We start from the raw sequence: 57,671 nt of genomic DNA on the forward strand, positions 1-57,671 counted from the left end.
TACGTGAAGCGGACATTTGATATTTTTTCCTGCGAAAACACAGAATGTGTTTTTTCAGTGGAAACGGGTGATACTATGAAATCTCAGTAATAAACGTTCGGGCACAAGGAGGGTTGATGTCGCTTTTGAGAGAAATTCAGGATTCAGCAGTAGATGCAAGAGAACCTATTGGAGCATTGCTTAGAAAGTGTAAAATTCTCGCAGTTCGACTTGGTAGTAGTGAATTCAAATCATGGGTCGAAAACGAATTAAATGGGTATCCGGAAAAATCAGAAATACCCGAATATCGAATAATGGCGGTTGGATGCAAAGGCCATTATTCCGGAGGGTTTGGTTCAGGCATCAGAAATGCTGATATCCCCAGTAGGTGCATTTCGGAAAATTTCAGAGATGAATTATTCACCAGTCACTTAGCTCAACCTATTTCTTCTATCGAATCTTTGATTGAAGCATCCGATGGCGGCACGGTTCAGGAGCCTTGGCCAGCTGATGTGACCGCCCACTTTGGTATGAATATCTATCAAGGCATGAATTGCATGCAAGCTTGGAAGGTTATACCTGTAAATGCATTGGTTGGAATCCTAGATAAGATTAGGAACAATGTCTTAAATTTTGTTTTAGAAATCGAATCTGAGGATCCAGATGCCGGTGAAGCACCAATCAATTCTCAGCCCGTTGACCAAGAGAAAGTTCAACAGATTTTCCATACTTACATCACGGGAAATGTTCAAAATGTTGCGACTGGAAGCAATAATGTAAACCAACACGCAACAACAACTCAAAATAATGAGGTTTTTAACGAGCTACTCCATGCATTGATGAAGACAAATGACGCTTCGGAATCAAAAGAAAAAATTACGGGCACTGTTGAAAACATGAGAGATACACAGGGGACTAACAGCTATAAAACTCACTATAATAATTTTATGTCGTTTGTAGCTGATCATATGCAGGTGTACGGGCCTGTAGTTGCGCCTTTCCTTCCAGCTTTGGCCGCAATTGTGCCTTAATAAACAACCAAGCCAGTGGGACAATAGAACGCAGGCTTCCGTCACTTCGTTCAGATTATAGCTGCAGTGTTTGCGCTTCTTATTTGGGAGTTAGCACTCTCAAGGAGTACTAAGTGATAACAAAGAAAGAACTAAAGCAACTAGGGAAACTGCGAATAAGTCCCGCAATTTAGTTCTTGAACCAGCCTTTGCATTCACCGTCTAATTTTTGAACGCTAAATTCTCAATTTAAGCCAATATGCTACCTTTTTAGGTCTGATTTCGGCCTTATTCCGGGATATTCCCGGATTTCAGACAGCCAAGATCCGTCTAAAATCCGGGAATAGCCCGAAATCCGGCCTAAAATAGCGGTATATTAGCCTAAACTGCAAAATTAGAGTTTAAAAATTAGACAGGTGATGCTGCGGCTTAACTAAGCGTTAAACTGCGGGACTTATTCGCAGTTTCCTTAGTTTTAAGTGTCGTCACCTGCAGCTGTGATGACCAGTCTACCCAGATTTTCACTTCAAATTCTACCGGGCATTGTCATATACTTCTTTTTTTGAAATAAAAATATCGCGTAGGTGTTTGTATGGAAATATCATTTCAAAGTCGTAAGTGTGTGGTGATAGGCGCATCGAGCGGAATCGGTTTAGCAGTTGCTGAATTACTGCGTCATTCGGGTGCGGATGTAATCATCGCCAGTTCCAACAAACAAAAGCTAGATCTCGCACAGGCACAGCTTTCTGCTGTGAAAGGCTCCGGTGAATTAAAGTCTTTGGTGGTGGATTTGGCTGATATGCAGGCTATTCGTGGGTTTGTTACACGGTGCAACGAGCTGTTTGGTCGTATCGACGTACTGATCAACTGTGGAGGTATTTCAAAATCATCCACCCTGAGGGACATACATGAGTCTGATTGGGATAAAGTAATGGATGTGAATCTAAAGGCCGCCTACGTGATGTCAACAGAGGCGGCGAACACTATGGTAAAAAACCGGGTTCAACAAGGTCGCATCATCAATGTCTCTTCCATTGCTGGAAGAACCGGTGAATATGGGAATGGAGCATATTCGGTGAGCAAGGCCGGTGTGAATAGTCTGACTCAGGTTTTAGCAAAAGAGCTCGGTGAACACGGTATTTGTGTAACCGCTGTCGCTCCCGGATATACGGATACCGAGCTACTCCGTGATGCATTAAGTACGCGGGGCAAGCTTGAGGGTAAATCAGCCAAAGCGTATACCAATGAACTTGCCTCGACTGTGGCCTTAAAAAGGCTGGCCAACCCAGTTGAAATTGCCAACGTGATAGCTTTTTTGAGCTCAAATTATGCGAGTTATGTTTCTGGTACAGTGGTTACTGTCGATGGTGGTAAATCTTTAATCTGAATTTGTGCTTCCCATCCCCGAAATGGAAATCACTCTATTTCTCTTTTGGTGTCAAAAACGGGCATCTTATTCTATTTATCTTAAAAAATTGCTATTCATGGTATTAACAGTGTCAAAAGGGCATGAATGCAGGTTTTCATGCCATTGATTTTATTGTTGAAAGTGTCGTTTTCTTCATTTTTTTGCACTGCGTTAAAATACCGTTATTAAATCGCAAAAGTAGCTAGCTGTACCTGAATGATATAGTATAACGTTACCCATGTGTGTAGGTGACAAAAATGAGTGACGTTATGATTAATGCGGAAAATCTCTGCGTTGATGTGAAATCTAAAAAAATATTAAAAAATGTATCCTTCAGTGTAAATCGAGGGGAAGTCCTGGCTCTATTGGGTGGTAATGGCGCCGGTAAGTCCACCACTATCAAAACCTTTCTCGGCTTGATGCCGCCGTCATCAGGCGCCGTTTCGCTGTTCGGAGTCAATGTACATTCACAACCGCAAATTGTGCGCGACAAGGTGGCTTATCTGCCTGAATCTGTGATGCTGTATGCGCACCTAAATGCCATCGAAAATATTCGTTACTTTTTATCTCTGTCTGGCAAGGCAATGACAGACAACGAAATTGCCGGTGCATTGCAGCGTGTGGCTCTTCAAGAAGTTTCCTGGCGCTCGCCATTGGGGAGTTATTCCAAAGGCATGCGCCAGAAGACGGCAATTGCACTGGCGTTACTGCGTGAAGCGCCCATTTTGTTTCTCGATGAACCCACCTCTGGTCTCGACCCGGTTGCCATCGATGAGTTTAACCGTTTGGTTAAGCAGCTTGCAGAGCAGGGCGCAACGATCTTAATGGTGACGCATGATGTCTATGGCGCCTGTCATGTGGCTGACCGAATAGGGTTGCTGCGTAATGGCGAAATTGTCGGCATGTTCGATGCGCCAGAAAACGGCACCATCGACTCTGAAATCGTGCATAAAGCGTTTACCCAAGGGGTAAACTAATGAGTTCAACAGTATTAGCAATTGCCAAAGATGAATGGCGGTACTGGGGGCGCTCGTCACTTGCCCAAACGGTACTCGTTATTGCGGTTATTCTGGCTGCTGCTTCGGTATGGGTTACTCAATCGTCGGTTAGCCATAAAGCTGAACAGCGCCAGCATATGCAATCTGAAGCGAAACAGACTTTTGAAGAACAACCCGATCGCCACCCTCATCGGATGGTGCACTATGGTCATTACGTTTTCAGAACGCCCACGCCGTTGAGTACCCTTGATCCTGGCATCGATTCTTTTACCGGGAACGCTATTTTTCTTGAAGGACATCGCCAGAACGGTGCGACGTTCGCCGATCAGAAGCAGAGTAGCGGGTTAAACTGGCTCGGTAAGCTCACCCCGGCTTACGTAATGCAAGTGCTCACGCCATTGCTTTTGATTGTGTTGGGATTCGGTGTAATGACCCGGGAACGCGAAGCGGGAACACTGGATTTTCTAAAAGTACAGGGCGTGTCGCCACTTACCCTTATCTTAGGTAAAGCTACTGCGTTAACCGGAGCTGGATTAATGGTGCTGGCGCCGCTGATTGTTGGCGCAGGCATATCGCTTACTAACGGGGCAGCATTGTTGCCCGTTGTCGCGTTTCTGTTTAGCTATCTGCTTTATCTCGCGGTGTGGTGTGGCATTGTACTGTTGGTATCAACTCTCACAACCACCAACAGTGCCAGTTTTAGCGGTTTAACAGCGGTATGGATTTTACTGTGTCTGGTATTACCGCGTATTGCCAGTAACACCGCCAGCGTTGCTGTTGAATCACCAGGAAAGCTTGAGACTGACTTTGCTGTGCTTAAGAGCATTCGCGAAACTGGCGATGCGCACAATGCTAACGACCCCGCTTTCAAAGCCATGAAAGATAACCTTTTAGCAAAATACGATGTGGATAGTGTAGAAGAGCTCCCGGTGAATTTTAGAGGTATCGTATCGCAACGGTCGGAAGCGCATCATACCGAAATTCTGAATGACTTTGCTGAACAACAGATGCAGCGTGAATCTGCACAAGCCGATATCGCTCGGCGGTTTGGCTGGATATCTCCGGTTATTGCAGTACAAACCGCATCGATGAAATTGGCCGGTACAGATTTAGAAAACTATCAACGATTCCTGCGCGAAGCGGAGGCTGTGCGCTTCGACTTTGTTCAAACACTGAATAAACTGCATGCTGAAGGTATCACATACCAGCAGGATGCGAATAAATACACTAGCGCTGAGGCGAAGAAAGCGGCAACAGTAAGCGCCGTGAATTGGCAGATGTTAGATGATTTTCATTTCACGCCTCTTTCAGCCCAGGCGCGTTTCGCTAACAGTGCGATGGCCATCGTACAGTTGTTTTTTGCCCTGGCTGTCGTCGTGGGTATGATTATATTTGCAGGTAGACGACTATGAGCTGGGTAGATATCTGTCGTGAAGCCGCCTTTGTTTTACGTAAAAAAAGCGTTCTGTTTATTCTTTTGGCAGGTTTTTTACTGTCATTGTTTTCCGTCTGGACTGGCAGTGTGGAAGTGGCTCAGCAATCAGCCACCATCGAGCGACTGCTTGAGGCCGACGAAATTGACCGTGCCGATGTCACTAAACAACATCATGATTACGGCTATATTGCTTATTACACTTTCCATCTAACGTATGCGCCTCCATCACCGCTGGCTTTTGCTGCCTTAGGTGTACGCGATGTTTATCCGTGGAAACACCGGGTGCGTATGCTGGCTCTGGAAGGACAAATACATGAGTCCGATACTCAAAATCCTGAACTGGCATTGGCTGGACGCATTGATTTTGCCTTTGTAATAGCCGTGTTCGCGCCACTATTGCTGATTTTACTACTGCATGATCTGCGCGCTTCTGAACGTGCTGCCGGAAGACTGGATTTTCTTGTAACTACTGCACGCAGCTCGTTGAGCCTTTGGCCTTTGAGAACGGCAATAATCCTATTGAGCTTGTGGCTGGTGCTAATTATGCCCTTTATCGGTGGCGCGGCAGTCAACGGCGTGTCGTTCGATTTAACCCTGCTGGTGACTTTCAGTGTGTTTGTGTACATGCTCATCTGGTCGCTGCTCGCCTACTGGGCAGCCCGCTTTAGTTATCCTGCCCCAGTTTTGGCATCTTTCCTTCTCGGTTTTTGGCTGCTTTCAACCTTTATCATTCCAGCTGTAGGTAATGAGGTTATCGATCATAGTTATCACGGCCCCGAAGGCGGCGATATTCTGATGACCCAACGAGAAGCCGTGAACGACGCGTGGGACTTGCCCATTGAAACAACCATGGATGCATTTGTCGCTTCTCATCCTGAATGGGAAGGGAAAACACAAGTGAATGCGTTGTTTGAATGGAAATGGTATTTCGCGTTTCAGCAGGTTGGTGATGAAACGGCGTTGCCGCTGTCTCGGGCTTACCAACAAACCGCAGAAAGCAAATATGCTGCTGCGGGTAAGGTTGCCTGGCTTTCACCTGCCACTTTGTTTCAGCGCACACTCACGCATTGGGCGGGTACTGATGCGCCTGCTGCCTGGGAATACGAACAGCAGGTCAGAGATTATCACGCCGAGCTGCGCCAGTTTTATTATCCGCTGATGTTCAATGGAATTGAATACAGTGAGGCTTCGCTTGATAGTCGCCCTGTTTTTTCCCCTATAAATTAAAGCTATTACGAGAAAAATTAAAATGCGTAAATTACATGTAAAACCTGCGAAAAGCCTATTAGCGCTAGCCGTGCTGACGAGCTTTTCTACATTGCCAGTTTGGGCCCAAACCGACAACAATGATGGCGATAGTCTGGAACATATTTCCGTTGTGAAACAACGTCAGGCATACAGAGGCGATGTACCGCTGAAGGAACTGCCACAATCTGTCGACATTATTTCCGAAGCAATGTTAGATGAAATGGGCATTGTTGACCTGCAAAGTGCACTTAAGTTTACCAGTGGTATCTCGAGTCAGAATAACTTTGGTGGCCTTTGGGACAGTTTTGCGATTCGTGGTTTTGCGGGCGACGGCAACCGTCCTTCCGGGTATCTGGTGAACGGGTTCAATACCGGTCGCGGTTTTACCGGGAAACGCGATGCGTCCAGTATCCAGTCTATCGAAGTACTGAAAGGGCCGGGCTCTGCACTTTATGGTCGTGGTGAACCAGGCGGCACTATTAATATCATCACTAAAAAACCAGCCTTCGCTGAAGAAGGGTATGTTGAAGCCACTGTAGGTAGCTACGATCTCTATCGCGTAGAAGGTGACTACACTAACGCTGTGACAGCTGATATCGCATTTCGCGCTAATGGCGCGTACGAAGATGCAGGCAGCTTCCGGGATACGTTGAACAGTAAAAAATTGTTTTTTACGCCGTCGGTTGTTTATCAACTGAATGAAGACACCAGCTTCTTCTACGAATTAGAAATTATCGACCAGGAAGCATTATTCGACCGTGGTATCCCTATCCTCAATAGCCAGTTTGGGCTTGTGCCTATCGATACGTTCTACGGCGAGCCTTCAGATGGCCCAATGACTATCGAAGGCATTGCGCACCAGGTTTCCATGCAGAGTAAAATTAATGAGAACTGGAGTATTAACGGTGGTATTAGTTACCGCGATTCATCGTTTGAAGGGTATTCCACTGAACCTGAAGTGGCTCCGGGTCGTCAGCAACTATTAATTGATGGCGAAACATTAAGTCGCCAGCGTCGGTATCGCGACTACGACACCACAGATTTATCAGGCCGCTTTGAACTGAGTGGTGAGCTGAATACCGGCAATGTTACGCATCACGTTCTTGTTGGCGCCGACGCCTACGACTATGATTACCACCAGTCGCTTAACCGGTGGCGGACAACTGCTGACGACACCACTTACAATGTCGATTACCTGAACCCACAATACGGGTTATCTTCTCCCGCTGATGCGCCTCTCTCCCTGGTTACGGATGTACAAGAAGACCAGCAAGCTTATGGTATCTATATTCAGGACCAAATCGATGTTTCTGATGAGTTTAAGTTGCTGGTGGGCTTGCGGTTTGATGATTTCAGCCTGGATAGTCATAACCTAATTAGCGATGTGGTGACATCTCAAGACCGCTCCGCGACAAGTCCAAGGTTGGGCGCCGTGTATGTACCTAACGACAATTACTCGTTTTACATAAGTTACTCGGAGGGTTTCAGACCGAACAGCGGCGCCGATATCAACGGCAATTCTTTTGAACCTGAAGAGAGTATCTCTTATGAAGGTGGCTTAAAGTTCAGCACCGACAATGAATCAATTACTGGCACGATTGCGGTTTTCCACGCTGAGAAGTCGAATATCCTTTCGGTAGATCCGGTTAGCGGTGCCAACTTTGCAGTGGGAGAAGTAGAAAGTGAAGGTGTGGAAATCGACCTGAATGCGGCATTGGGCGACGCCACAATGTTAACGGTTTCCTATGCTTACATCGATGCTGCGAACCAGAACGCTATCACTAGCCCTGATTGGTGGATTGAAATTCCAGCAGGTACGCCATTGGTGAACGTACCGGAGAATTCGCTGAATGTGACTGTGAACCACCAGCTAACGGTGAGCGAATACCCCACCAGCCTCAGCGCCGGATTGACTTATGTCGACGAAAGACTCGGTGATGCTGTTGATCCCTCGTATATACTGCCAAGCTACACAACCGTTGATGTTGCTGGCTCTGTTGAGCTAACGCCAGCACTGACGGCGCGTCTGGTTATCGATAATTTGTTTGATAAAGAATATTACGACAATTCTTACTCTGCCCTCTGGACACAGCCCGGCAAGCCGCGCATGGCGAGACTGAGCGTAAAATACGCATTTTAATTAATCCTTTATTCAACAGGGCCAGCCTTCAGTGGCCCTGCTCATTTCCAATCGCATTTTATTAATCAGGACGCATTTTCTATGTTATCTAAACGCATATCGTGCATTGTTAGCAAAAGTTTGATTGCTACACTTTGTTGTTTCAGTTTAAACGTATTTGCTAAAGAGGCTTTTACCCTTGTTGGCGTTAAAACGGGTGTAGGCGAGAAACGTGCTTACATCGCGCAGGAAGGTGATATACGACTTCCTGTTACCGTGGTGAACGGTGAGCGGAGTGGACCGGTTTTACTGCTTGCCGCCGGAACCCACGGCGATGAATATCCGTCGATGTTTGCGCTGCAACGCCTGGCAAAATCGCTTGATCCTAAAGCGGTGAAAGGCACGGTGATCATTTTACATCTGGCGAATCTGGACGGTTTCCATGCCCGTCGTCTGGCGTTGAACCCGAAGGATAACAAGAACCTGAACCGCGAGTTTCCGGGTAGCGAAAACGGTACCGCTACTGAGCAAATTGCAGCGCTACTGACCCGTGAGTTTATCGAAAAGGCGGATTTCTTTATCGATATGCACTCTGGCAGCGCGAATCAGAAACTTTATGATCACGTTTATTCGCCGTTTGTGGGTGATGAGAAGCTGGATGCGCTGACATTCGAATTTGCTAAAGCCACCGGTATGAAACAAATCATCATGTATGGCGACCGTCCGCGTGACCCTGAAAACTCAATTTCGTTTCCAAATACGGGCATGACGCGAGGTAAGCCGAGTTTAACCACTGAAATTGGCGATAATCAGCAGCGCGAAGAAGCATCGATTCAGTTCGCACTGGACGTCGCCCGAAATGCGATGATTTTCCTGAACATGATCCCTGGGGAAGTGCCTGCGAACGACGACGCCGTCATTTACGAAACCATTGATTATGTTGGAAGCGACTTCGATGGCTTCTTTACGCCTAAGGTTGAAATTGGCGCGCAAGTAACACCCGGAATAATCGTTGGTGAAGTCAGTGATTATTTTGGCAACAGTAAGCAAATATTAAAGGCTACCGTAAAAGGTACGGTGCTCATGATCAATGAAACGCCGCCAGTGAAAAAAGGTGAATCGCCAGTGGCCATTGGTGTAGTGCAATAAACAACGTCGCCCTGCAAAAGCAGGGCAATTTTTTATGAGTGGGCTTAGCGCAATAGCTTATTGCGCCACGACTATGCGCTTTGTATTTTAGGTTTGAACAGCAGTACGCCAAACACTGGGCCGGCAGTATTACCTTTTTTGGGTTCAAAACGCACATTCACCTTTTTCTTGCCCTTAGTAACAGACTCAGGAATGTCGTACACCACGTCAAAGAATTTACCGGGTTTATCAAAATCAAGTGTTTGTGTGGCGACCTTTTCCCCGTCGATCAGAATATAAAACTCCCGTGCGCGTTCTTCACCCCAGTATGACGCTTGAAGTTTCAGTGGCCCCGGTGCGACCTCAAAGTCGAAGCTAAAGAAGCCGCCGGTTCGCGCATCACGGCCATTGCGGCCACGGTACACCACAGGGTAACTGATTTCTGATTCCAGATTATGATCCCGCTCAGCCTGCATTTCGCCTAAGTGCATGACATCCACAGAGCGCTCGGCAAGATCTTTAAGGCGCGCTTGCTCGGCAGCGTAAGCAATTTCAGCATCCGCCCATTCGGCGTCGGTAAATTTTTCGAAATACACCGCGCTACGACGATGGTGGTTGGCATAAAAAGGCGAGAACTTCATGTCTGCCGGGCGACCAATGCCTTCAGACTGATACACTGCCTCATCAGCATTCTTACTGACCAGGCCGGCAATTAAATCGCTGCCTACTAAGGCCGGCGCGGTACCATTCCAGGGCTCGTCGCTACTTCCTAAATCCGCAGCCATCACCATTGGTCCTTGCAGAATGGCCACAACGTTGTCGTTGCCCGGTGTGGCCTCAAGACGCAATGGGAGTGGTAGTTCCAGTGCCACTTTGTCACCGGCTTTCCAGCGGCGCTGAATATAGGCGTAGCCTTTTTCTTTTTCGGTTTGAGTGGGTTCGCCATTCACGGTTACTGTCCAGTCGTCACCTACCCATGCAGGAATACGCATGGCTAAGCGGAATGCTTTTTCCGCTTTATCCACCGTGAGATTCACTGCACCCGCGTATGGGTAAGCGGTATCCATGGTGATGGCAGCCTGACCGGCCTTCCAGTCAACCTTTGAAGGAATGTACAGATTCACAAATAAGGTATCGTCTCCCTGCCACCAAATAGAATCTCCATGCTTGGCGTGGGTTTCCATGCCAGAACCCGTGCAGCACCAGAAGCTATCGAATTTACTGGAATGGTGGCGGGCAGCACCTGACATAAGCGGTGTCATATAGGTCACCATGCCGGTAGCGGGGTCGATTTGTGCCAACATGTGGTTTAAGTGGGCGCGCTCATAATAGTCGAAATAGGCTGCATCCGGCTGCCAACTGTAAAGATGGCGGGTGAGTTTAAGCATATTGTAGGTGTTGCACGCCTCACAAGTTTGCTCGGTTATGTGATTGGCAATACTGTCTGCATCAAAGAAATATTCACGATCGGCGTTACCACCAATCACATAAGAATGATGATTAGTTACCGTTTCCCAGAAAAAGTGGGCTGCTTTCTGATCGCTGGACTTGCCGGTCAATTCATATAAGCGGGCAAGACCAATAAGCTTGGGTACCTGCGTATTGGCGTGAATGTTAGCCAGTTCATCTTTGCCGTTCGCCAGCGGGGAGAGGACTTTTTTGTGATAGAGCTTTTCAGCCAGAGCCAGCCAGCGGTTATCTTGAGTGCGCGCATACAGTTCAGCAAAGCTCTCGTTTATGCCGCCATGTTCGCAGTCCAGAACGGTTTGCACTTGCTCGTCGGTGAGGTTCGCAAAAACGTCTTCGATGTATTTACCTAGGCCCACCGCTACCGGGATACCACTTTCAAGGCCACAGTAAGTCTGCGCATCAAAGAAACCTGCATACAATTTATGCCAGTTATAGAAGGGTACCCAGCAACCATTCAAATCAAAACCGGCAGAGCGAATATCGCCTGCTTTAATTTCTGCGAATATCTCTTTGCCATCCACAATGGTTTTGTCTTTACGTTTACGGGTGAATCCCGCCACATAACCATCGCCCTGTGCCTGCTGGCATCGGGCTAGTTCATCAATAATGTAAGCCAGTCTAGTTTTCGCTTCGACGTTGCCGGTTTGCGCATGAAGTAATGCTAAAGCTGACATGTAGTGGCCAAGGCTGTGCCCGGCAATGGTGTCGCCTTCCCAACCGCCGTAGATCTCCCCTTTAGGTTCCAGCCCTGCAAACTTATGGAAGTTATGTAAGAAGCGGTCAGGTTCGAGCTCCATCAAATAATTGCTGTTTGCGGTAACCGCATTCAGAAAGTCTGAATCGAGCAGGCGTACATCGTTCAGGGGTAGGGCGCTGGCAGTTTTGGGCAGTGGGTTGGCTGCCACCGCTGCGGTTTCCTGACGAGAGCAGGCAGTAAGCGATACGGTAGAAAGCGCTGCAAGTGCAGTCATTCCTTTGAGGACCTGTCGGCGATCCGCTTTTAGACACAGGTGACACATAACGTTTCCTTTAGGGTAGTTGCACTCTACCTGCACTGCATCAATGCGCATACAGACAACACTGCCGTGTTGGGTGCTACGTTGGTTATTATGTTGTTATACAGTATACGATATTTGAATTTGTCAGGTAACTCAAGAAGGTTTTTAGGAGAAAGGCGCGTTACCGGTAAAAGAGCGGGCACTGAACCGCATCTGAGTATTTTACCGTTTCTCTTCACTCACCTCTTACTCTTTCTACACGCAAAATTTTGTCGAGAAAAAATCAATAAAGATAACTTACAAATAGTTCCTTCGTTGGCTAATTTTTACAAAGCAGAATAACTCATTGAATTTAAATAACTAAAATGTAGTCCGCTTAGTTATTAAAAGATATGTTATATAGAATATCGTATAATATATTTGACTTTGCTTCGTAGTTGAGTGTTTAGTGTACACGTAGGAAGACACAGAGACGGTCTTCCCAACAATAAAAATATAAAGCTCAACACGTGTGAGGAAGCAATGACTAAACATTCTGCAATCAAAAAAGGAGTGATAGCTGCCATCGCTATGATGAATGCTACGCCCTTGATGGTGCAGGCTCAGGAAGCCGCATCAGAGGGTGCAGAAGTAGAGGCCATAACGGTTACCGGTTCACGCATACAACGCGCTGAATACACAACCAACAGCCCTATTTCTGTTGTGGATGACTCGGAAATTAAATTCCAGGGTGCAACAAGCATTGAATCTGTACTGAATAAAATGCCCCAATTTACTGCTGACGCGAACGAAAACGTGTCTAACGGCTCTGACGGCACATCACAGATCAACCTGCGAAACCTTGGCTCAAACCGCGTACTGACTTTGGTCAATGGCCAGCGCATGCTGCCTACCATGGGGATGGACGTTAACTTCATCCCGTCAGCGCTGGTAGAGCGGGTTGATGTGGTTACCGGTGGTGCGTCTGCGGTATATGGTTCTGATGCCATTTCCGGGGTAGTTAACTTTATTCTGAAAGACGACCTTAACGGTATCATTTTTGATGTTCAGGGGAGTGGCTATCAGCATAACAACGACGACAGTGCCACGCGCGATCTGGTTACCAGTTATGGTTACGAAGTGCCAGACAGCAGTGTGTGGGACGGCGAGAAGTACGATTTTAACTTTGCTGCTGGTACCGACTTTGTCGATGGCAAAGGGAATATCACATTCTATGCTGGTTATCGTCGTACAGAGCCTGTATTGCAAAGTGAGCGAGACTATTCTGCGTGCGCTATTTCCGCAAACAGTACCCTAGATGGTTATGCCTGTGGTGGTTCAGGAAACAATCCCTGGGGCCGGTTTTCTGTGTTAAGCGGGCCAATGACTGGCGGGTCGTATAACAATGTCAAAGATGGCTCTAAAGAGTGGGATACCTACGGCGATGAATACCTGTATAACTACAATCCGCTGAATTACATTCAACGGGTCGATCGACGTTACACCGCCGGCATGATGACTCACTATGCGGTAACAGATACCGACGAAGTGTATGGTAGCTTCATGTTTATGGACGATCAGAGCTTCTCACAAATTGCACCGTCTGCACTGTGGTTTGGTGACGACTATGCCATTAACTGTGATAACCCATTAATGAGTAGCCAGCAGGCTGCGGCATTGTGTGGCACGTCGGCAGGCACCAGTGAGATTATCGATGCCTATGTGGGTTATAGACTTGATGGTGAAAATGCCCGCCCACGTCGCGACAATCTTCGTCACACCGACTACCGCTTTAATCTGGGTATGCGCGGTGACATCAACGACGGTATTACTTACGACGTAAGCTACCTGCGTACAACCGCGCTGTATCAGGAAACGTTCATGAACGACGTTAACCCTGAGCGGGCTGCGCGTGCGTTGCTAGCAACAGACGTAGACGGTGTTGCAACCTGTAATTCAGTCATTGATGGTAGCGATTCTGCCTGTGTGCCTATTGATGTATTCGCCTACAGCGGTATTTCAGATGAAGCATTTGACTACATCCTTACATCGAACTCTACGGAAAGCACGCAAACCCTCGATGTATTAAGCGCTTTCTCGCAAATCGACCTGGATTACTACGACATTTCTCTGCCATGGGCGATAACGGGCCCTGCGATGGTTGTGGGTTATGAGCACCGTAAAGAAGTGCTGGATTTCGAAGCAGATGCAATTGCGGAATCTTACGGTACTGAAGACGCGTACGGCGTGATTGAAGTCGACGAGGTTTATACCGAAATTGATATTCCGCTGGTGGAAGATGCGTCGTGGGCGAAGTATCTCGGTATCAATGCTGGCCTGCGTTATTCTGAATACACCAATAGCGATGACGAAGGCAATGAATCTGAATACGATGCAACTACTTACAAGTTTGAGCTGAGCTATTCGCCTAATGATGATCTGCGTTTCCGCGCCAGTTTCAACCATGCGATTCGTGCGCCTAATGTGTCTGAGCTATTTTCCTCACAAGGTTTGGGTAATTACTCCGGTACCGATCCATGTGCAGGTACTAACCCTTCAGCCACCTTTGAACAGTGTGCTCGCACCGGCGTGACTGAAGCCCAGTATGGCAACATCATTGAATGTCCTGCAGAAACTTGTGTGCAGCAATATGGTGGTAATCCGAATCTGCGACCTGAAGAAGCTGACACTTACACCGTCGGTATTGTGATTACGCCGGAAGCGGTTGAAAACCTGTCTGTTTCACTGGACTACTACAACATCAAAGTTGAAGATTACATTGGTTCTATCGATCCAAACCTCATCATCAACCAATGTATTGCAACGGGTAACAGTTATTACTGTGACCTGTTCAACCGAAGCCGCGCCGGTACGCTGTTTGGTACAGATGGCTATGTGACGTCAACCACACTGAATACGGGTTATCTGCAAACGTCTGGTGTTGATATCAATGCAAACTATACCTACGAAATGGGCGAGTATGGTTCATTGGGTATGCAGTTGGTGGGTACCTATCTGAACGAAATGGTCACCGAGCCTCAACCTGGACTGGGTACTTACGACTGTAAAGGTCTGTATGGTCCTTCATGTGGTCAGCCCGTGCCTGAGTGGCGTCACAATGCCCGTGCAACTTGGATGATGCCTTGGATGGACGCACAGGTATCGTTGTTATGGCGTTACATGGACAGCGTGAAGCTGAGCTTGAATGAAAGTAATGAGTTCCTGACAGGCACGAATTATGAAATCAATGCAGAAATCGGCTCGTATAGCTATTTCGACCTGGCAGGTAGCATTCCGGTTGGCGACCACCTGGTTTTCCGTGGTGGTATCAACAACCTGTTAGACCGCGATCCTCCTATTATCGTATCCAACGTGCTTAGCTCGTTCGGTAACGGCAATACGTTCCCGGGTATGTACGATCCGCTAGGCCGCTCAATTTACATTGGCCTGACAGCATCGTTCTAATGTAAAACATGAAATAAGAACGCCCTGCTTTTAATAGGCAGGGCGTTTTTTTGTGTGTAATGCGTGATGAGAATAAGATGCTTAGGGCATTTTCAAATCTGACGCGCCAGGCACAAACGGTGCTATTTTTTGCCACGTATTTTCTATATCAAAACGCATACTGCTGTTCACAACGCAGAACAGTCCTTGCCCGTTAGGCGCAAAACTCTGCTCTGGCACCCATTGTTCGAACGGATGAGAGTCGTGGATAAGCAGCAGTTGTGGATAGGCATCCGAACCTGCAGTCACATGATATTTCTCAAGCATGTTACGCTTGAGTGCGCAAAAGTAGTAAAGCGAATATTCAGTCCAGCGACCGCGTAAGTGCCGGTAGAAAGTCCAGTTAGACGGAGATTTAGGGTTGTGAAGGCGACACAGTTTATCTACCCAGGAGCCCTTGCCACGCAAGTTTGCGGCTATTTCCTCACCCGTTGCTTCGCTAATATCGCTGGCCATAATGGCAGGCGTAACTGTCATGCCGACTACCGGGTCGCCAACGCGGTCTGACACTTTCAGAATTCGTGAAGACGACTTCCACCAGCGAGGATGAAGCGCGCGTTTCTCATATTGCAGAAGCGCTTTGCCGTCGGGGATCAACAGCGATTCGGTGAGCGGACGTAAGCATATGGCGTCAGCATCTAACGTCAGATAATAGGGCGTAGACAATTCCCTGGGGGCCGCGAGTTTGATCATCTGTTGCTTGCGCCAGCCTCTCACCTGACGATGGTTGGCGAGTTCTGGCACCATGTCTTCTTCGGAAACAACCCGAATAACAAATTCAGGCCACTTCTTCACTTGCTCCCGGATAACGCTGACTTCATTGGGTGGACAAACAATCAGGATCTCTTTCAGAACCTGGTCTGCGCCAAAGGCGCGAAGCGTAGTGAAAAGTATGTTGGTGCGACCGAGGTCATCAACATCGTAACTGCCTCTGATTGAGAGGGGTAAAATCGCAGATAACAACATGAGCGCGGTAACTTCTTCCCTTAACGTGTTGCTCGCTGGAACGATGACGCTACCCAACGAGCAAAACTGGATTTTTATAGTCCGCTAATAATATGCAAATAAGTGAAAGCTTTATACCCTTCATTGGTCGAATTTCGACAACAAATACACCAATACCGCGTTCACTTTTCTACCATTTAATTGGCAGTAGCACTTGTTAAAGACAGCACCGTTTTTGTGCTTTTATTCAACGGTAGTGCGATTCTGCCCGCCGTCTTCGAATGCTTTTCTTGTGGCTGATAGGGTTGCCCCAATGAAGCAATGTTTAGCATGGCAGTCGGAGTAAACGGCGTAGCCTCGTCAAGGGTAACGGTGATCTCACTGGAATCACTATGCCAGGTTACCGCACTGAACTTCCCGGCATCCAGTGTGAGCCAAACTTTTGCTGGCGCAATGTAGACTCTGTTACGGAAAGCATCTTTTGGCGTAATGGTTACCGTATTGTCGGTAACCTTGGTTAATCCACCGAAGCCTTGCCAGCCGAACGTTGCATCGTTAATGAGGTAACTGCCAATGGCGAAAGCATGGCCAAAGAAACTTGAGCCGTAGTCTCCGGAGTACGGGTCGAACTCCATATAATCCGGGAAGCTGTGGAAGGCCGCAGAGGCAAATCCATCCTCATGGATATTGGTGAGTCCGCCCATCATGCCGCCGTAGCCAACCCGCAGCAGATAGGTATCGTCAGGGTTTCTGCGAAAGCTATCAAGCAGTGGAATGGCATTGATGGTGGAGCCATAGTGATGTAATTGACGTTCAATGCGGCTGTCTTTACCCGCGTAAAGGAAATCCCAAAAACGACGAGCGCTGCCGTTGTAACCCCAGTGTGGTTGTGTAAAGTCGTAACCCAAAATCACCTCTCGGGTGAGCTCGGCGGCAGGTGTGTTACCAAAGTAGCGCATCCATGCATACACCTCTTCCTGTCCGGTGGAATCCCAGGGCATTTCACTGCCAAACGGATAGGCCAGTTCTGACCAGTGATCGGCCCGGGCTTTCATGGTCGCTTTCAGTTTGTCAGCCAGCGCATTCATGCCTTCTGCATACAGGTCGTCGAGTATGGCAACGAACACATCGCCTTCCATTTGTCCGAACTGGGCATAGTGCGGTGCAAGTTCAGCCATGGCAATACTGGTTTGCGCTGCCCGTTGCAGGTAAGTTTGCCACGGATGTGTTTTTACCAGCCCTTCATTAAAGCGGGCGAGGCGGTAAAGTACCCATTGAGCCGCCGCAACGTGAGGATAGTTGAACGAACGCCCCAAGTTATCAGACTGCTCTTTGCTCCACGAAGCCCAAGTGGTCCAGTTAAAATCGGGATTATACTCGTAATCAGGCAATGCTTCGGGGTCGTAGAAGAACAGGCTCTTCTTCACGCCATGCTTACCTTCGCCTTCGTTTACCTGGAGCCTGCCATCAATAACCTCATTGTAAAAGCGTTCAAACTGCGCAATCTCTTCTGCGTCGGGTTGTCCAAGCTGCTTCATAATGCCTGCCAGCCAGGAGCCCGCGCCGCCTTCATCACTAAGCCCGGCAATCCACACCCGTTGGTCTTGTAGCACAATGTCTTTGGTGTCGTTATCGTAGCTCATGATTGAAGGGCCACGCTTGAAGGGATCATCCTCACCTTCAAACCATTGCTCATCGAACAGGAATTCGCCTAAATCGGAGACAGCCTGCGCCATCCCCTTCGATACAAAATAGTGCACGGTCTGTACGGTGTTGTCTTCATAGGTAATGGTTACGCGGGATTGTCCCCATTGATTACCGGTTACGTTATAAGCTGCCCAGCCATTTTGCGGTGTTGTCGCCTTTACGGTAAGTGCATTAGCAGGCTCTACAGCCAGTGATTTAACCGGGCTGGGTGAATTGAGATACAGCTTTGCAGGCAAGTCTTTGGGCACCACATATCCGGGCAGACCAACGGCGACCGGACGCTGCTGCGCTGATAATATGTCTTCAATTTGCCGTACTTCAGGTGCCAGGGCGAATCGTACTGCGGTGTCAAAACCCTCACCAGGCTTCAGCGTGAGGCTGCGCGGTTCGTTCCACTGCTTCTTGCCTTTCCATTCGTTGTCGGCAAAACCTTTGTTGAACACCATCCAGTCGTAAAAGCCTTCGAAGGTGTGGGTACGCACGGTGGGATCATTGTAAATAACCGGGGAGCCGTCTTCGTGGGTGTCGCCAAGAATGGGCATCCATTCGGAAAGGGGCGCATTTTCTTCCGGCAGTACCAGCAGAGCAGGTCCTTTACCGTTCAGGCGTACCACCTGCACATAGCCTGCATCCATGCCCATGTAGGGTTCGGCGTAATTGGCTTTTTCATGGGCATCATCCAGTTCTCGACCGGAAAGAATGTTATCGAATACCATGGCGATACCCAGACCGCCTATTTCTACCGCGTCGCTGGTGGTATTTTTCAGCGTAAAGCGCAGTACCAGTTGATTGTTGTCTACCGACCAGGTGCGGCTGACATTAAGCGGAATACCGGGTAAGTCGCTGGTAATGTCTGCGTGCATCAACGCGGTTGATGACGTCAGTGTTTTTACCGGCTGTAATTGCAGTGCGCTAGAGTAATCTTGCCATGCACCGCCCGCCTGACGGACGCGCAAATCAATGTCGCCCAGTTGATAGTAGCCAGGTCCTTCGCGCTTACTGTTATGTTCATAAGAAAGGAAATCTACGCCTTTTGCTGCATCAGGTTGCAAAGACAGCAGGGTTTGAGCGCTTTCATCAAAAATCAGTTTCAGTCCGGCAGCATTCACGTTTTTTTCAGCTGCGATAGCCGGTGCGCTGGCTGTCGCTACGGCGAGTGCCAGTGAAATAGCGAGGGGCAGTTTTCGTTTGATTACGTGTCGCATAGGTTCCCTTTTCATTGTTGTTGTGGCGTTAGTCGGAAAGATAATTGGTAAGCGTCGCTATCACTTGCAGGAAGCAATCGGTATTTATTGTAGGGTAATGCTCCCCAACTGGTATCACCGCCTAAACCCCGTTGACGCCAGTCAATGTTTACCTCGGTTATTTTTCTAGGCTTGATATCGCTGGTATGCCTATTTGGCCCTTCTTTCGGATGATCGAAGTCGGCGATGGTGTTGTGTAAGGCAGAAAAGTCAAAGGTTGGCATACCGGTGATCTGTAGCGATGGACCCTTGTTGTATTGCAGTGAAAGCCAACGGGTATCAGCACGGTTGCCATTTTCTTGCGGACGAATATATGGGGTATAGAGTTCGCTTACCGACTGCTGGTAAATACCTAAATCGGCGCTGAATTTACGGTCCTGATAGTTCTCAAACGGGCCTCTTCCATACCATTGCGCCTCATCAAAACCCTCTTTGAGTTGCATCGTCATACCAAACCGAGGCATCTCAGGCAGATCGCTGGCAAGGTCAGCGACAAAGGTCACATCGGCTTGGCCGTCAGGATAAATGCGGTAATGTAGGGAGCCCGAACTATGCAGGGCGTCCAGGGATATCGCGAAATTCAGTTGTACCGCACCATCATCTCGCACCGTTTCGATACCGGTAACCGACACCTTTTCGCCTGCAAATTTGTATGTGTCTGCCGCAATTTCACCGAACTTGTTGCCGTAGTCGTTATCTGTAAGGGCACGCCAGAAGTTTGGTCGCAGTGGAGCCTTAAGGAGCGGTTTGCCTTCAAGCTCAAGTTGCTGAAGCTGCGCGTTTTGTTTGGTGAAGGTATAGCGCGTTTCCCCTGCATGAATCATGATTGTGTGTTCAGTGTCTTTAATCGTAGGCTTATTGGTGGTAACAATGAGCGGCAACGTTGGCGCAGAAGACGTAAGAATAAACTGGTCACTGGCCACTTCATGGCCGGCTGGCAATAGCGCATCGGCGTTATTGCGGGTAAAGCGCACGTTCAGCACGTATTCGTGTTGTTGGCTGAAGTTTTTACCAGATACGCCATCGAGGCTGATAGTCTGGGAAGACTGCGGCGCAATACCAGGAGTCTGGAATGTACCTTGTTCTGTTTTTCGTCCATCTTCTAGTAATTCCCAGTGCGCAGTAAAACCGGAGAGGGAAGTAAAGAAAAAGCGATTGAAAATAATAAGCTGATTATCTTCGGAGAGTTCGGTGTGTATGTTCTGATAAACCTTCTTCACCTCATGCAATGCTGGGTGTGGTGTGCCATCGGAAGCTAGCAAGCCATTGGCACAGAAGTTCCCGGCATGATCGATGCCTGCAGGTTCGAAGTCGCCGCCGTAACCGTAATAGCTTGTGCCATCGGCTTCATGCTTTAATAAACCCTGATCCATCCAATCCCAAATAGCGCCGCCCTGAACCTGCGGGTACGCGTATACAAATTCCCAGAGTTCTTTGAGATTACCGTTTGAATTGCCCATGGCGTGGGAATATTCCACCCAAATAAACGGCTGATCGTTAAAATTACCGATATATTTTTCGTCGATTTCTTTTTCCGTGGCATACATCCAGCCAATCACGTCTGTCATTTTGCCGGGGTGCCAGGTGCGACGGTTTTCATATTGGGCGATTCGAGTCGGGTCCATGGATTTTGCGAGTTCATATGACGCTTGAATATTCGGGCCGGGACCAATCTCATTGCCCACCGACCAGGAAATGATAGAAGGATGGTTTTTATCCCGTTCAATCATGCCATGCATCCTGTCGACAATGGCTGCTTTGAAGGCAGGATCATTGCCCATGGACATATCTTCGTTGTAGCCATAACCGTGGGCTTCCACATTGGCTTCGTCAATCACGTACAGCCCGTATTTATCTGTAAGCGTGTACCAATAAGGATCGTTAGGATAATGAGAGGTGCGCACCGTATTGATATTGTTCGCCTTCATCATGCGAATATCGTTCAGCATGGCTTCGGGGCTGACTACCTGGCCTGATACTGGGTCATGCTCATGACGGTTCACCCCTTTGATGATGATGGGTTGGCCGTTGACTTTAAGCTGGCCGTTGCTTATTTCCACATTACGAAAACCTACTGGCTGATGCACATACTCGGTGTGGCCGTTTGTGGTTACCGCTATTGTCAGGTCGTAAAGGGTGGGGGATTCCGCCGACCAGGGTTTAATGTCGTCAAATTCAGCAGAAAAGGTGGTTGTGGTTTTTTCATTCTTAACCACCACTGATCTTTCTTGCTGCCAGATTGTGTCACCAGTTGGGTCGTTCAGTGTCAGTTTAACATCAGCACAGTCGGCCCCCTTAGGAATGTGAGCAAGCGTGGTGGTAACGTTGAATTGTCCGCGACGATAGTTGTCACTTAAGCTTGCGGTAACAGCCACATCCCATAAATGCGTTTGCGGTACCGCTTGAATAAATACATCCCGCTGAATGCCACTTAACCGCCAGAAATCCTGATCTTCCAGATAACTGCCGTCGCTCCAGCGATAAACTTCCACAGCAAGTGTGTTATCGCCATCGTGTACCAGCGCTGTGATATCAAATTCAGCGGGCAGCTTACTGTCCTGACTGTATCCAACTTTGACGCCATTAACCCAAACATAATAGGCCGATTTCACGGCACCGAAATGCAGGATCAAACGCTGACCGCTCATACTCTCAGGTAAAGTGAATTCGCGAAGATAGGAGCCTACGGGGCGATATTCCTGCGAAATGAAGGGTTTATTACGGGGAAAAGGGTAACCAGAAGTGGTGTAAACGGGATAATCGTAGCCTTGCATCTGCCAGTTAGACGGCACGGGTATGGTTGGCCAACCACTGGCGTCGAAATTTGGCTGATAGAAATTAACCGGACGACTTTCTGGATTCTCGGAAAAGTGAAACTGCCAGAGACCGTTAAGGGAAAGCAGGCGTTTATTTTCTGATGGGGCGTCACGCATTGCCGCATCAGCCGAATCGTAAGACAGAAAATAGCTTCTATCCGGCAAGCTGTTGATACTGAATATGGCGGGATTTTCCCAGTCATTTTGCGAACTGGCTTCCTTTTCCTGAGTGAGTGAGTCTGCACAACCTGCAATAAGCAGTGGCAGTAAGAACAACAGGGAAGATGCAAAACGTCTGGGAAAATCCATTTAATTTCTCCTTAAAAAAAGCCGCACCACGGAACACGAGCGGTGCGGCTTTCCAACGGAACTTAGCCTTTGAGGTAGGTGGTTTTCATCACCGTATAAAACTGTTTCGCAGCCCGACCTTGTTCTCGGGCACCGTAGCTTGAGGCGCCGACACCGCCAAACGGCACATGGTAATCAATACCGGCGGTTGGCAGATTAATCATCATCATGCCGGCTTTCGCATATCGCTTGAAGTGCTCGGCATATTTGAGTGACGTGGTGCAAAGTCCTGATGATAATCCGTATTTGGAGTCGTTCAGCATTGCAAGACCGGTTTCGTAGTCGGGCACACGGAACATGGCTGCCACCGGACCAAAGATTTCTTCCTGCGCAATGGGATCGCCTGCTTTCGCATGGTCGAACAGGGTTGGCGGGAAGAAACAGGCTGGCAGTGGATCTTTAGTACCACCGAAAACCAGTTTAGACCCTGGAGTGTTTTCCATTACCGCGGTTTGTTCGGTGATCAGCGCTTTTTGTTTTGGTGAAGCCAATGGACCAATATGGGTTGACGGGTCCGTCGGGTCGCCAACCTTCAGCCCAGCGACTTTTTCGGCCAGTCTGGCGGCAAATTTATCCGCGATGCTGTCTTGTACAATAATGCGTGAGCACGCAGTACAACGCTGGCCTGCTGCCAGGAACGCGCCGTTCAGCGCCAAATCTACTGCCCCTTCAAGGTCGGCATCTTCCAATACGATCATGGCATTAACGCCACCCATTTCGGTTTGTACTGGAATGCCACGTTCAGCGGCTGCCATGCGCACTTTTTTACCGGTTGCCACAGAGCCTGTGAAGCTTAGTGCATCAATGCCGCTATGTTCACACATAGCCGCGCCGGTTTCACCACCGCCTAGCACCATGTTTACTGCACCAGGCATAATGCCACCTTCGTGGATGAGTTCCATTAGACGTGCTGCTGTTGCAGACGACACTTCAGATGGCTTCCAAACTACGGTGTTGCCAAAGGCCAGAGCCGGTGCAATTTTCCAGGCCGGAATAGCAATAGGGAAGTTCCACGGCGTGATCTGGCCGATAACACCCACCGGAGCATATTCGATTTCTACCATGGCGCCGTTTCGAGTTGATTCCAGGCGCTCACCAACAATGCGTAAACACTCGCCGGAGAAGAAACCAAAGATGCGGGCTGCACGGCCCACTTCACCCCGGGCATCGCCAAGGGTTTTACCGGTTTCACGGGCAATCAATACCGACAGTTCTTCACTGTTGGCTATGATAAGTTGCTGAATTTTCGCCAGTGCGTCAGAACGTGCTTCAATACCCTGGTCGCGGAATTTGTCGAACGCGGCTGTTGCGTTTGCTACTGCGCTGTCTACTACTGCGGCATCAGCAGAAGGCAGGGTGACTTTTAGGTCGTTATCTTTCGACGGGTTGTGTTGCTCCAGTGCCGCTGCACCTTCTACTACTTGTCCGCCAATATGATGACTCAGATTGATGACTTGCATTAAATCTTCTCTCTTCGTTATGAATAAATGAGTGTGTTATCGCTTAGATAATCTGAAAGCCTTGTGGAAACGGCTCGTCATCGTCTATCCAAATCTGGTTAAATCCAGTGGTGTAAGCTGTGCCCTGGATAGACGGGGTAATTGCGGGAAGGTCGCCTAACGTGGTGACTTCCTCGACCTTGCCGATGAAACGGCTTTTGATATAACTTTCATGTACAAAGGTGTCGCCTGCGTTCAGCCTGCCTTGTGCGGCAAGATGCGCCATTCGTGCCGAGGTGCCGGTACCACAGGGGCTGCGATCGATGGCTTTGTCGCCATAGAACACGGCATTACGACCGTGGGCGTCTGTGGAAGACGGTGTATCTGCCCACAACACGTGACTGACACCGTTAATTGATGGATTCAGCGGATGAACCGGCTGATACTGCTCGCGCACGGCTGTACGGATTTTTGGACTGTATTCAAGGATCTGTGCCGCACTAAGCGAATCCAGCCCTGCGTAATTACCTTGTGGTTCAACAATGGCGTAATAGTTACCACCGTATGCCACATCGACTTTTAAGGTGCCGAGACCCGCCACATCAATAATGATATTTTCTCTGGCCAGATAGCTAGTAACGTTGCGAAGCTTTACCCAAAGTACTTTCTGGCCTTTCATCTCGTATTCGACATGAATCAAACCGGCAGGCGCTTCCATTACCAGTTTACCCGGTGTTTTCGGCGTGATCAGACCGTGTTCTAAGCCGAAGGTAATAATGCCAATAGACCCGTGGCCGCACATAGGCAGGCAGCCACTGGTTTCTATGAAAATCACACCAAAATCTGCATCAGGATGGGCCGGTGGATAGATGAATCCACCTGACATCATGTCGTGACCACGGGGTTCGAACATCATGCCCAGGCGGATCCAATCGAAATCCTGCATAAAATGCTGTCGCATTTCGCTCAGGCTTTCGCCCTTGAGCTGCGGATGACCGCCGGTGATCAACCTTACCGGATTACCGGCAGTATGACCGTCGATACAAAAGAAGGTGTGACGCATTTAGCACTTATCCTTGTTGAGTGGGACGAGTAGCAGCTGCTTTCTCGACCATATCAATCACAGCCTGGCGGCGAGCACCGGCCAGTGGCATCCGAGGCATACGTACACGCTCGCTACCGCGGCCCATGATCTCTTCTGCCAGTTTGATGGCCTGAACCAAATCATGGCCGGCATCCAGGTGAAGCAGCGGCATAAACCAGCGGTAAATTTCCAGCGCGCGTTTCATGTCGCCGTTTTCAAACGCTTTTACCAGTTCAACCGATTCCTGAGGGAATGCTGACGTTAAACCTGAAATCCAGGCGCATGCACCCAGCATAAGTCCTTCCAGTGCCACATCGTCCAGACCAGCCAGCACTTTAAAGCGATCGCCGTAGGCATTGATCAAATCAGTAAAGCGACGGGTATCCGAGGCACTTTCTTTGATGGCTACGATGTTGTCTACATCGCGTAACTTTTCTAACGAGTCCAGGCTCATGTTTACGCGGTACGACGTAGGATTGTTATACAACATGATGGGTAAAGAGGTCTCTGCAGCTACCGCACGGAAGTGGGCAACCAACTCATCTTCGGTCGGTACGTAAACCATACCTGGCAGCAGCATCAGTGCATCAACACCGGCTTTCTCGGCATCCTGCGCGAATTTAATGGCATTGGCGGTGGTGAATTCAGACACACCCGCAATGATTGGTGCCGAACCTTTTACTTCTGCGGCTGACGCAATCACTTTACGTTTTTCTTCTGCACTCAGTGAGTTGTTCTCACCGCAAGTACCAATAATAACCAAGCCATTTACGCCGTCATTAAGCAGGTTTTCAAAGCCTTTTTGGGTGGCATCGAAATCGATATTTAACTCTTTATCGAATTGGGTTGTGGCCGCCGGGAATACGCCGGTCCATTGTGAATCTTGCATTGCCATTAGTTTATATCCTGTCTACTGATTTATCGTAGATGTTATATAGTATACGATATAAAAACAACCCATTGATCTGATTAATTCGTTCGGCGGATCTTAAATCGCTCAATATCAAAGGGTTTCTGCTCGCTTTCGCTATGGTTGCCAGTGATCATTGCTGCCAGTTTTTCGCCGGTAATGGCGCCTAAGGTGAGTCCGAGGTGCTGGTGGCCAAACGCATAGTAGAGGTTACTGGCGCGTTGGCTTTTTCCTATTGCAGGGAGATAATCGGGTAACGTGGGGCGAGCACCCATCCACTTTTTTGCGTCGTCACCAATGGGCAGACCAAGTGCTTTGCAATGTTCGAGCAGTCGTTGCCATTTGCGTTCGTCTGCTGGTGCATCCAAGTCGCTGAACTCAACAAAACTGCAGGCTCGCAAGGTATTGGCGAAGCGCGTAACAATCATTGAGCGGTCTTCAAAGACCAGTGGCGGGGTGTTTGATGGCCACATTTCTTCAGTGCAAGATACTTCCAGGTGATAGCCACGTTCGGCAATTAACGGCACGTTAGGATAAATATGCCGAAGCAAACGCCCTGAAGCTGCGCCAGCACACATCACTACCGCATCAAAGTCGCCCTCGAAAGCGGGTATCTCTGCTTTCCCGTTGGCTTGCGTTAACGGCGAAATAGCACGATTTTTCCAGTTGCCGCCATTATCGATAATCGCCTTTTTTAGGGTATCTGCCAGAAGCGGTAAGTTTGTAATTCGGCCGGTTCCACTAAAAGCAATTCCGTTTTCTACGTGCGTATGGGTTCGCTGCCGGACTAATTCCATCTGGCTGGGGGCGAGGGCGGTAAACTGCGTATTACCGGTGTTAGAGCCGGACCAATGACGGCTAGCCGCGGTTGCAGAGCCGGCAGATTCCCACACAACCCAGTGTCCGGTGCCTTGATATAAATCGGGCACACGCGCACGGGTTGTCAGCGCTAGCCAGCTTGCTTCAGCCTGATTAACCAGTGAAGCCAGTGCTTCGGTACCGGCCTTGAAGCGTGAAGGCGATGATGCGCGAAGATAGCGCCAAACCCAGCTTGCTACGCCCGGCGAAAACAAGTTGAAATCCAGTGCACCACCTACTCTGAAAAGACGTTTGGGAGCAGTACGAATAGAGGCGTATGAAGAAAGCGGGGTGACCTGTTCAACGGCTATATGCCCGGCATTGTTCCACGAGGGGGCGGTCAATTCCTGACTACTGTCAAAAACCGTTACCTGATAACCCTGCTCTGACAGCACAAAGGCGCTGATTCGACCAATAATACCACCGCCAATAATTGCGACAGACTTCATAGGACCTCTGATTGGATATTGTAGATTGTATACTATATAAAATCATTGCGAGGCGGGCAATAGCGTGCAAACGTTGAATGACATTCGAGGTGATTGAATCAGAAGACATAAAAAAACCGGCAGATGCCGGTTTCTTCAGGAGGGAATTTGCTCGCGTAAGTCTTCGAGCGTGCCTTTGGTATGTGCTTTAAGCAGCTTTTTGACTGCTTTGCCATCTCTTGCCATCCAGGCATCAAAAATTTCCTGGTGCTCTCGAAACGCATTTGCTTCGCGGTTGGGCGGTTCTAAATGCATGCGAACGTAACGCTCGCTGAGCAAATGCAGCCGTTCTAACAGCACCTGTGTGACAGGTTTGTCCGGCATTTCAGTGAGTGCAAGGTGAAAAGCGCTGTTAACAGTAACCGCCTCTGGAGAGCATTCATCGGCATGGTTTTGCAAGTCGATAAAGATCTCTTTTACCTTTTCGCGTTGCTCATCAGAGGCCTTTTTGCACGCTTCAGATGCGGCGTCTGGCTCGAGACTCAGTCGCAAATCAAACACATCTTCGGCTTCGTTTACCGTTAATGGGCGAACCAGAAAGCCACGATTGGGATGAGAAATTAATAATCCATCATGTTCCAGGCGGGTAAGTGCTTCCCGAAGTGGGATTTTACTTACGCCTAATGTCTGAGAAAGTGCGTCCTGCCTGATTGGTTTATCCGGCTGCATATCATTTGAGAGAATACGTTCTCGTATGATCTCATAGGCTTGCTCGGAAAGCGTTTTAACAACGATAGCCATTTATTTTTATCACTCCTTTTCTGACCGGATTAGGCAGGTCAGTTGGCCAGGGAATTTAGCATTAACGCATACAGTATAACATTTACCTGTCTAAGGGCGCATCCTGCGGCGAAATAAAAATCTCCCAGCCATAGCTCAGACTGAAGCGGATTATGGTTTATTCCAGTTAGGTGTGCGCTGCTGCTTCATCTTTTCGACAAAAAACGCAAATTGACGACGCTGCGCATAATCCACCGGCCCGGTTGAACGCCCAGCCGAGTGCTCACCGTTAGGAATGACCAGCAAGTCGAAGTCTTTGCCTGCTTTTATCAGAGCATTAACCACCTGCATAGAAGAAGCCGGGTCAACGTTACTGTCTTGCTCACCCACGATGATAAAGATATCGCCAGTCATATTGGCCGCATGCTCGGTGCCAGATGAGGCCACATAGCTTTCATCAACCGGGTAGCCAAGCCATTGTTCATTCCAGCCAATTTTGTCCATGCGGTTATCAAAGCATCCGGCGAAAGCGACGCCTGTGCTGTAAAACTCAGGATGGAAAACCAGCGCACCCAGAGTGCTTTGGCCTCCCGCTGAACCGCCGTAAATACCCACACCGCTTGAAATGTCATACCAGGGATATTTTTCTGCGGCCGCTTTGTGCCAAAGAATGCGATCAGGGAAACCCGAGTCACCCAGGTTTTTCCAGGCTACATCGTGAAAGGCTTTTGAGCGGTTCGCGGTGCCCATGCCGTCCATCTGCACCACTATGAACCCAAGGTTGGCCAGTGCCTGCATGCCGATCATCTTATCGCCGCCGGAGTGATAACCGAATGGCCAGAACGACTTGGGTACAAAGCTGTCGTGAGGGCCGGCGTAGATATTCTCGATAACCGGATACGTTTTATTGGGGTCGAAGTTCTGAGGTTTGACAATTAAGCCCCAGATATCGGATTTTCCATCACGGGCTTTTGCCACAAAGGTTTGTGGAAACTGAAAGCCTGCATCCAGTAGTTCGCTGATATCTGCTTCGGCTACTGTACGGATTGGCGTGGCATCGCCCGTTTTATATAGCTTAGTGATATTGGGCAAATCGACTCGTGAGTAAATGTCGATGTAATATTGCATGTCGTCGGAAAAAGAAACCTCGTGATTCGCCTTTTCTGGCGTAAGTGCGACTAGGTCGGTGCCATCAAAGTTTATCCGGTAGTAGTGTATGAAGTACGGATCTTCATCTTTATTCATACCATTAGCAGAGAAATAAATCTGACGATTTTCTTCATCCACTTTCTGCACTTCGCGTACGACAAATTCCCCTTCAGTGATTTGCTGTTTCACTTCGCCGGTTTCACCATTAATCAGGTACAAATGAGCCCAGCCATCACGTTCCGAACGCCAGATGATTTCCTTACCGGCGTTGTCTACATCGTGGAAAAAGCCGGTCCAGCCGTATATGAAAGTCTCGGCTGTTTCGCTGACCATGGCATGTACGGCGCCGTTGCTACGATCCATTTGCAGCATTTCTTCCCGCTGGTGGCCGCGCTGCAGGTAACGAACAATGATGCTGTCACTTTTTTTATGCCAACCGTAGATACTCATTTCGTATGCACCGGGAATGCGATCGGGGGCGATACTAAATTGTTTTTTAGCATTTAAATCAATAATGACGGGTTGATCGAAATCTACCTTGTCGCCAGGTTTTGGGTAGAGCTGGGTAACGACTTTGGGTTGCACCTGATCTTCGGGAGAAGACACTACTCTGGTTACGTAGCGAGGCTCACCAGGAACCACTTTCATGGTGCTCAGTGCCTGGCCATCGGGGGAAAAGCTAATAGAGTCGATGTCATAAAAATTATCTTTCACGCCATCGGTGGTGCGGTATACCTGATTACCGTTGGTGTCGGTAATCAGCAGGTTGTAGCCGTCCTCGGTAACGTTCAATTCTCCATTCTCAGAGGTTATCACGGCGTCGGCCCGACTTACCCGCAAATCACGGACAACCCCAAAACCCCGGGGGCGGGCATCGCCAAAGGAACGCTCAGCGCAATGCATGGTGGCCAGTTCGCATTCCCAGGGCTCGTAGTGTAAGGAAAACTGAATGGCGGTTTCGTCGTGGTTAAATCGGAAGGTTTCAAACGGCAACATTAAGGCTGACATCTCTTCACCGGAGGCCTTACTGAGTGCTTGCGCTAATGCTTCCTGATCGAATGCGGGGCGGATTTTTCCCGTTTCAGCATGTTGAACAAAGTAACCAAAGCCTCCCTCAACGGACTGACGGTAGGCAAATTCATGTTTGTTGTTCAGCCACGAAACAGGAAACATCAGATCCCGGGTTTTGGTGATCCAGTTTTCACGTAGTTTTACCGATGCATCAAAATCACTTTTTGTTAGCGGGGCGGCGGTAACACTGAGTGTTAGAGAAATGGCAAACGTTGCCCCGAATAGCTTTTTCATGGGTTCGTCCTTGTCTTAATTATTTTGACGAGCTTTGTAGTTCATTTACTGTACCTGGTGCTTCAGGTTGTTGTTTTTGTTGTTGGTCTTTAGCAAAACTGAACCAGTTAGCATAACCGTAAAACACGGAAATAATCAAAACAGCAAAGTGATACCACAAGAAAGGTAAATAGCTGGTGGTAGCGACGCCCAGGGTGGTTGCCATAAACACGCCCCCATCTGTCCACGGCACCATCGGTGTAGTGAGTGTGCCGCCCGCTTCGGTATTGCGCGATAATACACGGCGATCAACCCCCATTTTGTCGTAGTTCTTACCGGTTAGTGCGGTTGCGGTGATCAGTGACACATAGGCTGCGCCACCCAATACGTTGCCCAGAAAACCCGCGAACAACGTAGAAACGCCGAGTCGGCCGGTGTTGGTTGCCCAACGTTCAAGGCCCGCTGAAATGCTCGACAGCACACCGGTTACCTCCATCAAGCCACCTAACCCCAGCGCCAGCATAACCAGTAAAATCACTTCCAGCATAGACGTAATGCCGCCGCGGTTAAGCAAAATATTAATGAAGTCCATATCAGAGTTGATGTGGTTGCCACTGTAGAGAGTAGAAATGGCGCTGATTGCATCCATGCCTTCGAACATGATGGCCCAAACCACGCCGAGCACTGCACCGAAAAAAATGACGGGTACCGATGGAAGCTTCATGATTAATAAAGCAACGACTGCAGCGGCGGGTAACAACATATACCATGCAATGGTGTACTCGGCGGCGATGGCGTTCATGACCTGCTGCGCCTGTGCCGTGCTGCCATCATGGGCAAGAACATATCCTGCTATGAGGAACAGCAAACCGGCAATGATAAACGCAGGCACACTGACATACAGCATCGAGCGAATGTGAGAAGTGAGCGGCACTCTGCATAAGGATGCAGTCATTACGGTAGTATCTGACAGTGGGGAAAGTTTGTCGCCCACATAAGCACCACAAATTGCAGCGCCAGCGACCAAAGGTAATGGCAAGCCAAATCCTGCGCCAATACCTATCATGGCAATCCCCGCGGTACCAATGGTACCGAACGACGTGCCTGTCGCCAGAGACGTCACCGCGCAAATAATGAAAGCGGCCAAAAGGAAAATGTGCGGATTCATTATCGATAAACCCGAATAGATGATGTTCGGCACAATACCGCCTGCCATCCAGCTACCAATGAGCGCGCCTACCGCCACCAGCACCAGAATGGCTTCCATACCGTGGCCAATCCCTTTACAGAGACCGGCCTGCATCTGCTCGTAGCTGAGTCCCAGCCGTTTCCCCATGGCAATAATTATGAACCACGCGGTAATCAACGCCAATTGAATGGGCAGGGCGAGAACCTGAACAAACAGAAAAATCGCGCCAATTATACCAGCTGCTATGACCACAATTTCCATAATGGTCGGGAGTCGGTGAGACTGCTGCATAGACACCTCTTATTGTTATTATTAATAGGGGATTTTATTTGTCATCACTGGTGAAACTGGTCGAAAAGCGCCACTGCGTTTCGTAATCACGATCAAAATCCTTTTCTTGAATCAGCAAACGCAATACCTCTATGGGCATTGTGTTTTCTTGCATCACCCGGTCGTGGAACTGCTTTTCTGTCCAGCCTTTGGCGAGCATTTCGTTACGCAAAGCATTGAATTGCAAGCCACCAATCATATATGCCAGTTGATAAAGAGGGACATAGTTAGTGGCAAATGAACGTCGCACTTCTGCCTCTGCATTAGCGTACTCATGACCCACTTCATTTACCAGCATATCAATGGCTTGCTGAGGCGTTATCTCTCCAAGATGATATTGCAGTGAGAACATGATTCTGGCACAGCGGTGAATTCGCCAGAATAGCATGCCCATTTTTTGCTCTGGCGTGGTAGCAAAATCTTTATCCCACAAGATAATTTCCCAGTACAGTGCCCATCCTTCGGTCCAGAAAGGGTTGCGGAAAGCCTCTCGATAAGGCTTATGGCGCTGATTCATAAAGAATTGCAGGTTGTGGCCCGGCAGTAGCTCATGCTGAACGGTTGGGTACGAGAAGTTTGGATTATTCCCGCGCATGCTCATGAGTTTGTCGGCATGGGTCATTCCTTCGGTAGGGTACGAGATACTGATATTCCGTCCACCGGTGAAGAACGGATTAACCTTCTGGCGTTCCGGCGTCATCATAATCATCCGCCAGGTTTCTTTTGCCAGTGGTGGTAGGGTGATCAGATCCCGGTCTTCAACGAATTTTACCGAATGCTCAAGCAAGTCATTGATGGTTTTCGGTTGTTCACCAGGCGGCACATAGGTGTCTTTCACGGCCTCGAGTGCGGCCTTCCAGTCATCGCCGTAGCCCATTTCCCGGGATGCCAGAATCATTTGCTCTTTGCACCAGTCAAATTGCTCTTTAGCAATGTTAATCAGGTCTTCAGGGTCGTAAGCGATAAAAGAGGCGCGAAGCTGGTCGATAAGAGCTTGCTTGCCAATGGGGTTGCCAATAATGCCGCTGCCATCATCCTTTGTGGTATCGCTGGTGTAGTTATCAGCCAGAAAAGTGGCGTAACTGTCGAGGTTGCTAATGAGATCGTTGATGGGGGTTTCCATCCACCAGGTAAATTGCGGGTCGTAATCGTTGTAAAAGTGAATCGCTTCTTCGAGCCCGCTCTTAAGGTCGAGAATAACCTTCGCGGCTTTATCAGCCTTCTGCCAATCGCTATAAGGTGACTTTTCCTGTTTTTCCTTCTGGGAATTTATGGCCTGTACTGCATCGGCGAAGTCGGCGGCCAGTTGTTTAGCATCCGGTCTTGCGCCTCGTCGGCGGGCATCGATAAATGCATACAGTGGTGAGGCAAAGTTTGCGACGGCGGCAACGTCCTGATATCCCTTGTAAGCCTTTTTTGTGCTTATGAGTAGATCTTTGACTTTTGCGTTAAGCAGCAAATAGTCGACTTTGGCTTCTTGATCCATTTCATCAAATGAAAGGTCTTCCAGTTTCGCCTGCCAATCCTGAAGCAGAGCCAATTCACGCTGATAAAAACTGGCTTTTTCATGTACGCGGTAAAAATTGCTTATAGCGCGTTGGTCTGCCTGAAAGGCACTTACGGTATCTCCCATATCGCTGGCTTGTGCCAGGCTAGAGAAAAGGGCAGCAGTACACGCTGCTATAAGAGTTCGCTTCAACTTTACCACGGTATATCCTTGGTTAATTATTATGGGATAAATAATACCGTATACTATATATTGTTTTGGCGCAACATGGGCCGGGTTTAGAAAAGTGTAGTTAACCGTGGAGAACCGTTACTTAACCGGATTCAGGCTTTGTGCGATAAATCCGAGAACGCAATTACCCTATCGCAGACGTTATTTAACTGATGAACATCATGACTGATAAACAGTAAGGCGCAATGCATTTCTCTGGCTTTAGCGATGAGCAAGCGGGTAACTTTCTCAGCTGTGATAGGGTCAAGTCGGGAGGTGGGCTCGTCAGCCACCAGAAATTGAGGTTTCAGTAGCATCGCTCTTAGTAGTGCAATGCGCTGTAGCTCGCCGCCGCTTACTTCAGTGGCAGTGCGATCAAGTAAACCGGGGGGCAGGCCAAGCTCTAGGGCCAGTTCATCCAGTGGTGGCGGACTCAGATTGTGTAGTCGAATAATATCGTGCAGTAGCCTACGTAACGTCGCCTCTTCACAGAAAGCCGAAGGGGGATCCTGGTAGAGTTTCAGTTTTTCATGCCGTGCCAGCGGTTGATGAAAATAGATTTCTCCGCTTATGGGGAGCAAACCCAGCAGAGCATCGGCAAGGGAAGATTTTCCGCTGCCACTGTCGCCATATAACCCGACAATTTCTCCTGCGCCTATTTCAAGATTGACCTGTTCGAGTAGCGTCTGGTTGCCTCTTGTAAGCGTAAGGTTTTTTACAGTTATCAGCGGAGAGCAAGTGGTTGTCGACTGCTCTCTGCGCGGCCAGTTTTCCGGCGCCGCGTTAATAAGTGCTCTGGCATAGGCGGAATCTGGCTGCGAGCAAATTTTCTCAGCCTCTCCGCTTTCAACTACCACACCTTTTTGCATAACCAGGGTTTTACCGCCCAAGGCTTTGGCAACCTGTACATCGTGAGTGATGGTAAGCAAACACCCCTTTGCTTTACGGGCTTTAAGTAACGCAATAATGTCATCTTTTCGGACGGTATCGAGCCCCTTGGTGGGCTCATCGGCAAGAACAATATCTGCCCCTGTGGCCGCGGAACAGGCTATGGCCGTGCGCTGCGCCATGCCACCTGAAAGTTGAGCGGGGACTTTTTGCGCATGTTGCTCTAGCCCGACCTTTGCCAATAATTGACGGGTATCTTCGCTAGCTGTAGCTGATGTGGCGCGCTTCACATAGCGAAATACTTCGGCAATCTGATGCTTTATTTTCATCAGTGGGCTGAGTGCCCGCCAAGGTTCCTGTGGCAGCATGACTATGGTTGTTCCCCATAGGGAAGCCGCCTCTGACGCTGGCATTTCCAGCATTTCTTTACCATCGACTTTAACCGAACCTGACACGGTTAGCATGGGCGGTAATTTCCCCAGAATAGCCAATGCCAGAAGACTTTTCCCTGAGCCGGTTTCACCCAGAATGGTTAGCGATTCATTCTCCGATACGGAAAGTGACAAGTTGTCTATGATCGCGCCTTCTGACGAGTGAATAGTGAGATTCATAACTTCAATGCGCTTCATTAGCGTGATTTCCCTGCCAGCAAATGAAAGCCAAGTACAATCAGAAACAACAGACTTATTGGTTCTAACAGCAACCAGGGCGCTTCGTGGTAGTACGGGAATAATTCAACAATCATCAGGCCAAGTTCCGGTGTGGGTGGTTTTAAGCCTACATAAACAAAACCCACAGATGACATGGCTACCACCGAGGTTGCAGCACCAAACGCTGCCAGGGAGAATACATCGGCTTTTAATGCAGGCCAGATATGGCGGCGAAACAAGTAGAATTTGCTAAACCCCATCAGCATCGAAGACTGTAATGCCGGACTGGCTACCTGATTCAACGCAATTGCCCGCACCAAACGGAAGTATTCCACCCAGAGCACCAATGAAATGGCCAGATAAATCATCACAAAGGAGCCGGGGACGACGGCGGCAAACACTAAAATTAGCACCAGTCCTGGTAACGCCAAAATGGTGTTAGCGAAAAAATTTAGCAGGTTGTCGAACCAGCCTCCGCGCCAGGCGGCTGCGACACCAGCAAGTACGCCAAGCACCGCAGAGGTGACAACGCAAATCAGGGATAGCGTGAAGGAAATACGTAATCCGCCTGCCAGTCGGGCAAACATGTTGCGGCCGAACTGGTCTCGCCCCAGCGGTGCTTGCCAGTCTGGTGATGCAAATGCTTGCGCAAGAAATTGCTGGTTGCCATCTATTGAGAACAGCAACATTTCAGCCGCTGCAAACAGGGCAAGACAACCTAAAATGATTGCACCTGCGCGTTGCTGCGTAGACAGTTTGGCAAAGAAGGTCATGACTGGACCTCCTGTTGTCTGGGGTCGAGCAGGTAATAGCTTACGTCTACCAGTGTATTAATGAGTACAAATAAGAACCCCATTACCAGTGCTGTGCCTTGCAACATGGGAATGTCTCTGGCGAAAACCGCGTGGGAAAGGCCGTGTCCGATCCCCGGCCAGGCAAACAGGCTTTCTATCATGATCACGCCTTCAATCAGGCCAATGAGCTGAATGCCCATAAATGCCAGGGCTGGCAGCAAAATGTTTGGCAGAGCATGGCGAACAAATGCGCGACGGGATGAAAGACCTTTGATTCGGGAGAACTCGAACCACGCTGACTTCACCGCGGCGTGGGTACTGTTGCGGACAACCCGGCTGGATACCGCCGCCAGGCTGATCGCCAGCGTAAGTACGGGTAAAATTGCGTAAGGCACACCACCGTACCCGGCCACGGGAAACCAGTTCAGTTCCATAGCAAACAGAAAAATCAGTAAGAGCCCCAGGCAAAATACAGGCTGAGAACGCACAAAGGTCGACATGGTTAGAGAGGCTCTGTCCCATCCGCTGTCGGCTTTAACACCACAGAACATGCCCAGTGGAAACGCAATCAATGCCGCCACCACAATAGCGCATCCGGCCAGTACCAGGGTGAAGCTAAGCTGATTTTGTAACTCAACAATAATGGGGGCGCCGGATACCAGGCTGTTGCCTAAATCTAACGAAAGTAAATCCCAGAGCCAGTGCAGATATTGCTGAAACGCGGGTTTATCCAGCCCCAATTCTGCCGACACGGCGTTCGCCGCAGCCGTGCTTACGGCGTCATCGCCGTAGCGCCCGGCGGCAATTTTGTAAGCCATATCTCCTGGTAACAAACGCACTAGAATAAAAGTAAGGGTACCCACACTCCACATCATTAAAACGGCCTGGAGCAGGCGATTCAACAAAATGCGCTTCACGGCTCGCTCCTGATTTGTAGGTCAGAAATGCGAAATGAACGCTCGTAGGGGTCGAAGCTAAAGTGTTGCAAGCGGTCCGATACCGCTGAATGTTGCATGTAATACACCACAGGAATGAGCGGGAGGTCGTCATTTATAGTGCGAATAACGTCACGGGCCTGAGTCGGAAGTGAGGCCTCGCTGGTTTCCCGGCCTATTTGCTCAATGCGTGAAAAGAGTGATGGGTTTTGCCAATTCATCGGCCCCCATTCACCACCTTGCTCGCTGGTAAAGTCGGCCAGGAGTATGCCGAGAGGATCGGGAATATTGGCGAAATTACGGGCCATTAATGCAGTTTGTAAGGTGCCGTCGGTGTGACCTGAAGGAATAGCGCTGGAGTTTTCCATATGCACATTAAGTTTCACACCTGCCTGTGCCCATTGATCCTGAATCGCAGTGGCGATGATGATGAGTTCAGGGCGGTTAGCGTAAGTGATCATGTTCATCTCCAGCGGCTTGCCGTTACGATAACGTACGCCGTCGTTGGCGAGTTGCCAACCAGCCTGTTCGAGCAGCGCGTTCGCCTGCTTTAAAGATTGCGAAGGGGGAGGTAAATCATCCATATGCCAAACGCCCATGCCAGGGCCAAATAGCTGATTGGCCTCAATGCCGGGAACACGCAAAATACCGCTGGCGATACCTGTGCGGTCGAGCGCCAGACTTAATGCCTGACGCACGGACTTATCCGCCAGTATTGGATCATCCAGATTCAGTTTAATCAGTGTGGTGCGGGGAATGAGTTCGCTGAACACTGACACTGAGTCGTCTGACTTCAGCATTTCCACCGCGGCAGGGTCGAGATTATAAACAATATCCGCCTGACCAGTTTTTACCATCAGAGCCCGCGTTTCAGAACGGTGGCCAGTAATGTATTCCACTTTTTTAATTGTGCCGGGGCGTCCCCAGTAGTCGTCAAACCTAACCGTTGAAATGTTGTGGGGAGGCTGGAAGTCAGTAATTTTATAGGGCCCGGTGCCAATGAGCGCCGTCATGCGGTTAAATTTCCCGAACGAGGCCGGTGATAAAATGGCCATGGTGTAATTAGACATCAAAGACGGAAATGGTCGATAGTGCTGACTGAGTGTAAATACAACGGTATTGGCGTCTGGAATGGTGATGTCTTTTACTAAACTGGCGTCGAAAGGCACTGGTTTCCCAAATGCGACGGTAAGACTTTTGCGCACAACTTCGGCATCCATTGTGCTGCCGTCGTGGAACGTTACGCCCTCGCGCAGGTGAAACGTCCATTCGCTAAAGTCATCATTACTCTGCCAATCCGTCGCCAAACCGGGTCGTAGCGTACCGTCATCATTTACATCAACGAGTGTTTCAATAACCTGCATGCGAGAGAAGATGTAACCTGAACTGGCAGGATCGTAATTAACTGGCTCAAAAGGACCGCTAATGACTATTTTGTCCGGCGAGCGCGGTGGCGTGCATGCAGTAAGCGAGAGCAAAGTGGTAAACACAATAACGATAAGGCGAAAAGAAAATAGGGCTGGCAAACTGGGCATTCCAAACATTGAAGCGAGAAAAAATCACCGCGGAGTATGACAAATCCGCGGCGTTAAACCCAGTATGCAGCCGTTCAACGTGTTGTGCTATGGGGTGGAATACGTAGGATTAATGCATCGTAAAGTGTGCCATCACATTTCCTCACCGCCAGAACTACATGCGTAACCTGGCTATTTGTCTGTCCCGCTCCGACGCGGGAGGTATCGGCAGACCGACGACGATATAACGTTTCGTGGGGTTCGGTGCCATGCTGTTAAAGGGATAACAGGTGATAAGCTGCACTTCGTTAGATGCTGGGTCAATCACCCAGGGAGCACTGTCGATGTCTACAATGCGGGTGTCAGCAACACGATAGTGCTGCCAGCGCCCGTTTTTCTGTTGAACGTTAAATACTTCGCCAATAGCGACGTGCTCCAGAAATCGAAAATGGGTGTCACGGTGAGCACTGAAAACCTGGGTTCCCTGCTCGCCGGGTAAGGCAGTACCATCGAGGTGTCCGGGGCCAAACGCCAGGCTGCTGCCGTGGCTGCCAGCCAGCGCATATAATTTCTCATTTTGCGATGGAAAGTGAATGGCTGCCACCGGCCAGGTGTCTGCCCATGCCCAGGGTTTCTGTTCTGCGCCGGTTTCAAGCGTGTCTTCCCAGGCTCCTTTAATTAGCACTTGAGCAACAACGGCTTTGCCTGATATCCATAAACTGTCGCCAAAACACAGCAGAGCTGCCGCTATGAAGATGGCTGACATCAGGCCCGAAGGCGTGGCCTTGCCAGCAAATGGCAACCTAATCATGGCGATGTCTCCACTGAACCAGCAGAATTCCCAGGCCAGCCAGCAAACAAAGCGCGCCTATCCATAGCATCAGTTGTGCCCGGGTTGCCGTGCGCGGGTAGGCCAACTGCTGCCCTTGCGCGAGCATGTTGGGAACAACAGCGCGCAAAGGAGGGCGCAATACACCGTCTTTTCTGGCTATTTGTGTATCTACCGCAACAAAAGCGGTGAAGCGGGAAAGCAGTCGATGGGTTAACGCGACATCAATGATCTGCGATTTGACGGTATCTTCGCTGAATTCTCCGTTGCGTCCAAGATCTTCAATATGCGCAATTTTCTTTCTTGCCCAGCGAGCACCAATCCCGTTGGTGTTGGTGACCTGCTCGCTGCTTACTGAACGCCGCCACGCCTGGGAAGCGGTCTCGCCGGATACGGTTACCGTGTTTGGCATATTGCTAAGTCGCGCAAAAGATAACACAGGCTCATCGCGATACAAATCCGGTACATTGGCCGGAAACACCTCAGCGTCCTGAGGCCAGCCAATACTGATGTTCTTAGCCACACTACCGTTCAATCGGTCGAATAAACGGTTCATACGTTGGCTCACTTCAGACACGTCGCCAATATATTCAAATGTGCCCCGTCCATATTCTGCGGCTTTTGTCATGAAGTAGCTGTTCGGTGCTGAACCGATACCCACGGTAAACAAACGCTTTTGTTTAGCTTGCGCTTTTATCTGTGAGAACAAAGCGCTTTCATTACCCACTGCACCGTCGGTAATAAATACCACCTGCTGCAAACGCTCCGGTTCGTCAGATTGCATAAAGGCGGCAGAAAGTGCCGGTGCCATTTGCGTACCGCCTTCGGCTTGCAGTGCGGCAATCCAGCCTTTGGCCATGCGAGTGGTGGCTTCGTCGGCCAATTGCGGCGAGGCAAACATAGACAGGGGACGGTCGTTAAATGCGATCACGTTAAAGCGGTCGTTTATCGTTAACTTGCTAACCGCTAATTGAAGACTGGCCTTGGCCTGCACGATGGATTGCCCCTGCATTGAGCCAGACGTGTCGATAATGAAAATGATGTCTCTGGACAGTGCTTGCAGCTGGGTACGTTGCGGAGGCAATACCATTAACATGGCGTATTTTTCGTTACCCAATTGCTGTTGGAACAAGGCGGCAGTGGGGGAGGCGGAAGCAACCGGTGACCACTGCAACACGAAGTCGCGGTCCATTTCACTTTGTCCCTCTTTTAAGTAGATATGATGACCTTCGGCTTCTTTGCGGATATCTAGTCGATGATACAGAGCGTCAATACGAGCAAGTTCGAGACCTGCCTGAAGAGATACGGTTAACGACAGTGGGTTGCTGTGGCCTGATGACTTGGTAGCAATGGGTGGTGTAATTAGCGGCGCGTCATCCACTTCATCGGTAGCCAATGCCCAACCTGCAAATCCGGATAGCTGTGAATTCACTACCTCAACGGGGGTATCTGCCAGTTGCAGTGGCATGCCTGGAATATAACGGGGCGTTAACGTGGTGGGCAGACGCCAGCTGAAATTACCTCGCTGAAAACGGGCTATATCCAAAAAACGGAGTGTGACTTCAATGTCTTCACCAGGAGGAATATTGCCAATACGTTGGGTAAACAAATTTGGCCGTTGTTGTTCGGTCAGTGCCGCCCGGCGACCTTCTTTCACGGCTTTCTCGAAAATTTTTCGGGCATCGGCACGTTCTTTGATTTCGCCTTTGATTATGCGTTCGCCAATGCGAATGGTCATGTCGTTCACGGCTGCATTTTCTGGCAAGGGAAAGGTATAAACGCCGTTCACCCATTCATCGGAGCGATTTTTAAACCGCTGGTGATAAGTGACATCTACCAGTAGCCCATTTATTTTAATGTCGGCATGGGTTTTCAGGTGCAGTACATCTGCTCTCAGGCCATTATCGCTATGCGCTGCAAGCGCACCCGCTTCAACAACTTGGGCGGTCTGCGGATCACCTTCTGCCTTCGCATATAAGGCGGCTATTGCTGTGCTCAGGCCCACTAATAGCAGAACCAGGAAGCGCCTCAATACGGCAGGTTTGCGCTTAGGGTAGGGGTCGAAGATAAGGTCTCTGGGGATCCGTTTTTTAATCATGTGTGTGATTCCTTGGCTGATGTCATGCCATTTCAGCAAAGGATTCTGGCGATGCCAGCGAACAGTTATGGCGAACAGGAAATGAATTAAGGCGAATTATGGAGTAAAGTGAATAGCAGACTCATTGTTATCGTATTATCGGCTACCAGCTTCCATGACCCCGTCCCAAAAACCTAAAAGCAGTATGATTACAGCACCTTATCGCTGGTTGTTAATGCTGGGAGCAGGGATCAGCCTTACTCTAGGCTTTATTGGCGTGGTGGTGCCGGGCATGCCAACCACCGTTTTTGTGCTCATTGCAGCCTGGTTGGCTGCCAGAAGTTCGCCATCTTTGGCACATTGGCTGGATAACCATAAAGTCACCGGGCCGATAATTCATCACTGGCGTAATGGGCGTTGCATGCCGCGACGGGCGAAATATGCCGCAGCTATCGGGATGTCGATATCTGCTGTCATTATGGCGTTCAGCAGTACGCCAACCTGGGTGATGGTTGGAACTGACATTGTTATGCTGACAGTCCTTATCTGGTTATGGCGATTACCGGAGCCACCGCCGGCAACCGGCAGCTAACAATGAGTACCAACCGCTCTCATAACGCCCCTGCTTTGCGGGCGCTGTACCAGGCGCTTGAGTCTATGGAGGCGGATTTTCGCAATGGCATCAGCGAATACACATTGATATCAAGGTTGCAAAACCCCCCGTTTGAACTGTTAGACGAGCAAGCACTGCGAGACAACCTGTTGTTGTTTCAATGTCATTTCGTGCTGTTCAATTTGCTGTATACCCTTCAGGTGCAATGGGCCAAGGAAGGGAAAGGCTGGTTGGACATTCTGGCTACCAATATTGTGTTGCTGCCCGCACAGGATCTTTCAAACCGTCTCACGCTTCCTGATCCACTTAGAGTCTACTATCTCGACTGGAATAATCTGGATGCCACCCAGCGTGAGGATGTCGACGAACTGATTGCGGGTTTCTGGGTGAAAATGGGGAGGGCTGCTACCCCGGTTGTTACTTCGGGCGAAATGGCAAAAGCCAGAGCATTATTGGAAATAAGCGAGGAAACCGTTCTCGACAGAACACTAGTGAAAAAGCACTATCGTCGTCTGCAGCACCTTCATCACCCCGACAAAGGTGGAGACAACACCCATTCCCGTCAATTGGTATGGGCTTATGAAATGCTCATCAGCCAGTGCTGAACGTCGTATTGAATAGGTTGCTCTGACCTATGAATGCGAAGGCGTGCGCAATCCACCAAAGTAAATCTTCATAATAATGGGGGCACGCCTTTGCATGTCGAATTCTTCCGGCGCTTCTAAGTATTCGTGTAATACACCGCGCATGAAACAGCTCATCGCAATCGTGTAATCTTCAGCGCTAATATCATCGGCAATGTGACCCAATTTAATAGCGCGTTTGTAATAACCTGCGAAGGCTTGCATTTTTATCGCTTTCGCTTTGACTTGTTCTTCCTGGCGGCATTTCAGCTCGCCACTGTAATCACATTTTAACAAGAAAAGCGTAAGTGCTTTACGTTGCTGAATATCTCTGTCGAGTTCTAAAAAAATATTGGTACAAAGCTCCTGTAATTGGCCGACAGGATTCGGGTGTTCAGCTTCCAAACCTTCCATGATTCGTTCAATGAATGGAGTATGTAGACTGTCGTGAAGCGCGTCGAAGATCTCCATTTTGTTTTTGAAGTGCCAATAAACGGCACCCCTTGTTACTTCTGCTCTGCGCGCAATTTCTTCAAGGGATGCTTTGGCAACGCCACGCTCTGAAAAGACGTCCACGGCCGCTTTTAAAATGGCCTGTTTAGTGAGTTCGGCATCTTCTTTTGTTCTGCGCATAGGATTCTCCGCGAGATTGACAACATACATACAAGAACGTATCTTTAAGAAAGTAAACTTTTATTGCACAATTGTCCAGCCTTTCAGGCTGAATCAGGAAGACTCACTGTTATGAAAAAACTTTTGTTATCTACCGTCACGGCTATCGCTCTGGCTATTGTCGGTGGCTGTTCGGATCAGGGTGAACAACAGGCTGCACAGGCAGGTGCAGGTCAGCAACCGGCACCCACAGTTTCAGTAGTCACTGTGCAAAATCAGCCTGTTGAACATCTGGTCACGCTTCCTGGTCGTGTTAGCCCTATGCAGCAATCGCAAGTACGTCCGCAGGTTGAAGGTGTACTTACCGAGCGTCTGTTTGAAGAAGGGGCACTGGTAGAAAAAGGTCAGCAGCTTTATCAAATTGATGACGCCCGCTATGCCGCTCAATTAGCCAGCGCCAAAGCTGATCTCAAAAGTGCAGAAGCCAACCTGAAAACGTTAGAAGCGCGCTCTAATCGTTACAAAGATCTATTGACCCGTAACGCAGTAAGTCAGCAGGAATATGATGATGCGCTGGCACAAGCTCAACAAGCCGAGGCGCAGATTAGCGTAGCCCAGGCAGCGGTAGATCTGGCTCAGGTTGATCTTGATTTTACGAAGGTTTATGCGCCGATTAGTGGTCAGATAAGCCGCAGTTATGTCACCGTTGGTTCACTGGTTACCGCTAGCCAAACCCAACAACTGGCAACGATTACCCAGTTAGATCCGGTGTTTGTCGATATGCAACAAAGCGGTAAGGGCGTACTTACACTACGCAGAGCCATGCAGCAAAACGGCTCGCTTCCGGTAAAACTTATCCTTGATGAAATCACTGGCGAATCTTACGAACACGACGGCAAACTCAAGTTTTCTGAGGTGACGGTAGATGAAACTACCGGTGCGGTAGCCCTTCGTGCTGAATTCCCTAACCCCGATTCTCTGTTAATGCCTGGCTTATTTGTTAAGGCCACGGTAATGCTGGGTAATTCTAATGAATTACTGGTTCCTCAGCGTGCTACTACCCGTCAGCCAGATGGTTCGATTGGTATTATGACGGTAAATGGCGAAAGCAAAGTTGTGCCCAAAACGATTGTTGTGGGTGATACCTACAAAGATCAATACATCGTGAAGTCTGGTCTCAATAGCGGTGAGAAAGTCATCGTAACCGGATACCAGAAAGTGCAGCCCGACATGCAGGTAAATGCAAAACCCTGGCAGTCACAGAACAATCAGTAATCGCGATTAATTAAGGCAGGAACACATTTTTTATGGCACGTTTTTTTATTGATCGTCCTGTATTTGCCTGGGTATTAGCCATCATCACAATGATGGCTGGTCTCCTGTCTATACAAGGGCTCCCCATTGAACAGTATCCTAAGGTAGCGCCGCCTACGGTAAGTATTACGGCGCAATATCCGGGGGCATCCGCTGAAACCATTGAAAACACGGTAACCCAGATCATTGAACAAAATCTGACGGGTATCGATAACCTTCGTTACTTCACTGCCAGCAGTGAAAACACGCGGATGACTATTACGCTAACCTTTGAGCCGGGTACAGACCCAGACACGGCGCAGGTTCAAACGCAAAATAAGGTGCAAAGCGCCATGTCGTTGTTACCGAATCCGGTGCAGCAGCAAGGTGTTGTCGTGAATAAATCTAACGACGCGTTTGCTGTGGTAGTTGGCTTCTATTCTAAAGACGGTAATCTCTCCCAGTTTGATCTTAGCGACTTGTTAGTGTCTGACTTCCAGGACCCGATTTCGCGGGTAAATGGTGTGGGTAACGTTCGTGTATTTGGTGCGCAGCGCTCTATGCGGATTTGGCTGGACCCTGAAAAACTGTATAGCTACAACATGACCCCTGTAGACGTACAAAGCGCGGTTCAGACCCAGAATACCGATATCTCTGCGGGCCAGTTAGGCGGTATGCCAGCAGTAGAAGGTCAGCAAATTAACGCCACCATTACTGCGCAGTCTATCTTGCGTACCGTCGAGGATTTCGAAAACATCGTATTGCGTGTGAACACCGACGGTTCCCAGGTACGTGTTAAAGACGTTGCCCGGGTTGAACTGGGTTCTGAAAACTACAGCTACATTGCCCGATATAACCGTCAGCCTGCCTCGGGTATGGCGGTATCGTTGGCGACCGGCGCAAACGCACTGGATACCATAGAAGCCGTAAAAGCGAAAGTGGCCGAGATGGCGCCAGATCTGCCTGAAGGCGTGGAAGTGGTTTATCCGGTAGACAGCTCGCCATTCATTAAACTTTCCATTGAGTCAGTGGTAAAAACACTGATTGAAGCCATCGTACTGGTATTCTTCGTGATGCTGCTGTTCCTGCAAAACTGGCGAGCGACGCTGGTTCCTACCATTGCAGTGCCTGTCGTACTGATGGGTACCTTCGCGGTGCTGTACGCGTTTGGTTTTACCATTAACGTGCTCACTATGTTTGCCATGGTTCTGGCCATTGGTCTGTTGGTTGATGATGCTATCGTTGTGGTAGAGAACGTTGAACGGATCATGGAAGAAGAAGGCTTGGACGCCAAAGAAGCGACCAAGAAATCTATGGGCCAGATCACCAGCGCACTGGTGGGTATTGCGGTAGTACTTTCCACGGTATTTATACCAATGGCATTCATGAGCGGCTCTGCAGGTTCTATTTATCGTCAGTTCTCTATTACTATTGTTGCGGCAATGGGCTTCTCTGTACTGGTTGCGATTATCTTGTCGCCAGTACTGTGTATGTCGCTGCTGCGCAAAAAGGATGTACTGAACAAGAAAGAGACCGGCTTCTTCGGTTGGTTTAACCGCAATTTCAACAAAGGCCGCGACGGTTACGAACGTGCTGCTACTGGCATGGCTGGAAAAATCAAACGTTTCCTGCTGATTTACGTTGTGCTGGTGGGTGGTATGGGATTCATTTTCACCCAACTACCAGGTTCATTCCTGCCAGATGAAGATCAGGGCCGGGTAATGGTATTGGTGAATGCGCCTCCGGGTTCAACGGCTGGCCGTACACTGGAATCGATGAAGACCGTTGAAGACTTCTTCCTCGACCAGAAAGGTGACATGGTTAAAGACATGTTTACCATCGTAGGCTTTAGTTTCACCGGTGCCGCTCAGAACTCCGGTATGGCGTTTGCGCACTTAGTCGATTGGGAGAAGCGCGATGAATCACAAAGTGCTTTCGCTATTATCAATGAAGCATTTGGGGCTTTATCGCAAATTCAGGATGCCAGTGCATTCCCCATTCTGCCACCGCCCATTCGTGAACTGGGTAACGCGACCGGTTTCGACTTCCAGTTAGTCGATCGTGGTGCGAATGGTCACGAAGCATTAATGAATGCCCGTAACCAGTTCCTGGGCATGGCCGCACAGAATCCCAAGCTGACTGGTGTTCGCCCGAACGGTTTGAGCGATGTACCTGAGTTTAAGATTAATATCGATAGTGAAAAAGCGTCGGCGTTAGGTGTCTCGTTAAGTGATATCAACAATACACTCAGCATTGCCTGGGGTTCAGCTTACGTAAATGACTTTATCGATAACGGCCGAATCAAGCGTGTTTATATGCAAGCGGATGCGCCATACCGTATGGACCCAGAAGATCTGGAAAAATGGTTCGTGCGCAACGGCGACGGTGACATGGTCGCGTTCAGTGCGTTCTCGTCAGTCGAGTGGAACTATGGTTCGCCTAAACTGGAACGTTTCAACGGTGTTTCATCGGTAAATATTCAGGGTAGCCCGTCTCCCGGAATCTCTTCTGGTGAAGCTATGGCTGAAGCGCAGAAACTGGTGAAGCAGTTGCCGCCAGGCTTCGCACTGGAATGGTCTGGTTTGTCATATGAAGAGCAGGAAGCTGGTTCTCAGGCACCTATGCTGTACGCGATGTCTATTCTGGTCGTATTCCTGTGTCTTGCAGCATTGTATGAGAGCTGGTCGGTACCGTTTGCGGTACTGATGGTGGTACCTCTGGGTATTCTCGGTTCTGTGGTCGCCGCTTTCATCTTCGGCTTACCCAACGACGTATACCTGCAGGTTGCTTTCCTGACCACGGTGGGTCTGGCTGCGAAGAACGCCATTCTTATTGTTGAGTTTGCGAAAGAGCAGTACGACGAAGGCATGGATTTGATTAAAGCTGTTTCGCTAGCCGCATCACAGCGTTTCCGCCCCATTTTGATGACCTCAATGGCCTTCATTCTGGGTGTGACGCCACTGGCAATTTCCAGCGGTGCGGGTGCAGAAAGTCAGAACGCCATTGGTATTGCAGTAATGGGTGGTATGTTTGCCGCCACCTTCCTGGCAATCTTCTTTGTGCCTATGTTCTATGTGATGGTGGTGAAGTACTTCGGTGCCAAGCGTCAACCTCACGAGGAAAGCTAGCTCTGGCTAGAAACGCAAAATCATATTTTATCGTATCACCCCGCATTTCGCGGGGTGATTTTTTTCTGTTCGGCTATTTCTGTTAAATGTTAATTGCGATCAACACCTTTAGGGCAGAATGTGGCAAGATGCCGCTATTGGCTGTACAACGTTATGATGCGAGGAACGCAAAATGGCTGTGGCTTTACCTCCTAAACCAGTCTGGAATCAGTTAATTAAATCAGGTTGCCGTGTATTCGTCGGTGGCAACGCGTCGGTGCCTTATGCACTCATCCAAGACCTGATCGATCACAGCACAGGTTTCAGCGATATTGAAATGGTCCATATGCTGGCACTGGGCGATACCCGCTGGGCCAGTGAAAAGCACCGGCAGCTGTTTAAAGTGAACACCTTTTTCATCGGCGGCGAAGAAGTTCGCCGGGCGGTAGATGAAGGCCGGGCAGACTATACCCCTTGTTTCCTGTCTGAAATGTCGGGCCTGTTCAGTGACGGCACCTTGCCGCTAGATGCCGCGCTGGTGAATGTCAGTCCGCCAGATGAATATGGTTATTGTTCGCTGGGCGCGTCGGTAGATATCTGTATGTCGGCAGTGCGTAACGCCGATGTGGTGATCGCGCAGATTAATGACATGGTGCCACGTACCTCCGGGCATTCTTATATTCATATCAGTGAAATTACCGCTTGTATCCAAAGCGATCAGGAATTGGTAGAAGTGGCGCCGCCCCCCATCGACAGCATTACAGAGCGGATTGGCCAGTATGTGGCCATGCTGGTGGAAGATGGCTCAACCTTGCAGTTCGGTATTGGTAAAATCCCCAGTGCGACGCTAAAGTATTTGCTGCATCATAAAGATTTGGGTATTCACAGTGAAATGCTCACCGACAGCATTATTGAAGTTATCGAATCTGGCGCGATCACCAACCGTAAGAAAACCTTCCACCCGGGTAAGCTTGTCACCAGTTTTGCGATTGGTACCCGTCGTCTGTATGACTATATTGATAAAAACCCCCACATTGAGTTTTATCCTAGCAGTTACGTGAACAAGCCAACGAACATCGCCAAGAACGATACCATGGTCGCGATTAACAGTGCGTTGGAAGTCGATTTAACCGGCCAGGTGGTGGCGGATTCATTGGGGCATGACTTTTACAGTGGTATTGGCGGTCAGGTGGATTTTGTAAGTGGCGCGTCGATGAGCAAAGGCGGGAAAGCGATTATTGCTTTACCCTCTACTGCCAAGGGCGAAACGGTATCTCGTATCAAGCCTTGTATCTCCGAAGGGGCGGGCGTAGTGACCAGCCGCGGAAATGTGCAATACGTTGTAACAGAATACGGTGTGGCGGCGCTGCGAGGTAAGAGCATTCGCGAGCGAGCACTGGAACTTATTCGTGTTGCCCATCCAAAATTTCGCGGCCAGTTGCTGGAAGAAGTACGCAAAAACTATTGGGTGCCTCATTATCAGGAAAAGTACCCCACCGATATCGCAGAGCTAGGCGCAATTCAGTTGCAAAAGCTGGTGATACAGGGAGATACCTATTATTTGCGACCGCTCAACCCGGCCGATGAACGTCGGTTACAAGAGTTTTTCTATTCTCATACGAAAGAAACCCTGCGCTTGCGTTACAACTACGATCCGAAGCAAATGTCTCGGGAGAAGTCGTGTAATTTGGTGAGTGTTGATCAGCGCACCGATGCGGCGCTGTGTATCGTTCGTCAGGAAGGTTCGCGGATCATGATTCATGCGGTAGGGCGTTTTTATTTTAATCAGGCAGATAACTCCTGTGAGGCGGCCTTTGTCACACGGGAAAATCAGCAGGGTAAAGGCATGGCGAAGCTACTGCTGTCACGTCTTATCGATATAGCCCGCGCCCGCAAAATGCGCAGGATGCTGGCCTATGTGCGAGCCGAAAACAAAGCCATGATTGCGATATTTGAAAACGCCGGATTCAAGCGCTTGTTTTCCAGCGACCCAAGTGATGTGGAGCTTGAATTAAAGCTAGAGGAGGAAGCGTGACAGTAAGGATATTTCGCGGCAAAGACTGCATTCATCATGATGTAGGGCATGACCATCCGGAATCGCCAGACCGCCTGTACGCTATCGATGATCAGTTATTGTCATCGGGATTAGAAATGACCTGTGAACATGCCGATGTGAAACCTTGTAAACGGGAATACTTGGCCTTAGCTCACGATCCGTACTATGTAGACAGTGTATTTGAACGCGCCCCGAAAACCGGCGTGGTGTGGGTAGAAGACGACACCGGTATGACCCCAATTACCTTGAGTGCAGCGTTGTACTCTGCGGGGGCGGGCGTCGACGCGGTAGATTGGGTTATGGCGGGGGACGACCGACAGGCATTCTGTGCAGTGCGTCCGCCGGGTCACCATGCCGAGTATGCGTCAGCACAAGGATTTTGTTTCTTTAACAACGTTGTTGTAGCAGCACGCTATGCCTTGCACCATCACGGGTTAAACCGGGTGGCGATTGTGGATTTCGATGTGCACCACGGCAACGGGACGGAAAACATCATTGCGGGTGACGAACGCATCATGATGTTCTCGTCGTTTCAACATCCGTTTTATCCCCACAGCGGTTCGCCAGTATCAGCCAGTAATATTCAGGGCGTGCCACTGGACGCGGGTTGTACCGGCGAGGTTTTTCGCGAAAAGGTAAATTACTGGTTTGATGCACTACGAAATTACAAACCAGAGTTGATCCTGATTTCTGCTGGCTTCGACGCCCACGCTGAAGATCCCATGGCCCACCTGCGATTACGGGAAGATGACTACAAGTGGATTTCAGCAGAACTACGAAAAGTAGCAGATGAGGTGTGTCATGGTCGCATAGTCAGTACGTTGGAAGGCGGCTACAACCAAAGCGCGCTGGCCCGTTCTGTCGTTGCTCACATAAAAGGCCTGCAAGGCGACACCCTGGAACGCGGCGGGGCATGAGCCGTATATCTCTGGCTGACTCCCTTGCGCCAGAGAAAACGCCTGAGTGGGCTCACGCCGTGTTTGCGATTGAATATGCGTCTCCCCGCTCAGCCAGAACGCCGCCTCACGCATCCGACGTGGGGCAGTAACAGCCTTCACCATCGGCGTTAATCATTGCGCCCTGATAGTTATCTTGTTTTACCCAATTGGCAATAGTAGCCACCAAATCATCACCGGTATAACACCCAAGTCCTGTGGCGTAAGCACCGAGATAGCGAAGCTGATTTTCTGCGTCGAGCACCGCAAGGGCAGGGAAGGATGGCACGATGTTGGCCAGCGATGGATGATCTGACAAATTCACTATGCTCATTGAGTAGCCTTGTTCTTTTAGCAATTCCGATAAATCATACTGATGTTGGCGGCTCAGCGAATTGCAGAAACAAGGGCTATCGGTTTGTAAATGGACTAAGGTACCCGGACGAATGCCGGCTTCGTTTAAGTAGGCTGCAAAACGGGTGTCAAAGTCGCGCTCAGAAGATGCAGCAGTCAATGATAGCTGTGGATCGAACTCAGATGTTTGATTGCCGCCGTAAATCCAGAGTCCTGTCGTAACAGAGCAAAGCCAGACGGCAACCACTAGCCATCCGGCTTTCTTTTTCATCATACAGTGAACTTCATCACAGCTTGCTGCATGTCTTTGCAAAGATTGGTTAATTGCACCACTTGCTGCTCAAGACGGGCGGCAGTTGACGCTTCGTCTTGGGAGAGTTCGTGCATTTTTGCCGTGCTCGCCGCAATAGACTGTGATGCAGCTTCCTGCTCGACTGCGGAGCTAGCAATTTCAGCCATATTGTCAGACGCTGCGGTGATCTGAGATTCAATCTCGGTCATCGCTGCGCTGGCAGAAGATGAGTTATCTACGGCATTATCCACCAGTGTAATACAGCTTTGCATTTGCTCTACAGAGCTTGCTGTACTTACTACCAGTTTCTCAGTAATCGCGGTAATCTCGTCGGCGCTTTCTTTTGAGCGAATTGCTAACGTACGTACCTCATCTGCCACCACCGCAAAACCTCTGCCGTGCTCACCTGCACGGGCAGATTCAATAGCCGCATTCAGTGCAAGTAGATTAGTCTGCTCTGCCACGGCAGTGATAGAACGCATTGCGTCGGAAATATTTGCACAACGTTCATTAAGTTCAGCGTTGGTTTGCGCCGCTTTGGTTAACATGCTTTTCAAAGAGGCAATTGAACCCGCCGTTGCATCGATAGCTGCTTTAGACTCGCTGGTGAGTGACGATGCCTGACTTGTCTTATCGTTAGCAAGTTGGGTTCTTTGGGAAGTAAGCTGCATTGACGCTGCGATTTCTTCTGATGCAGAAGATACGCTACTTATTTCGTTCGCAGCCTGCGCACTGGTGTTACTTAGCTCAGAAGTGGCCCCCTGAATTTGCTGGCTGGCGGAAGCAACTTCGTTAGTCAGCCTATTGGCATCAACGGCAAGGGTTTTCATTTGCGATAATAAGTCTGCAAATTGTTTGGTGCCTTCGCTCTGCGCCACGTCAACGGTGAGGTCGATGCGCCCCTGCTGTGCCAGCACTTTATCAACGGTATGGCTTAAGGCAAATGCATTCATACCCTCATCATAAGAGCGCTTAGCTACAAACATCAACGCTACGCATTCTGACACAGCGAACAAGGCATGCATGACAAGAATTGGAAAGCTCAGATGGCCATCTTCAAAGATGGTCACTCCAACGCCCTGGGATTGAAGAATAAAGAAGCCAACGTGATGGACGGCCACCACGGCAGTAGAAACGCCAATAACAATCCAATCGCGAAATACCACCAACATGGCCAGTATTGCGAATATTTCGAAGTGCCATTCAATCAGCCCATAGGCCTGATTAATGTGCAGTGCAGTCATTAACTGTACGGCGATGCCGATACAAATACGACTCAACGCGGAATCGGGTTGAGTAAAACTAAGAAAGAGCGGCAATGCAACGGTAGGTACGCCAATGATAAAAGCCGGAAGTAGCTCACCAGTATAAAAACCAATTGCGATTGCCAGGACAAGCTGTACGGGTAAAACAAGACGGAATAATTTTTGACCGTCCTGAATCCAAGGAAATTGCATACTGAACCCTCTAGGTGACAAGGCTACATTGAGTATAGGTCAACTTTCGTTTTTCTGAACTCAACCCTTAATTTAGAGAAGTATAGATATGAAATTAATTTAACGGTATGACACTTTTGTCTAAAAAGTGCTCTATGTCACAAATGTCACAAAAGCATCATAGCCACTTTTTCCAGAGCATAGCGACAAGCATGATAATAGTTAGAAAAAGCATGCCTGCTATTAAAATGGCAAAGGCTTGGGGAGAGTCGGTACCTGGTAATCCTCCCACATTCATGCCAAATAATCCGGTTAAAAACGATAGCGGCAGGAAAATCGCCGTTACCATAGAGAGCACGTACATGCGCATACCTTGTTGATCGGCAATGCGGTTACGAAGCTCGTCTTGCAACAGAACCGCCCGCTCCCGCGCGAGATCTAAATCTTCGACATAGCGGGTAATGCGGTCAGACTGTTCTCCTAAAAAGAATACCTGGCCTTCATTTAAAAAACTGTTGAAACGTAGTAAAGCGTCGAGGGCATCCCGTTGGGGGGCGAGAAAGCGACGGATTGCGGCGGACTGCCTGCGGAGATTAGAGAGTACCTTTCGGTCGGCCTTATCTAATTGATAATCTTCTTCGAAATCGAGTAGCGCATCGTTAATTTCTTCCAGTGTTTCGTGAATGACATCGGCAAGGCGCAACACTAAATCGAGTAGAAGTGCTTTTGGTGATTCTGGCGGAGCGCCAGAGGTGACATCGTCCTGTAACGCCAATACTGACATCAATCGACGGCCTTTACGTCTGGCTGTGATGATAAGGTTATTGGTGCACCAAATCCTCAGCGAAACCATGTCTTCCGGATCGGCTTCCGGGTTTTTGTTTATTCCGCGAAGAAACACCAATACGCCATCGTCCATCTGCATTGCCCGCGGGCGAGTGACTTGCGCGCACAATGCGTCAGACACGCTGCATGCAATTGAGAGTGATTGCAGCAGTTGCTCTGAGTCTTCGGCATCACTTTGCATATGAATCCAGATATATTCCCCTGCCTCGCAATGGTAATTCAATTCCTGTTGCGTAAGTGAACGGGCCTTACCGGTCTGATTTATGACATAGGCAGAGAGAAAGGCGTTATCGGACATCGTGTTCAGGCTCCTTGCATGACTGGTCAAGTTGATTGGCTTCGGGAATTCCGTGCCTGTTACTGAGACTATGATACAGTACGCCCATTCAGGCCACACCTATAGGGCTACTATGCGAAAATTCACTCGATTTTTTATTCTGTTACCGCTGTTTACGTTGTTGCTGACTGCGCAAGCTCACGCTTTTACGTTCAGGTTGTCTCAGAAAGATCTAAACCAGGTTGTGGGCATGACTTTCCCGCAGACCCAGTATTATGAAGGGATGAAGGTTGTTTTCAGCAATCCATATTTAACACTTTCGGCAAACAATAAGGTGGCTGTAGACGTGAATATTCACGGTTCCCGGGACGGTCAGCAAATGGAGGCCAAGGCGACGCTAAGTGGCCTGCTTCGTTATGATGGTACTAACGGCGAATTGCAGATAGAACGGCCAATGCTGAATGATTTTAAGGTGCTGAACAGTACGCTGCAAAATGACAAGGACATTGTACGTTGGGCTGAACAGCTGAAAGGGCAGTCGGCACCGATTATTCTGTTAGTGAACTTTAAAGATCTGAATCTTTCGATTTTAGGAAATCAGCTACCCAGTGATATACGCGTAGAGGCGGGTCAACTGGTTATCGTGTTTTAGGTATCAGCATGTCGAGAATTTGTTTTTTGTCTATGGATGTTGAAGACGCGGAAGCATTCTTTGTGTATGACGACATGCTGATCCCGGATTTCAATGCCTCAGGCTATGAAGTAGAAACGGTCTCCTGGCGCAGTACCACGGTGAACTGGAATGATTTTGACCATGTGATTGTGCGCAGTCCATGGGACTATCAGCAGGCGCCCGAGGCTTTTATTGCTTGCCTCGAAGCCATCGATGCATCGTCAGCAACGCTGCATAATCCGCTTTCATTGATGAAATGGAATATTGAGAAAACGTATCTCAGAGAGCTGGCTGAGAACGATGTTCCCATTGTGCCGACAGTGTGGGCTGATACGTATTCAGCAACCTGGTTTGAAGCACAATTTGCGGCTTTGGGGTGTGATGAAGTAGTGATCAAGCCAGCGCTAAGTGCCAATTCCGATGACACGTTCAGGGTTCCTCAATCGCAGGCCGGTGAGTTTCACGGGAAGCTGAGTGCGTTGTTTAAAGATCGGCTGTTGATGGTGCAGCCTTTTCTGAACAGCGTGATTACTGAGGGTGAGTATTCACTTTTCTATTTTGGCGGCGAGTATAGCCACACGTTACTCAAACAACCTAAAGCCGGTGATTTCCGGGTACAGGAAGAGCACGGTGGGCGACTTTCTGCGTACACACCCACTGCAGATATGCTTACCGTTTGTGAGGCGGCATTAGGTGCAATGCCTACGGATTATCTTTACGCCAGGGTCGATTTGATTCGGGTTGATGGGCATTGGGCAATCATGGAGTTAGAGCTGATAGAGCCTTCGCTTTACTTCAATATTGACCCGACATCCCCTAATCGTTTTGTCGATGTATTTGTAACTCGCTTTGGCAAAGGGCACTAGCCAAACGTTACTTTTGTGTCGTATTAGAAGTATGAAAATATAAAGCAACGCGTCCTGCGTTGCTTTTTTATTCAACATCAGTCACGCATACGGCTTTCTTTTTCCCGCTTCACCGTATCACGCCGTTGCACATGTGAACGTTGCGGATAGCTGCGCACATTTTGATTCTGCGCTGACGGACGTTCTCGCTGCACGGTCGGTTTAGTCTGATAGCTATTTTTCACCACATCCAGCCGGGGCTTATAGGCTTCTCGCTTTTGTTCGGCGGTCCGGGCATATTCACGCTGGCTTTGTGTCGGCGTGGTAACGCGACGTTCCCGATTAATATTGCGGTTGTCATTTTTATCACTTGACGTACGAACGTAAGATTTCTTCTCAATATGGGTTTCACGTTGCGGTTTAGACGACAGGCCTCCTCGGGATGCTGCCGTATGGTGATTAGACACCGGAGAATAGTCCACCCGGCGTTTCACAGTGTGAGTTTGATTCACATAACGTGTGCCCGGCGTGCGAACAACATTGTCTGAGTAGCGTACCCGGCGGTGATTCGCGTTATGTTGCCATGGCTGATAATCTCGGCTGTAACTGCGCTTGATGTCGTTGCCATAATAGAATCGTTTCACTGGGCGATGGGTGACAACAACGTGGCGGTCGTGCCAGCTGATACCACCGAAATAAAAATGGGTGGAAAGACGTATGCTCGGGCTCCAGTAAAAGCCAGCAGTGAAGCGGTAGTGACTAGGCTGATGCCAGTAAACAGGCGCAACCGGGTGCCACCAGTTGCCATATACCACTCGCGTGTCATAGTAAGGCACATACACAATTTCTTTGCGCACAGGCGCGATAACAATAGTCTCTCTATCTCGCTCAATGCGCTGATATTCGTTATCACCCAGGGTACCTGCATTCAGCGCATGCTGGCGTAAAACTTGAACCCGCGCCAGCACCCGGCCCTGGCTAATCAGTACGTTATCGCCCAATGCCTGTAACCAATCTAAATCTCCGCTGAGGGTCCGCAGAATATCAGTAAACGGCACAATGGCTTTGACGCTTGGGTCCCAGTCGAAGTTTTCGATTTCCCGCTCCACGTCTTCCCCATCCAGGTGGCTATGCTGCTGACGCCAACGATCAGCGGCAATCACTTCGAGGGGATAAGTCGATGCAATCAGAATATGGGTCAGTATGGTGTCGGGATACAGGGCGATAGGCGCCAACAGACTGTCCAATTCAGCATCCGTATAGCTGTCAGCCTGGGACTGCGTGGCATAACTGTCTTGTTTGGCCATGGCAGGCAAAGATACCATCGCCCCCGTGGAGAGCGATAAAATCACTGCAAGGGTTAACCGTTTCATAAAAACTCCTGAATTCTGCGTAGGGTGCAGAATAGTGTGAAGATAGGAAACGTTATAACCGGCGGGAAATTAACCTAAGCTGAACCAACATCAAATGCTGCGTTCAGCTTCTGTGAAACTAGTCGAACAGGTGAGGGTCGAAAACGTGACCAAGTTTTTCGGTTTTGGTTTTCAGATAGTTTTTATTGTCTTTGGTCATGCCGTGGTCGATGGGCGTTCTGGACACAATTTCGATTCCAAGGTCGTCTAGCGCTTTCAGCTTTCGGGGGTTGTTGGTCATTAACTCAACCTTGCTTACTTTCAGCGTTTCCAGCATCAGCTTACAAATATCATAGCTGCGTAGATCAGCATCGAAACCAAGGTGTTCATTAGCTTCTACGGTGTCCATGCCGCTGTCTTGCAAATTATAAGCGCGGATTTTGTTGAGTAACCCAATGCCTCGGCCTTCCTGACGCAAATACAAAATAACGCCAAATCCGTGGTCAACCACATTCTGCATGGCTTTTTCAAGCTGATAACCGCAATCGCAACGGGTGCTGAAAAGCGCATCGCCGGTAAGGCACTCAGAATGAATACGTATCGGCACCACATCGCCCTCGTTCCACGTACCATAGGAAAGCGCCACGTGTTCCTGGCCACTGAGTTCCACAAAGCCATGGATGCGGAAATCGCCCATTCTGGTAGGAAGCTTGGCGGAGCTGATATATTCGTATTTTGGTTGCTTACTGGTCATTGCACTTCTATGCCTGCTTGATAATCCACGCTAATGTGGGGTCGGGCGGGCATTTTACAAGATTTTGAGTGTGATATTATAGCAATTCATCATGAATTATGTCGCCTTGTTCGTTCGATAAAGACGATTAATGCCAAATTGGCTATTTAGCGTGTAGCCACTGCCAGAGAAAATCTGCGGTATTGTTAATGCCCCCAGCCGATTCCAGCCAAATTGAATCGCACAACCATTCTATGCACAGCAGCATTCTTACGTCCTCTGCGATGATAACAACCTGCACGCAGTCGGCGCCCCATTCGGGCTCCTGAGCTTCAGCACCCAAGGCACTAACCAACTGTGAAATAAACAGATTGGTTCGTCCGGGTGTTTGGGGTAGTGGAAAGTCCAGCACAATGGTGTCATCTATTCGACG

The 57,671-nt window shown here is 49.1% G+C and carries 42 protein-coding genes (1 of these 42 running past the window's edge); 17 read left to right on the forward strand and 25 right to left on the reverse strand.

Going from position 1 to position 57,671, the window contains the following annotated elements:
- The first annotated feature begins 116 nt into the window (after positions 1-116).
- From ACXAFQ_RS18135 to ACXAFQ_RS18165, 7 genes are all read left to right on the forward strand, one after another.
- The gene (locus ACXAFQ_RS18135; protein WP_474824807.1) at positions 117-1,010 is read left to right on the forward strand and encodes an AbiTii domain-containing protein; all 894 of its coding nucleotides are present in this window, start codon (positions 117-119) and stop codon (positions 1,008-1,010) included.
- 571 nt (positions 1,011-1,581) lie between these two features.
- Entirely contained in the window at positions 1,582-2,376 is a 795-nt protein-coding gene (locus tag ACXAFQ_RS18140) for an SDR family NAD(P)-dependent oxidoreductase (protein ID WP_474824808.1), read from the forward strand.
- Positions 2,377-2,654: 278 nt separating this feature from the next.
- Positions 2,655-3,374, forward strand: a complete 720-nt coding sequence (locus tag ACXAFQ_RS18145; RefSeq protein ID WP_474824809.1) for an ABC transporter ATP-binding protein — start codon at positions 2,655-2,657, stop codon at positions 3,372-3,374.
- Positions 3,374-4,807 (forward strand): ABC transporter permease, encoded by a 1,434-nt coding sequence (locus tag ACXAFQ_RS18150; RefSeq protein ID WP_474824810.1) that lies wholly within the window; start codon positions 3,374-3,376, stop codon positions 4,805-4,807. The genes ACXAFQ_RS18145 and ACXAFQ_RS18150 overlap by 1 nt, the downstream gene beginning before the upstream one ends.
- Positions 4,804-6,057, forward strand: coding sequence for a DUF3526 domain-containing protein (locus ACXAFQ_RS18155; RefSeq protein WP_474824811.1), 1,254 nt, complete (start codon positions 4,804-4,806; stop codon positions 6,055-6,057). The genes ACXAFQ_RS18150 and ACXAFQ_RS18155 overlap by 4 nt, the downstream gene beginning before the upstream one ends.
- Positions 6,058-6,079: 22 nt before the next feature.
- Entirely contained in the window at positions 6,080-8,218 is a 2,139-nt protein-coding gene (locus ACXAFQ_RS18160) for a TonB-dependent siderophore receptor (protein WP_474824812.1), read from the forward strand.
- Between the two features lie 81 nt (positions 8,219-8,299).
- On the forward strand, positions 8,300-9,346 hold the full coding sequence (locus ACXAFQ_RS18165) for a M14 family metallopeptidase (RefSeq protein ID WP_474824813.1): 1,047 nt from the start codon (positions 8,300-8,302) through the stop codon (positions 9,344-9,346).
- Positions 9,347-9,417: 71 nt separating this feature from the next.
- Here the strand turns inward: ACXAFQ_RS18165 and ACXAFQ_RS18170 are convergent, their stop codons facing one another.
- On the reverse strand, positions 9,418-11,766 hold the full coding sequence (locus ACXAFQ_RS18170; RefSeq protein ID WP_474824814.1) for a beta-L-arabinofuranosidase domain-containing protein: 2,349 nt from the start codon (positions 11,764-11,766) through the stop codon (positions 9,418-9,420).
- 549 nt (positions 11,767-12,315) lie between these two features.
- Between ACXAFQ_RS18170 and ACXAFQ_RS18175 the strand changes: the two genes are divergently transcribed.
- Positions 12,316-15,237 (forward strand): TonB-dependent receptor domain-containing protein, encoded by a 2,922-nt coding sequence (locus ACXAFQ_RS18175; protein ID WP_474824816.1) that lies wholly within the window; start codon positions 12,316-12,318, stop codon positions 15,235-15,237.
- Between the two features lie 81 nt (positions 15,238-15,318).
- Here the strand turns inward: ACXAFQ_RS18175 and ACXAFQ_RS18180 are convergent, their stop codons facing one another.
- The 17 genes from ACXAFQ_RS18180 to ACXAFQ_RS18260 all read right to left on the reverse strand — a co-directional run bounded on the left by ACXAFQ_RS18180 (position 15,319) and on the right by ACXAFQ_RS18260 (position 41,212).
- Positions 15,319-16,242 carry a DUF6492 family protein gene (locus tag ACXAFQ_RS18180; RefSeq protein ID WP_474824817.1) on the reverse strand — a complete coding sequence of 308 codons (924 nt, stop codon included), beginning with the start codon at positions 16,240-16,242 and terminating at the stop codon, positions 15,319-15,321.
- A gap of 176 nt (positions 16,243-16,418) precedes the next feature.
- Complete coding sequence (locus tag ACXAFQ_RS18185) at positions 16,419-19,133, reverse strand: DUF5695 domain-containing protein (protein WP_474824818.1); 2,715 nt, start codon at positions 19,131-19,133, stop codon at positions 16,419-16,421.
- 11 nt (positions 19,134-19,144) lie between these two features.
- Positions 19,145-22,297 (reverse strand): beta-galactosidase, LacZ type, encoded by a 3,153-nt coding sequence (lacZ, locus tag ACXAFQ_RS18190; protein ID WP_474824819.1) that lies wholly within the window; start codon positions 22,295-22,297, stop codon positions 19,145-19,147.
- A 62-nt stretch (positions 22,298-22,359) separates the two neighbouring features.
- Entirely contained in the window at positions 22,360-23,796 is a 1,437-nt protein-coding gene (locus tag ACXAFQ_RS18195) for an aldehyde dehydrogenase family protein (protein WP_474824820.1), read from the reverse strand.
- Between the two features lie 43 nt (positions 23,797-23,839).
- Positions 23,840-24,838: a 4-hydroxyproline epimerase gene (locus ACXAFQ_RS18200; protein ID WP_474824821.1), complete on the reverse strand. Its 999-nt coding sequence runs from the start codon at positions 24,836-24,838 to the stop codon at positions 23,840-23,842.
- Positions 24,839-24,845: 7 nt separating this feature from the next.
- Positions 24,846-25,754, reverse strand: coding sequence for a dihydrodipicolinate synthase family protein (locus ACXAFQ_RS18205; RefSeq protein ID WP_070125874.1), 909 nt, complete (start codon positions 25,752-25,754; stop codon positions 24,846-24,848).
- Between the two features lie 74 nt (positions 25,755-25,828).
- Complete coding sequence (locus ACXAFQ_RS18210; protein WP_474824822.1) at positions 25,829-27,076, reverse strand: NAD(P)/FAD-dependent oxidoreductase; 1,248 nt, start codon at positions 27,074-27,076, stop codon at positions 25,829-25,831.
- A gap of 135 nt (positions 27,077-27,211) precedes the next feature.
- Positions 27,212-27,856, reverse strand: coding sequence for a GntR family transcriptional regulator (locus tag ACXAFQ_RS18215; protein WP_474824823.1), 645 nt, complete (start codon positions 27,854-27,856; stop codon positions 27,212-27,214).
- A 150-nt stretch (positions 27,857-28,006) separates the two neighbouring features.
- Positions 28,007-30,289 carry a DPP IV N-terminal domain-containing protein gene (locus ACXAFQ_RS18220; protein ID WP_474824824.1) on the reverse strand — a complete coding sequence of 761 codons (2,283 nt, stop codon included), beginning with the start codon at positions 30,287-30,289 and terminating at the stop codon, positions 28,007-28,009.
- A 19-nt stretch (positions 30,290-30,308) separates the two neighbouring features.
- Positions 30,309-31,748 (reverse strand): Na+/H+ antiporter NhaC, encoded by a 1,440-nt coding sequence (gene nhaC / locus ACXAFQ_RS18225; RefSeq protein WP_474824825.1) that lies wholly within the window; start codon positions 31,746-31,748, stop codon positions 30,309-30,311.
- A gap of 34 nt (positions 31,749-31,782) precedes the next feature.
- Positions 31,783-33,495, reverse strand: coding sequence for a DUF885 family protein (locus ACXAFQ_RS18230; RefSeq protein ID WP_474824826.1), 1,713 nt, complete (start codon positions 33,493-33,495; stop codon positions 31,783-31,785).
- Positions 33,496-33,617: 122 nt separating this feature from the next.
- A complete protein-coding gene (locus ACXAFQ_RS18235) occupies positions 33,618-35,021 on the reverse strand; it encodes an ABC transporter ATP-binding protein (protein ID WP_474824827.1) in 1,404 nt (467 codons plus the stop codon).
- Positions 35,021-35,815 (reverse strand): ABC transporter permease, encoded by a 795-nt coding sequence (locus ACXAFQ_RS18240; protein WP_474824828.1) that lies wholly within the window; start codon positions 35,813-35,815, stop codon positions 35,021-35,023. Before ACXAFQ_RS18240 ends, ACXAFQ_RS18235 begins: the two co-directional genes overlap by 1 nt.
- Positions 35,812-36,753, reverse strand: coding sequence for an ABC transporter permease (locus tag ACXAFQ_RS18245; RefSeq protein WP_474824829.1), 942 nt, complete (start codon positions 36,751-36,753; stop codon positions 35,812-35,814). The genes ACXAFQ_RS18240 and ACXAFQ_RS18245 overlap by 4 nt, the downstream gene beginning before the upstream one ends.
- Entirely contained in the window at positions 36,750-38,297 is a 1,548-nt protein-coding gene (locus ACXAFQ_RS18250; protein ID WP_474824830.1) for an ABC transporter substrate-binding protein, read from the reverse strand. Before ACXAFQ_RS18250 ends, ACXAFQ_RS18245 begins: the two co-directional genes overlap by 4 nt.
- Before the next feature lie 163 nt (positions 38,298-38,460).
- Positions 38,461-39,096, reverse strand: a complete 636-nt coding sequence (locus ACXAFQ_RS18255; protein WP_474824831.1) for a class GN sortase — start codon at positions 39,094-39,096, stop codon at positions 38,461-38,463.
- Positions 39,089-41,212 (reverse strand): marine proteobacterial sortase target protein, encoded by a 2,124-nt coding sequence (locus tag ACXAFQ_RS18260; RefSeq protein WP_474824832.1) that lies wholly within the window; start codon positions 41,210-41,212, stop codon positions 39,089-39,091. The genes ACXAFQ_RS18255 and ACXAFQ_RS18260 overlap by 8 nt, the downstream gene beginning before the upstream one ends.
- A 184-nt stretch (positions 41,213-41,396) precedes the next feature.
- Here ACXAFQ_RS18260 and ACXAFQ_RS18265 point away from each other — a divergent pair, with 184 nt between their 5' ends.
- Positions 41,397-41,783 (forward strand): YbaN family protein, encoded by a 387-nt coding sequence (locus ACXAFQ_RS18265; RefSeq protein ID WP_139139010.1) that lies wholly within the window; start codon positions 41,397-41,399, stop codon positions 41,781-41,783.
- Positions 41,784-41,785: 2 nt separating this feature from the next.
- On the forward strand, positions 41,786-42,409 hold the full coding sequence (locus tag ACXAFQ_RS18270; RefSeq protein ID WP_474824833.1) for a DNA-J related domain-containing protein: 624 nt from the start codon (positions 41,786-41,788) through the stop codon (positions 42,407-42,409).
- 27 nt (positions 42,410-42,436) lie between these two features.
- Here the strand turns inward: ACXAFQ_RS18270 and ACXAFQ_RS18275 are convergent, their stop codons facing one another.
- Positions 42,437-43,060 (reverse strand): TetR family transcriptional regulator, encoded by a 624-nt coding sequence (locus ACXAFQ_RS18275; RefSeq protein ID WP_474824834.1) that lies wholly within the window; start codon positions 43,058-43,060, stop codon positions 42,437-42,439.
- 111 nt (positions 43,061-43,171) lie between these two features.
- On the opposite strand from ACXAFQ_RS18275, the gene ACXAFQ_RS18280 reads away from it, so the two are divergent.
- From ACXAFQ_RS18280 to ACXAFQ_RS18300, 5 genes are all read left to right on the forward strand, one after another.
- Positions 43,172-44,314 (forward strand): efflux RND transporter periplasmic adaptor subunit, encoded by a 1,143-nt coding sequence (locus ACXAFQ_RS18280; protein WP_474824835.1) that lies wholly within the window; start codon positions 43,172-43,174, stop codon positions 44,312-44,314.
- A gap of 32 nt (positions 44,315-44,346) precedes the next feature.
- Entirely contained in the window at positions 44,347-47,460 is a 3,114-nt protein-coding gene (locus ACXAFQ_RS18285; protein ID WP_474824836.1) for an efflux RND transporter permease subunit, read from the forward strand.
- A gap of 172 nt (positions 47,461-47,632) precedes the next feature.
- A complete protein-coding gene (locus ACXAFQ_RS18290) occupies positions 47,633-49,474 on the forward strand; it encodes a GNAT family N-acetyltransferase (protein WP_474824837.1) in 1,842 nt (613 codons plus the stop codon).
- A complete protein-coding gene (locus ACXAFQ_RS18295; protein ID WP_474824838.1) occupies positions 49,471-50,412 on the forward strand; it encodes a histone deacetylase family protein in 942 nt (313 codons plus the stop codon). The genes ACXAFQ_RS18290 and ACXAFQ_RS18295 overlap by 4 nt, the downstream gene beginning before the upstream one ends.
- The gene (locus tag ACXAFQ_RS18300) at positions 50,409-50,543 is read left to right on the forward strand and encodes a hypothetical protein (RefSeq protein WP_474824839.1); all 135 of its coding nucleotides are present in this window, start codon (positions 50,409-50,411) and stop codon (positions 50,541-50,543) included. The genes ACXAFQ_RS18295 and ACXAFQ_RS18300 overlap by 4 nt, the downstream gene beginning before the upstream one ends.
- On the opposite strand, the gene ACXAFQ_RS18305 is transcribed toward ACXAFQ_RS18300, so the two are convergent.
- The 3 genes from ACXAFQ_RS18305 to ACXAFQ_RS18315 form a co-directional block, all read right to left on the reverse strand.
- On the reverse strand, positions 50,519-51,058 hold the full coding sequence (locus tag ACXAFQ_RS18305) for a DUF6436 domain-containing protein (protein ID WP_474824840.1): 540 nt from the start codon (positions 51,056-51,058) through the stop codon (positions 50,519-50,521). The two genes, ACXAFQ_RS18300 and ACXAFQ_RS18305, sit on opposite strands and share 25 nt — an antisense overlap.
- Positions 51,055-52,533 carry a methyl-accepting chemotaxis protein gene (locus ACXAFQ_RS18310; RefSeq protein WP_474824841.1) on the reverse strand — a complete coding sequence of 493 codons (1,479 nt, stop codon included), beginning with the start codon at positions 52,531-52,533 and terminating at the stop codon, positions 51,055-51,057. Before ACXAFQ_RS18310 ends, ACXAFQ_RS18305 begins: the two co-directional genes overlap by 4 nt.
- A 157-nt stretch (positions 52,534-52,690) precedes the next feature.
- Positions 52,691-53,656 (reverse strand): zinc transporter ZntB, encoded by a 966-nt coding sequence (locus tag ACXAFQ_RS18315; protein ID WP_474824842.1) that lies wholly within the window; start codon positions 53,654-53,656, stop codon positions 52,691-52,693.
- Positions 53,657-53,768: 112 nt separating this feature from the next.
- Between ACXAFQ_RS18315 and ACXAFQ_RS18320 the strand changes: the two genes are divergently transcribed.
- Together ACXAFQ_RS18320 and ACXAFQ_RS18325 are read left to right on the forward strand one after the other, a co-directional pair.
- The gene (locus ACXAFQ_RS18320; protein WP_474824843.1) at positions 53,769-54,287 is read left to right on the forward strand and encodes a hypothetical protein; all 519 of its coding nucleotides are present in this window, start codon (positions 53,769-53,771) and stop codon (positions 54,285-54,287) included.
- Between the two features lie 8 nt (positions 54,288-54,295).
- Positions 54,296-55,174 carry an ATP-grasp domain-containing protein gene (locus ACXAFQ_RS18325; protein ID WP_474824844.1) on the forward strand — a complete coding sequence of 293 codons (879 nt, stop codon included), beginning with the start codon at positions 54,296-54,298 and terminating at the stop codon, positions 55,172-55,174.
- A gap of 77 nt (positions 55,175-55,251) precedes the next feature.
- Here the strand turns inward: ACXAFQ_RS18325 and ACXAFQ_RS18330 are convergent, their stop codons facing one another.
- The 3 genes from ACXAFQ_RS18330 to ACXAFQ_RS18340 form a co-directional block, all read right to left on the reverse strand.
- On the reverse strand, positions 55,252-56,526 hold the full coding sequence (locus tag ACXAFQ_RS18330) for a DUF3300 domain-containing protein (protein ID WP_474824845.1): 1,275 nt from the start codon (positions 56,524-56,526) through the stop codon (positions 55,252-55,254).
- A gap of 118 nt (positions 56,527-56,644) precedes the next feature.
- The gene (gene ribA / locus ACXAFQ_RS18335) at positions 56,645-57,259 is read right to left on the reverse strand and encodes a GTP cyclohydrolase II (protein ID WP_474824846.1); all 615 of its coding nucleotides are present in this window, start codon (positions 57,257-57,259) and stop codon (positions 56,645-56,647) included.
- Between the two features lie 142 nt (positions 57,260-57,401).
- Positions 57,402-57,671, reverse strand: partial view of a DUF3630 family protein gene (locus tag ACXAFQ_RS18340; RefSeq protein ID WP_474824847.1) — the 3' portion only. 39 nt of this gene lie beyond the right edge of the window; only the last 270 of its 309 coding nucleotides appear in the window; its start codon lies beyond the right edge, outside the window; it ends in the stop codon at positions 57,402-57,404.

The organism is Alteromonas sp. ABH2_165, assembly GCF_056159945.1.

Excerpts from the sequence above, each read along its gene's own strand:
- ACXAFQ_RS18305 (WP_474824840.1), bottom strand. The coding sequence starts at position 51,058 with ATGATGAAAAAGAAAGCCGGATGGCTAGTGGTTGCCGTCTGGCTTTGC.
- ACXAFQ_RS18325 (WP_474824844.1), top strand. The coding sequence starts at position 54,296 with ATGTCGAGAATTTGTTTTTTGTCTATGGATGTTGAAGACGCGGAAGCA.
- ACXAFQ_RS18300 (WP_474824839.1), top strand. The coding sequence starts at position 50,409 with ATGAGCCGTATATCTCTGGCTGACTCCCTTGCGCCAGAGAAAACGCCT.
- ACXAFQ_RS18200 (WP_474824821.1), bottom strand. The coding sequence starts at position 24,838 with ATGCGTCACACCTTCTTTTGTATCGACGGTCATACTGCCGGTAATCCG.
- ACXAFQ_RS18290 (WP_474824837.1), top strand. The coding sequence starts at position 47,633 with ATGGCTGTGGCTTTACCTCCTAAACCAGTCTGGAATCAGTTAATTAAA.
- ACXAFQ_RS18285 (WP_474824836.1), top strand. The coding sequence starts at position 44,347 with ATGGCACGTTTTTTTATTGATCGTCCTGTATTTGCCTGGGTATTAGCC.
- ACXAFQ_RS18275 (WP_474824834.1), bottom strand. The coding sequence starts at position 43,060 with ATGCGCAGAACAAAAGAAGATGCCGAACTCACTAAACAGGCCATTTTA.
- ACXAFQ_RS18195 (WP_474824820.1), bottom strand. The coding sequence starts at position 23,796 with ATGCAAGTCATCAATCTGAGTCATCATATTGGCGGACAAGTAGTAGAA.
- ACXAFQ_RS18315 (WP_474824842.1), bottom strand. The coding sequence starts at position 53,656 with ATGTCCGATAACGCCTTTCTCTCTGCCTATGTCATAAATCAGACCGGT.
- ACXAFQ_RS18175 (WP_474824816.1), top strand. The coding sequence starts at position 12,316 with ATGACTAAACATTCTGCAATCAAAAAAGGAGTGATAGCTGCCATCGCT.
- ACXAFQ_RS18165 (WP_474824813.1), top strand. The coding sequence starts at position 8,300 with ATGTTATCTAAACGCATATCGTGCATTGTTAGCAAAAGTTTGATTGCT.
- ACXAFQ_RS18310 (WP_474824841.1), bottom strand. The coding sequence starts at position 52,533 with ATGCAATTTCCTTGGATTCAGGACGGTCAAAAATTATTCCGTCTTGTT.
- ACXAFQ_RS18240 (WP_474824828.1), bottom strand. The coding sequence starts at position 35,815 with ATGACCTTCTTTGCCAAACTGTCTACGCAGCAACGCGCAGGTGCAATC.
- ACXAFQ_RS18185 (WP_474824818.1), bottom strand. The coding sequence starts at position 19,133 with ATGCGACACGTAATCAAACGAAAACTGCCCCTCGCTATTTCACTGGCA.
- ACXAFQ_RS18160 (WP_474824812.1), top strand. The coding sequence starts at position 6,080 with ATGCGTAAATTACATGTAAAACCTGCGAAAAGCCTATTAGCGCTAGCC.
- ACXAFQ_RS18235 (WP_474824827.1), bottom strand. The coding sequence starts at position 35,021 with ATGAAGCGCATTGAAGTTATGAATCTCACTATTCACTCGTCAGAAGGC.
- ACXAFQ_RS18330 (WP_474824845.1), bottom strand. The coding sequence starts at position 56,526 with ATGAAACGGTTAACCCTTGCAGTGATTTTATCGCTCTCCACGGGGGCG.
- ACXAFQ_RS18150 (WP_474824810.1), top strand. The coding sequence starts at position 3,374 with ATGAGTTCAACAGTATTAGCAATTGCCAAAGATGAATGGCGGTACTGG.
- ACXAFQ_RS18145 (WP_474824809.1), top strand. The coding sequence starts at position 2,655 with ATGAGTGACGTTATGATTAATGCGGAAAATCTCTGCGTTGATGTGAAA.
- ACXAFQ_RS18270 (WP_474824833.1), top strand. The coding sequence starts at position 41,786 with ATGAGTACCAACCGCTCTCATAACGCCCCTGCTTTGCGGGCGCTGTAC.
- ACXAFQ_RS18220 (WP_474824824.1), bottom strand. The coding sequence starts at position 30,289 with ATGAAAAAGCTATTCGGGGCAACGTTTGCCATTTCTCTAACACTCAGT.
- ACXAFQ_RS18260 (WP_474824832.1), bottom strand. The coding sequence starts at position 41,212 with ATGATTAAAAAACGGATCCCCAGAGACCTTATCTTCGACCCCTACCCT.
- ribA (WP_474824846.1), bottom strand. The coding sequence starts at position 57,259 with ATGACCAGTAAGCAACCAAAATACGAATATATCAGCTCCGCCAAGCTT.
- ACXAFQ_RS18170 (WP_474824814.1), bottom strand. The coding sequence starts at position 11,766 with ATGACTGCACTTGCAGCGCTTTCTACCGTATCGCTTACTGCCTGCTCT.
- ACXAFQ_RS18135 (WP_474824807.1), top strand. The coding sequence starts at position 117 with ATGTCGCTTTTGAGAGAAATTCAGGATTCAGCAGTAGATGCAAGAGAA.
- ACXAFQ_RS18215 (WP_474824823.1), bottom strand. The coding sequence starts at position 27,856 with ATGGCTATCGTTGTTAAAACGCTTTCCGAGCAAGCCTATGAGATCATA.
- lacZ (WP_474824819.1), bottom strand. The coding sequence starts at position 22,297 with ATGGATTTTCCCAGACGTTTTGCATCTTCCCTGTTGTTCTTACTGCCA.
- ACXAFQ_RS18265 (WP_139139010.1), top strand. The coding sequence starts at position 41,397 with ATGATTACAGCACCTTATCGCTGGTTGTTAATGCTGGGAGCAGGGATC.
- ACXAFQ_RS18155 (WP_474824811.1), top strand. The coding sequence starts at position 4,804 with ATGAGCTGGGTAGATATCTGTCGTGAAGCCGCCTTTGTTTTACGTAAA.
- ACXAFQ_RS18255 (WP_474824831.1), bottom strand. The coding sequence starts at position 39,096 with ATGATTAGGTTGCCATTTGCTGGCAAGGCCACGCCTTCGGGCCTGATG.
- ACXAFQ_RS18205 (WP_070125874.1), bottom strand. The coding sequence starts at position 25,754 with ATGGCAATGCAAGATTCACAATGGACCGGCGTATTCCCGGCGGCCACA.
- ACXAFQ_RS18210 (WP_474824822.1), bottom strand. The coding sequence starts at position 27,076 with ATGAAGTCTGTCGCAATTATTGGCGGTGGTATTATTGGTCGAATCAGC.
- ACXAFQ_RS18180 (WP_474824817.1), bottom strand. The coding sequence starts at position 16,242 with ATGTTGTTATCTGCGATTTTACCCCTCTCAATCAGAGGCAGTTACGAT.
- nhaC (WP_474824825.1), bottom strand. The coding sequence starts at position 31,748 with ATGCAGCAGTCTCACCGACTCCCGACCATTATGGAAATTGTGGTCATA.
- ACXAFQ_RS18140 (WP_474824808.1), top strand. The coding sequence starts at position 1,582 with ATGGAAATATCATTTCAAAGTCGTAAGTGTGTGGTGATAGGCGCATCG.
- ACXAFQ_RS18280 (WP_474824835.1), top strand. The coding sequence starts at position 43,172 with ATGAAAAAACTTTTGTTATCTACCGTCACGGCTATCGCTCTGGCTATT.
- ACXAFQ_RS18320 (WP_474824843.1), top strand. The coding sequence starts at position 53,769 with ATGCGAAAATTCACTCGATTTTTTATTCTGTTACCGCTGTTTACGTTG.